At 69.0% G+C, this 52415-nt stretch carries 66 protein-coding genes and 1 pseudogene (1 of these 67 running past the window's edge); 42 read left to right on the top strand and 25 right to left on the bottom strand.

Annotation, left to right across the window (positions count from 1 at the left end; genetic code table 11):
• Positions 1-257 carry the 3' portion of a hypothetical protein gene (locus AC1DYP_RS04495; protein ID WP_477045309.1) on the top strand. The gene continues 136 nt to the left of window position 1, outside the view, so the window shows 257 of its 393 coding nt (coding positions 137-393); its start codon lies off the left edge, out of view; it ends in the stop codon at positions 255-257.
• Positions 254-1108 (top strand): sigma-70 family RNA polymerase sigma factor, encoded by an 855-nt coding sequence (locus AC1DYP_RS04490; RefSeq protein ID WP_477045308.1) that lies wholly within the window; start codon positions 254-256, stop codon positions 1106-1108. The genes AC1DYP_RS04495 and AC1DYP_RS04490 overlap by 4 nt, the downstream gene beginning before the upstream one ends.
• 122 nt (positions 1109-1230) lie before the next feature.
• Here AC1DYP_RS04490 and AC1DYP_RS04485 read toward each other — a convergent pair whose 3' ends face one another.
• Complete coding sequence (locus tag AC1DYP_RS04485) at positions 1231-1638, bottom strand: hypothetical protein (RefSeq protein ID WP_477045307.1); 408 nt, start codon at positions 1636-1638, stop codon at positions 1231-1233.
• Positions 1639-1714: 76 nt separating this feature from the next.
• On the bottom strand, positions 1715-2362 hold the full coding sequence (gene thiE / locus AC1DYP_RS04480) for a thiamine phosphate synthase (RefSeq protein WP_477045306.1): 648 nt from the start codon (positions 2360-2362) through the stop codon (positions 1715-1717).
• Positions 2363-2620: 258 nt separating this feature from the next.
• On the opposite strand from thiE, the gene AC1DYP_RS04475 reads away from it, so the two are divergent.
• Both AC1DYP_RS04475 and bfr read left to right on the top strand, forming a co-directional pair.
• Entirely contained in the window at positions 2621-2806 is a 186-nt protein-coding gene (locus tag AC1DYP_RS04475) for a (2Fe-2S)-binding protein (protein WP_056440858.1), read from the top strand.
• Positions 2807-3171: 365 nt separating this feature from the next.
• Entirely contained in the window at positions 3172-3651 is a 480-nt protein-coding gene (gene bfr, locus AC1DYP_RS04470; protein ID WP_477034106.1) for a bacterioferritin, read from the top strand.
• Between the two features lie 44 nt (positions 3652-3695).
• Here the strand turns inward: bfr and AC1DYP_RS04465 are convergent, their stop codons facing one another.
• Complete coding sequence (locus AC1DYP_RS04465; RefSeq protein WP_477045305.1) at positions 3696-4193, bottom strand: GNAT family N-acetyltransferase; 498 nt, start codon at positions 4191-4193, stop codon at positions 3696-3698.
• 83 nt (positions 4194-4276) lie between these two features.
• Here AC1DYP_RS04465 and AC1DYP_RS04460 point away from each other — a divergent pair, with 83 nt between their 5' ends.
• Entirely contained in the window at positions 4277-4867 is a 591-nt protein-coding gene (locus AC1DYP_RS04460) for a TspO/MBR family protein (protein ID WP_477045304.1), read from the top strand.
• A 73-nt stretch (positions 4868-4940) separates the two neighbouring features.
• The gene (locus AC1DYP_RS04455) at positions 4941-5576 is read left to right on the top strand and encodes a DUF2799 domain-containing protein (protein ID WP_477045303.1); all 636 of its coding nucleotides are present in this window, start codon (positions 4941-4943) and stop codon (positions 5574-5576) included.
• A 4-nt stretch (positions 5577-5580) separates the two neighbouring features.
• Here AC1DYP_RS04455 and AC1DYP_RS04450 read toward each other — a convergent pair whose 3' ends face one another.
• From AC1DYP_RS04450 to AC1DYP_RS04430, 5 genes are all read right to left on the bottom strand, one after another.
• Entirely contained in the window at positions 5581-5907 is a 327-nt protein-coding gene (locus AC1DYP_RS04450; protein ID WP_477045302.1) for a DUF2834 domain-containing protein, read from the bottom strand.
• 210 nt (positions 5908-6117) lie between these two features.
• Positions 6118-6576, bottom strand: a complete 459-nt coding sequence (locus AC1DYP_RS04445) for a DoxX family protein (protein ID WP_477045375.1) — start codon at positions 6574-6576, stop codon at positions 6118-6120.
• An 8-nt stretch (positions 6577-6584) separates the two neighbouring features.
• Entirely contained in the window at positions 6585-7355 is a 771-nt protein-coding gene (locus AC1DYP_RS04440; RefSeq protein ID WP_477045301.1) for an HvfC/BufC family peptide modification chaperone, read from the bottom strand.
• Complete coding sequence (gene bufB, locus AC1DYP_RS04435; RefSeq protein ID WP_477045300.1) at positions 7348-8226, bottom strand: MNIO family bufferin maturase; 879 nt, start codon at positions 8224-8226, stop codon at positions 7348-7350. Before bufB ends, AC1DYP_RS04440 begins: the two co-directional genes overlap by 8 nt.
• 130 nt (positions 8227-8356) lie before the next feature.
• Entirely contained in the window at positions 8357-8638 is a 282-nt protein-coding gene (locus AC1DYP_RS04430) for a BufA1 family periplasmic bufferin-type metallophore (RefSeq protein WP_477034114.1), read from the bottom strand.
• A 221-nt stretch (positions 8639-8859) separates the two neighbouring features.
• Here AC1DYP_RS04430 and AC1DYP_RS04425 point away from each other — a divergent pair, with 221 nt between their 5' ends.
• The gene (locus tag AC1DYP_RS04425; RefSeq protein ID WP_477034115.1) at positions 8860-9402 is read left to right on the top strand and encodes a sigma-70 family RNA polymerase sigma factor; all 543 of its coding nucleotides are present in this window, start codon (positions 8860-8862) and stop codon (positions 9400-9402) included.
• Positions 9389-10030, top strand: coding sequence for an NrsF family protein (locus AC1DYP_RS04420; protein ID WP_477045299.1), 642 nt, complete (start codon positions 9389-9391; stop codon positions 10028-10030). The genes AC1DYP_RS04425 and AC1DYP_RS04420 overlap by 14 nt, the downstream gene beginning before the upstream one ends.
• A gap of 143 nt (positions 10031-10173) precedes the next feature.
• Here the strand turns inward: AC1DYP_RS04420 and efp are convergent, their stop codons facing one another.
• On the bottom strand, positions 10174-10743 hold the full coding sequence (gene efp, locus AC1DYP_RS04415) for an elongation factor P (RefSeq protein ID WP_477034117.1): 570 nt from the start codon (positions 10741-10743) through the stop codon (positions 10174-10176).
• Between the two features lie 219 nt (positions 10744-10962).
• On the opposite strand from efp, the gene epmA reads away from it, so the two are divergent.
• Positions 10963-12012, top strand: coding sequence for an EF-P lysine aminoacylase EpmA (gene epmA / locus AC1DYP_RS04410; RefSeq protein WP_477045298.1), 1050 nt, complete (start codon positions 10963-10965; stop codon positions 12010-12012).
• A gap of 198 nt (positions 12013-12210) precedes the next feature.
• On the opposite strand, the gene AC1DYP_RS04405 is transcribed toward epmA, so the two are convergent.
• Positions 12211-13041 (bottom strand): class I SAM-dependent methyltransferase, encoded by an 831-nt coding sequence (locus AC1DYP_RS04405; RefSeq protein WP_477045297.1) that lies wholly within the window; start codon positions 13039-13041, stop codon positions 12211-12213.
• A gap of 69 nt (positions 13042-13110) precedes the next feature.
• On the opposite strand from AC1DYP_RS04405, the gene AC1DYP_RS04400 reads away from it, so the two are divergent.
• The 3 genes from AC1DYP_RS04400 (at position 13111) to AC1DYP_RS04390 (ending at position 16788) form a co-directional block, all read left to right on the top strand.
• The gene (locus AC1DYP_RS04400) at positions 13111-13533 is read left to right on the top strand and encodes a helix-turn-helix domain-containing protein (RefSeq protein WP_477045296.1); all 423 of its coding nucleotides are present in this window, start codon (positions 13111-13113) and stop codon (positions 13531-13533) included.
• A 47-nt stretch (positions 13534-13580) separates the two neighbouring features.
• The gene (locus AC1DYP_RS04395; protein ID WP_477045295.1) at positions 13581-14627 is read left to right on the top strand and encodes a lysine-2,3-aminomutase-like protein; all 1047 of its coding nucleotides are present in this window, start codon (positions 13581-13583) and stop codon (positions 14625-14627) included.
• An 88-nt stretch (positions 14628-14715) separates the two neighbouring features.
• Positions 14716-16788 carry a glycoside hydrolase family 65 protein gene (locus AC1DYP_RS04390; protein WP_477045294.1) on the top strand — a complete coding sequence of 691 codons (2073 nt, stop codon included), beginning with the start codon at positions 14716-14718 and terminating at the stop codon, positions 16786-16788.
• A gap of 69 nt (positions 16789-16857) precedes the next feature.
• Here AC1DYP_RS04390 and AC1DYP_RS04385 read toward each other — a convergent pair whose 3' ends face one another.
• The 5 genes from AC1DYP_RS04385 to gap form a co-directional block, all read right to left on the bottom strand.
• On the bottom strand, positions 16858-17256 hold the full coding sequence (locus AC1DYP_RS04385) for a host attachment family protein (RefSeq protein ID WP_477045293.1): 399 nt from the start codon (positions 17254-17256) through the stop codon (positions 16858-16860).
• 159 nt (positions 17257-17415) lie between these two features.
• Complete coding sequence (fba, locus tag AC1DYP_RS04380; RefSeq protein WP_477034123.1) at positions 17416-18507, bottom strand: class II fructose-bisphosphate aldolase; 1092 nt, start codon at positions 18505-18507, stop codon at positions 17416-17418.
• 231 nt (positions 18508-18738) lie between these two features.
• Complete coding sequence (locus tag AC1DYP_RS04375) at positions 18739-19929, bottom strand: phosphoglycerate kinase (protein WP_477045292.1); 1191 nt, start codon at positions 19927-19929, stop codon at positions 18739-18741.
• Positions 19930-19941: 12 nt separating this feature from the next.
• Complete coding sequence (locus AC1DYP_RS04370; RefSeq protein WP_477045291.1) at positions 19942-20322, bottom strand: hypothetical protein; 381 nt, start codon at positions 20320-20322, stop codon at positions 19942-19944.
• A 63-nt stretch (positions 20323-20385) separates the two neighbouring features.
• Entirely contained in the window at positions 20386-21393 is a 1008-nt protein-coding gene (gene gap / locus AC1DYP_RS04365; RefSeq protein WP_477034126.1) for a type I glyceraldehyde-3-phosphate dehydrogenase, read from the bottom strand.
• Positions 21394-21622: 229 nt separating this feature from the next.
• Here gap and AC1DYP_RS04360 point away from each other — a divergent pair, with 229 nt between their 5' ends.
• Complete coding sequence (locus tag AC1DYP_RS04360; protein ID WP_477045290.1) at positions 21623-22099, top strand: hypothetical protein; 477 nt, start codon at positions 21623-21625, stop codon at positions 22097-22099.
• Positions 22100-22102: 3 nt separating this feature from the next.
• On the top strand, positions 22103-22429 hold the full coding sequence (locus tag AC1DYP_RS04355) for a cell division protein ZapA (protein ID WP_012284839.1): 327 nt from the start codon (positions 22103-22105) through the stop codon (positions 22427-22429).
• A gap of 44 nt (positions 22430-22473) precedes the next feature.
• Here AC1DYP_RS04355 and AC1DYP_RS04350 read toward each other — a convergent pair whose 3' ends face one another.
• The 3 genes from AC1DYP_RS04350 to AC1DYP_RS04340 form a co-directional block, all read right to left on the bottom strand.
• Positions 22474-22920, bottom strand: a complete 447-nt coding sequence (locus tag AC1DYP_RS04350; protein ID WP_477045289.1) for a hypothetical protein — start codon at positions 22918-22920, stop codon at positions 22474-22476.
• A 101-nt stretch (positions 22921-23021) separates the two neighbouring features.
• Positions 23022-23825: a polysaccharide deacetylase family protein gene (locus tag AC1DYP_RS04345; RefSeq protein WP_477045288.1), complete on the bottom strand. Its 804-nt coding sequence runs from the start codon at positions 23823-23825 to the stop codon at positions 23022-23024.
• Positions 23826-23902: 77 nt separating this feature from the next.
• The gene (locus tag AC1DYP_RS04340) at positions 23903-25039 is read right to left on the bottom strand and encodes an aminotransferase-like domain-containing protein (RefSeq protein ID WP_477045287.1); all 1137 of its coding nucleotides are present in this window, start codon (positions 25037-25039) and stop codon (positions 23903-23905) included.
• Between the two features lie 84 nt (positions 25040-25123).
• Between AC1DYP_RS04340 and AC1DYP_RS04335 the strand changes: the two genes are divergently transcribed.
• The 5 genes from AC1DYP_RS04335 to AC1DYP_RS04315 all read left to right on the top strand — a co-directional run bounded on the left by AC1DYP_RS04335 (position 25124) and on the right by AC1DYP_RS04315 (position 28472).
• Entirely contained in the window at positions 25124-25564 is a 441-nt protein-coding gene (locus AC1DYP_RS04335; RefSeq protein WP_477045286.1) for a MarR family winged helix-turn-helix transcriptional regulator, read from the top strand.
• Positions 25565-25980: 416 nt separating this feature from the next.
• Positions 25981-26487 carry a methyltransferase family protein gene (locus tag AC1DYP_RS04330; protein ID WP_477045285.1) on the top strand — a complete coding sequence of 169 codons (507 nt, stop codon included), beginning with the start codon at positions 25981-25983 and terminating at the stop codon, positions 26485-26487.
• 18 nt (positions 26488-26505) lie between these two features.
• On the top strand, positions 26506-27108 hold the full coding sequence (locus AC1DYP_RS04325) for a 5-formyltetrahydrofolate cyclo-ligase (protein WP_477045284.1): 603 nt from the start codon (positions 26506-26508) through the stop codon (positions 27106-27108).
• A 5-nt stretch (positions 27109-27113) separates the two neighbouring features.
• Complete coding sequence (locus AC1DYP_RS04320; RefSeq protein WP_477045283.1) at positions 27114-27935, top strand: TIGR00282 family metallophosphoesterase; 822 nt, start codon at positions 27114-27116, stop codon at positions 27933-27935.
• A gap of 123 nt (positions 27936-28058) precedes the next feature.
• Positions 28059-28472 (top strand): organic hydroperoxide resistance protein, encoded by a 414-nt coding sequence (locus AC1DYP_RS04315; RefSeq protein ID WP_477045282.1) that lies wholly within the window; start codon positions 28059-28061, stop codon positions 28470-28472.
• Positions 28473-28477: 5 nt separating this feature from the next.
• Here AC1DYP_RS04315 and AC1DYP_RS04310 read toward each other — a convergent pair whose 3' ends face one another.
• Complete coding sequence (locus tag AC1DYP_RS04310) at positions 28478-28801, bottom strand: hypothetical protein (protein ID WP_477045281.1); 324 nt, start codon at positions 28799-28801, stop codon at positions 28478-28480.
• A gap of 108 nt (positions 28802-28909) precedes the next feature.
• Here AC1DYP_RS04310 and AC1DYP_RS04305 point away from each other — a divergent pair, with 108 nt between their 5' ends.
• The 20 genes from AC1DYP_RS04305 (at position 28910) to AC1DYP_RS04210 (ending at position 47475) form a co-directional block, all read left to right on the top strand.
• A complete protein-coding gene (locus AC1DYP_RS04305) occupies positions 28910-29665 on the top strand; it encodes a YebC/PmpR family DNA-binding transcriptional regulator (protein ID WP_477045280.1) in 756 nt (251 codons plus the stop codon).
• 165 nt (positions 29666-29830) lie between these two features.
• Complete coding sequence (locus AC1DYP_RS04300) at positions 29831-30496, top strand: MgtC/SapB family protein (protein ID WP_477045279.1); 666 nt, start codon at positions 29831-29833, stop codon at positions 30494-30496.
• Between the two features lie 104 nt (positions 30497-30600).
• Positions 30601-31275: a hypothetical protein gene (locus tag AC1DYP_RS04295; RefSeq protein ID WP_477045278.1), complete on the top strand. Its 675-nt coding sequence runs from the start codon at positions 30601-30603 to the stop codon at positions 31273-31275.
• A 64-nt stretch (positions 31276-31339) separates the two neighbouring features.
• The gene (locus AC1DYP_RS04290; RefSeq protein WP_477045277.1) at positions 31340-32275 is read left to right on the top strand and encodes a nucleoside hydrolase; all 936 of its coding nucleotides are present in this window, start codon (positions 31340-31342) and stop codon (positions 32273-32275) included.
• Positions 32276-32517: 242 nt separating this feature from the next.
• Positions 32518-33039 (top strand): crossover junction endodeoxyribonuclease RuvC, encoded by a 522-nt coding sequence (gene ruvC / locus AC1DYP_RS04285; RefSeq protein ID WP_477034213.1) that lies wholly within the window; start codon positions 32518-32520, stop codon positions 33037-33039.
• Positions 33040-33052: 13 nt separating this feature from the next.
• The gene (gene ruvA / locus AC1DYP_RS04280; RefSeq protein ID WP_477045276.1) at positions 33053-33667 is read left to right on the top strand and encodes a Holliday junction branch migration protein RuvA; all 615 of its coding nucleotides are present in this window, start codon (positions 33053-33055) and stop codon (positions 33665-33667) included.
• 118 nt (positions 33668-33785) lie between these two features.
• On the top strand, positions 33786-34832 hold the full coding sequence (gene ruvB, locus AC1DYP_RS04275) for a Holliday junction branch migration DNA helicase RuvB (RefSeq protein ID WP_477045275.1): 1047 nt from the start codon (positions 33786-33788) through the stop codon (positions 34830-34832).
• 249 nt (positions 34833-35081) lie between these two features.
• Positions 35082-35954 (top strand): TIR domain-containing protein, encoded by an 873-nt coding sequence (locus tag AC1DYP_RS04270; RefSeq protein WP_477045274.1) that lies wholly within the window; start codon positions 35082-35084, stop codon positions 35952-35954.
• 272 nt (positions 35955-36226) lie between these two features.
• On the top strand, positions 36227-36670 hold the full coding sequence (locus AC1DYP_RS04265) for a YbgC/FadM family acyl-CoA thioesterase (protein ID WP_477045273.1): 444 nt from the start codon (positions 36227-36229) through the stop codon (positions 36668-36670).
• 351 nt (positions 36671-37021) lie between these two features.
• Positions 37022-37720 (top strand): protein TolQ, encoded by a 699-nt coding sequence (gene tolQ, locus AC1DYP_RS04260; protein WP_477045272.1) that lies wholly within the window; start codon positions 37022-37024, stop codon positions 37718-37720.
• Between the two features lie 4 nt (positions 37721-37724).
• Entirely contained in the window at positions 37725-38240 is a 516-nt protein-coding gene (locus AC1DYP_RS04255; RefSeq protein ID WP_477045271.1) for an ExbD/TolR family protein, read from the top strand.
• Positions 38241-38251: 11 nt separating this feature from the next.
• Positions 38252-39052 (top strand): energy transducer TonB, encoded by an 801-nt coding sequence (locus AC1DYP_RS04250; RefSeq protein WP_477045270.1) that lies wholly within the window; start codon positions 38252-38254, stop codon positions 39050-39052.
• Positions 39053-39064: 12 nt separating this feature from the next.
• Positions 39065-40360: a Tol-Pal system beta propeller repeat protein TolB gene (gene tolB / locus AC1DYP_RS04245; RefSeq protein WP_477045269.1), complete on the top strand. Its 1296-nt coding sequence runs from the start codon at positions 39065-39067 to the stop codon at positions 40358-40360.
• Between the two features lie 188 nt (positions 40361-40548).
• Positions 40549-41118 (top strand): peptidoglycan-associated lipoprotein Pal, encoded by a 570-nt coding sequence (gene pal, locus AC1DYP_RS04240; RefSeq protein ID WP_477045374.1) that lies wholly within the window; start codon positions 40549-40551, stop codon positions 41116-41118.
• A 143-nt stretch (positions 41119-41261) separates the two neighbouring features.
• Positions 41262-42134 carry a tol-pal system protein YbgF gene (ybgF, locus tag AC1DYP_RS04235; protein WP_477045268.1) on the top strand — a complete coding sequence of 291 codons (873 nt, stop codon included), beginning with the start codon at positions 41262-41264 and terminating at the stop codon, positions 42132-42134.
• A 34-nt stretch (positions 42135-42168) separates the two neighbouring features.
• Complete coding sequence (tilS, locus tag AC1DYP_RS04230; protein WP_477045267.1) at positions 42169-43479, top strand: tRNA lysidine(34) synthetase TilS; 1311 nt, start codon at positions 42169-42171, stop codon at positions 43477-43479.
• A gap of 76 nt (positions 43480-43555) precedes the next feature.
• On the top strand, positions 43556-45430 hold the full coding sequence (ftsH, locus tag AC1DYP_RS04225; RefSeq protein ID WP_477034151.1) for an ATP-dependent zinc metalloprotease FtsH: 1875 nt from the start codon (positions 43556-43558) through the stop codon (positions 45428-45430).
• Positions 45431-45552: 122 nt separating this feature from the next.
• Positions 45553-46041, top strand: a complete 489-nt coding sequence (locus tag AC1DYP_RS04220) for a YbjN domain-containing protein (RefSeq protein WP_477045266.1) — start codon at positions 45553-45555, stop codon at positions 46039-46041.
• A 197-nt stretch (positions 46042-46238) separates the two neighbouring features.
• Complete coding sequence (folP, locus tag AC1DYP_RS04215) at positions 46239-47054, top strand: dihydropteroate synthase (protein WP_477045265.1); 816 nt, start codon at positions 46239-46241, stop codon at positions 47052-47054.
• Between the two features lie 67 nt (positions 47055-47121).
• Positions 47122-47475: a hypothetical protein gene (locus AC1DYP_RS04210; RefSeq protein WP_477045264.1), complete on the top strand. Its 354-nt coding sequence runs from the start codon at positions 47122-47124 to the stop codon at positions 47473-47475.
• Positions 47476-47482: 7 nt separating this feature from the next.
• Here AC1DYP_RS04210 and AC1DYP_RS04205 read toward each other — a convergent pair whose 3' ends face one another.
• The 3 genes from AC1DYP_RS04205 to AC1DYP_RS04195 all read right to left on the bottom strand — a co-directional run bounded on the left by AC1DYP_RS04205 (position 47483) and on the right by AC1DYP_RS04195 (position 49426).
• Entirely contained in the window at positions 47483-47833 is a 351-nt protein-coding gene (locus AC1DYP_RS04205; protein WP_477045263.1) for a DUF2200 domain-containing protein, read from the bottom strand.
• 220 nt (positions 47834-48053) lie between these two features.
• Positions 48054-48971 carry an acyl-CoA desaturase gene (locus AC1DYP_RS04200; RefSeq protein WP_477045262.1) on the bottom strand — a complete coding sequence of 306 codons (918 nt, stop codon included), beginning with the start codon at positions 48969-48971 and terminating at the stop codon, positions 48054-48056.
• A complete protein-coding gene (locus AC1DYP_RS04195; protein ID WP_477045261.1) occupies positions 48968-49426 on the bottom strand; it encodes a hypothetical protein in 459 nt (152 codons plus the stop codon). Before AC1DYP_RS04195 ends, AC1DYP_RS04200 begins: the two co-directional genes overlap by 4 nt.
• 88 nt (positions 49427-49514) lie before the next feature.
• On the opposite strand from AC1DYP_RS04195, the gene AC1DYP_RS04190 reads away from it, so the two are divergent.
• A complete protein-coding gene (locus AC1DYP_RS04190; protein WP_477045260.1) occupies positions 49515-49826 on the top strand; it encodes a metalloregulator ArsR/SmtB family transcription factor in 312 nt (103 codons plus the stop codon).
• Here the strand turns inward: AC1DYP_RS04190 and AC1DYP_RS04185 are convergent.
• On the bottom strand, positions 49823-50188 hold the full coding sequence (locus AC1DYP_RS04185; RefSeq protein ID WP_477045259.1) for a hypothetical protein: 366 nt from the start codon (positions 50186-50188) through the stop codon (positions 49823-49825). The two genes, AC1DYP_RS04190 and AC1DYP_RS04185, sit on opposite strands and share 4 nt — an antisense overlap.
• A complete protein-coding gene (locus AC1DYP_RS04180) occupies positions 50175-50741 on the bottom strand; it encodes a hypothetical protein (protein ID WP_477045258.1) in 567 nt (188 codons plus the stop codon). The genes AC1DYP_RS04185 and AC1DYP_RS04180 overlap by 14 nt, the downstream gene beginning before the upstream one ends.
• 120 nt (positions 50742-50861) lie before the next feature.
• Between AC1DYP_RS04180 and thiD the strand changes: the two genes are divergently transcribed.
• Together thiD and AC1DYP_RS04170 are read left to right on the top strand one after the other, a co-directional pair.
• Positions 50862-51668 carry a bifunctional hydroxymethylpyrimidine kinase/phosphomethylpyrimidine kinase gene (gene thiD, locus AC1DYP_RS04175; RefSeq protein ID WP_477045257.1) on the top strand — a complete coding sequence of 269 codons (807 nt, stop codon included), beginning with the start codon at positions 50862-50864 and terminating at the stop codon, positions 51666-51668.
• Positions 51665-52249 carry a nucleotidyltransferase family protein gene (locus tag AC1DYP_RS04170; RefSeq protein WP_477045256.1) on the top strand — a complete coding sequence of 195 codons (585 nt, stop codon included), beginning with the start codon at positions 51665-51667 and terminating at the stop codon, positions 52247-52249. Before thiD ends, AC1DYP_RS04170 begins: the two co-directional genes overlap by 4 nt.
• Positions 52250-52272: 23 nt before the next feature.
• On the opposite strand, the pseudogene AC1DYP_RS04165 reads toward AC1DYP_RS04170, so the two are convergent.
• Positions 52273-52415, bottom strand: a pseudogene (locus AC1DYP_RS04165) (PhzF family phenazine biosynthesis protein); the annotation flags it as partial.

Genomic DNA, 52415 nt, shown 5'->3' with positions numbered 1-52415 from the left:
ACATCGGCGCGGCCTTTCTCGCCTGCGCCCTGGCCATGGGCTGGGCGCTGAAGGATCCGGCGCGGGGCCTGGGCGCGGCGGTGGTCTCGGCGACCTTCCTCTGCCTGCACGCGGTGATCCACCTGGTCATGCCGTTCTGCGGAACCTCCCTGCCGTGGCCGCTGCTGGCACGCGATTTCCCGGGCGTGTTCCTGCCGGCGATCATCAGTCTGCTGGTGGTGCGATCGTGCATTCGGCGCCAGAAAGTCAGCGCATGAGCGATCAGGACAGCATCTTCGAGGAACGACGCGGGGCCATAACCGGCCTGGCCTACCGCATGCTCGGCTCGCGGGCCGACGCCGAGGACGTGGTGCAGGACGCCTGGATCCGCTGGCGCGCCGTCGAGGCCGACGAGGTCGCCAACCCGGCCGGCTTCCTCAACAAGGTGGTCACCCGCCTTTGCCTGGACCGGCTGAAGTCGGCCCGCGCCCGGCGCGAGGTCTATGTCGGCGAGTGGCTGCCCGAGCCGGTGGTCGACGAGGACCACTCCACGCTGGGCGAGGACCTGTCGGTGGCCTTCCTGCTGGCCCTGGAGCGCCTGACCCCGCTGGAGCGCGCCGCCTTCCTGCTGCACGACGTGTTCGACGTTCCCTTCGCCGAGATCGCCCGCACCCTGGGACGAGGCGAGGCGGCCTGCCGTCAGTTGGCCGCCCGGGCCCGCGAACACGTCAAGGCCGGCAAGCCGCGCTACCACCCCAGCGCCGAAGAGGAGCAGCGCCTGACCAGCGCCTTCCTGGCCGCCACGATGAGCGGCGACGAGGGCCTGCTGCGCGACATCCTGGCCCAGGACGTGGTCATGCATTCCGACGGCGGCGGGCTGGCCAAGGCGACGATCAACCCGGTGTTCGGCCTGGAGAAGGCGATCCGCCTGGCGCTGGGCCTCAAGAGGAAGTTCCCCGCGCCGGAGGGTACGACCGCCCGCCTGGCGCGGATCAACGGCGCGCCCGGCATCGTGCTCAGTCACGACGGCGTGGTGTTCCAGACCATGGGCCTGGAGATCGTCGACGGCCGCATCGCCGCCGTCTACACGATGCGCAACCCGGACAAGCTGGCGCGGCTCAACAGCTGAATCGCCGTGCGTCCTTCGAGGCTCGCCTTCGGCTCACACCTCAGGATGAGGATATCAGCATAGAGCTCCTCATCCTGAGGCGCCCGCGCAGCGGGCCCCGAAGGACGCACTGAGCCTGAAGCCTAAGGCAGCGCCACCTTCGGCAGGGTGTCCTTGGTCTCGCAGGCCACGCGGCCCGCGCCGCCGGCGGCGCCCTTGATGTCCTCGATCTTCTCGCCCTTGCGCCAGCCCTTGGGCAGGCCCTGGTCGCCGGTGAAGTCCATGCCCAGGTCGATCCACTTGTCTGTCGCGCAGTCCAGCGCGAACAGCATGATCGGACCCTTGCTGGCCGGCCAGGCCTTGTAGGGGCCGTTGGGTCTGCCCTCGGCGATGCGCACGACCACCAGGCCGGACGTTTCGTCCACCCGCATGAAGTCGGCGTCGTAGAAGGTTTTCGCCTCGCCGGGCGAGGGCTTCCAGTTCTCCGCCAGGGCGGCTGGCGCCAAGCCCAGGACGGTTACGCCAAGCAAACACAGTCCAAGCCGCCGCATGGGCGTCCTCCCCGTATTTTATCGTTGGGAGGAGGCTACGCCCGAGAAGCTTGAGCGGCAAGTTCCGCGAACGGCGTTACGCGTTACGGGCGGCCAGGCCTTGGGCGATGGCGGCGTTGATCGCCGCGACGCCGGCCGCCGGACCCTGCGGGTGTTTCCACACCCCGGCCGAGACGGCCAGGAAGTCGGCGCCCGCCGTGGCCAGGCCGGCGGCGTTGTCGGCGGTGATCCCGCCGATCGCCACGGACGGGACCTCCATCGTCTCCTGCCAGATCGACAGGATCTCGGGATCGGCGGTGGTCGGGGCGTCCTTGGTGGTGGTCGGGAAGAAGGCCCCGAAGGCCACGTAGTCGGCCCCGGCCTCGGCGGCCTCCATGGCCAGGTGGCGGCTGTCGTGGCAGGTGACGCCGATCATCGCGCCGGGGCCCATGATCTTGCGGGCCTCCTTGAAGGGCGTGTCGCTCTGGCCGACATGGACGCCGTCGCAGCCCAGCCGCGCGGCCAGGTCGGGGCGGTCGTTGAGGATGACGGCCACCTCGCGCGCCCGGGCGACGGGCGCCAGCGCCTGGACGGCGGCGGCGATCACTTCGTCCGGGGCGTCCTTCAGGCGGATCTGCAGCGCGGCCACGTCGCCGCCGTCCAGGGCGGCGGCCAGATCGCGGCCGAAGGCGGCCAGGTCGTCCAGGGCGGGCGGGGTGATCAGATAGAGGCGGCAGTCGGTCATGGGTGCGGATTACGCCGATTTGGGCCGCGGACAAAGGTCCTCCCCCCGTGGGGGAGGCGGCCGAAGGCCGGTGGGGGGAGTTGTGGGGTGGTTGATCCGGATTGTGGTCCCCTCCGAATACTCCCCCCTCCGTCGGCTTCGCCGATACCTCCCCCCAGGGGGAAGAGCGGGGCCTATTTGTCGCACTGCGAGTCAGTTGCAAAAGCTCCACGCCTCCGCTACATGAGAATGACAATCATTCGGTGGGGCGAGTCTCCCTTGTACGTCTGCAACTGTAACGGCATCCGCGAGCGGGAAGTCCGCGCCGCCATCGACGCTGGGGCCACCCGCCCGGCCGACGTGTTCCGTCACAAGGGCTGCCAGGCCCAGTGCGCCAAGTGCGTCTGCGAGATGCGCCAGATGATCCAGGACAACCGCGAAGCCCTGGCCTTCGCCGCCGAATAGATTTTCGTTCCGCTCATCCCGGCGAATGCCGGGACCCAGATGGAATGACTTTGAGCCTGACGCCATGAGCGCCGTGCTATTTCCAATCAGCCTCTCCGCCTTTGGATCTGGGTCCCGGCATTCGCCGGGATGAGCGGATTTTGGGGTATTCCCCGCTCACGCGAGGCAGTCTCACGCTTTTCCGTGAGGCTGAGAAACACTTGCAGACATAGCGGTTGAAGCAACCCAGGCGATAGATCAGGGTCCGCTCTGCCTGAGTCCTTCGGACGCAGGCAGCCCTTTTTATGTGGGCGCGCGATGGTCGCCGAAACCGACGTCCACTTTCGGCTATCGCGCGCCGTTATTCGAATCTGAGGAGGCCCGCCATGCAAGGCGATCCCGGCATCATCCGGCTCTTGAACGCGGTGCTCACCAACGAGCTGACGGCGGTGAACCAGTACTTCCTGCACGCGCGGATGTACGACAACTGGGGCTTCAAGCGCCTGGGCAAGATCACCTACGACGAGTCGATCGGCGAGATGAAACACGCCGACAAGCTGATCAACCGCATCCTGTTCCTGGAAGGCCTGCCCAACCTGCAGGACCTGCACAAGCTGAAGATCGGCGAGACCGTGCCCGAATGCCTGGCCTCGGACCTGTCGGTGGAAGTCGGCGGCCGCGAGACGCTGATCCCCGGCATCATCCAGTGCGAACAGGCCCGCGACTATGTCAGCCGCGAACTGCTGCGCGAGATCCTGAGCGACACCGAGGAGCACATCGACTTCCTCGAGATGCAGCTGGGCCTGGTCAAGTCGCTGGGCGAGCAGAACTACCTGCAGAGCGCCGTGGGCGAACTGCCGGCTTAGGCTCCGTTTGGGGACACGCGCAGGCGCGTGTCCCCAGCCCTGCCTTAGACATCCCGCGCCATGAACACCCGCGCGTCCTCATCCAGGCCACGCGCCAGGTGCTCCTCCCGGATCGCCGCCATCCCCGGCGTCAGAACCGCCACCTCCACGAACCCCAGCCGCCGGTAGTATGGCGCGTTCCAGGGCACCTCGCGGAACGTCGACAGCGACAGGCCCTCCAGCCCCGCCGCCCGCGCCCGCGCCGCCACCTCGTCCAGCAGCGCCGCCCCGATTGCCCGGCCCGCGAACGCTGGCAGCACATCGAGCTGCTCGACATAGGCCCGCGCCTCGACCCGCCGGAACATCGCGAACCCCGCGATCGTCCCCTCCTCCATCGCGACGACCAGGCCGCCGTCGGCGATCCGGATCGCCAGGATCGACGCCGGGCTGGGCTCGTCGTCGGCCAGGGCGTCCATCAACCCGACGAAACGCTGGGCCGAGGCGCGTTCGAGCGTTCGGATCGTCTCGATCTCGTCGAGCCGGGCGGAGCGGAAATCGACCATCACAAGCTCACAAACCGTTGCGACGCCCTGGAACCAAGGCCCAGCTAAGCGGGTTACAAGCAAGTTTAGCGAGGAGTTCCGTCATGCACATCCCGAACGGCAGATCCCACGGGAGGCGGACCCACGCCGGCCGGGAGGCGTTCGAGATCGATGTGAAGGCCGACACCCCCAGCAGCGCCGGCGCCCAGTTGGTCCTGGGCCTGGCCCTGGCCGGCGGCGCGATCCTGGCCTCGACCCTGCTGGGCCGCCGCCACGAGAAGATGATCGACGACGAGGAATACGCGGTCGGCTACGCCGAGATGCACGAGCCGGTCGCCCATCAGCCCAAGGCCCTGACCAGCCTGATCCTGCCGCCGCTGTTCATCGCCATGACCCTTTCGGGGCTGCGCATCTGGAACGCGCCCTCCAGCCCCACGCGTACCCGGGCTCTCACCCTCTGGAGCCTGGTCCAGGGCTTCAACGCCCTCTGGTTGGCCCTCGGCGCCAAGCGCGTCGGGGGACAACTTGGCGCGGCGACCGCGTCCCTGGCCGCCTCGGGCGCCTACGCCCTGCAAGCCCGCAAGCTGGTGGCCCCGGCCTCGGGCTTTTCCAGCCCCTATCTCGGCTGGCTGGGCTTCGCCAACGCCCTGACCGAAGAGCTGTGGAAGCGTCCGCGCCGGGTGACGGTCCACTAGAAAACGCCGTTCAGCGGCCGTTCAGGCGGCCAAGCTTTAGCTTCCCCCAAGCCTTGCTTAGGGGAGCTTTCACATGCGTCGTCTTTGGGTTCTCGGATTGGCCGTCACGGTCGGCGCGCTGGCCGGCTGCGCCAGCATGAGCAAGGAGGCCTGCCTGCAGGGCGACTGGGCCGGGGTCGGCTTCAAGGACGGCGAAGCGGGACGTCCGCAAAGCCGCTTGGACGACCACGCCAAGGCCTGCGCCAAGGCCGGGGTGGTCCCCGACGCCGCGCCCTATTTCCAGGCCCGCGACCAGGGTCTGAAGCTCTATTGCACCCAGTACCGGGGCTTCGGCGAGGGGCGCAACGGCAATTCCTACGCCGGGGTTTGCCCGCAGGGGGCCGAGCGCGGGTTCTTGGTGGGCTATGCCGACGGCCAACTGGTCCACGCCGCGGTCTCGCGTCTGAGCCAGGCGGAATCCGACCGCCAGAGCGCCGACAACCGCGCCGAGAAACGTGACCGCGAGGCGCGCGGCGTCGAGGACGAGCTGAAGAATCCCAAGCTGAACGACGAGCAGAAGCACGAACTGCGCGACCGCCTGAACCGCCTGCGGTCCGAGCGCCGACAGGCTGTCGAGGACGGCCGCCGCGCCGAATGGGCGGCCCGCGACGCCGAGCGCGAGGTCAGCGAGCTGCAACACCGGTTCGGGCCGCGCTACGGCGGCTGGTGACCGATCAGGCGGCCGAGCGTTCTGCGTGACGCTCGCGCAGGGCCAGCAGCATCGGCAGGCCCAGCGAAACGCCGACCAGGAACACGGCCGCTGCCGTCATCCACACCACCCGCCAGCCCAGGCGGCGCGCCTCGAAGATCGCGAAGACCAGTAGCGCGACCGCCGAGACGACGACGTCCCAGCCGAAGAAGGCGCCGATCCGGGTCGAGAACAGCTCGGCCACGAACCGAGGGATATCCAGCCCGTGCTCGACCAGCCACGGCAGGAACGCCGCATAGGGCAGGACGACGCCCGGGATGCAGAGCGCCCAGTAGAGATGGCTGCGCGACATGGTCGAGGGGGCTCCGGTTCGGCGTGAGGACATCGTGTGGGGCTAGGCGGGTCAAGCGTTCTTAAGCCCCCTCCCAAAGGGAGAGGGAGGGACCCATGCGCAGCATGGGAGGGTGAGGGGCTAAGACGTCAGACGGCGTGCCGGCAGGGCGCTCGTGGAAATCGGCGAGGGCGTCACCCCTCACCCTCCCTCTCCCCTCCGGGAGAGGGTTCATCGAATGCCGAACACCCGATCCAGGCTCCACTTCCCGCCGCCCTTGGCGATCAGGAACAGCAGGATGGCGGCCCAGGACAGGTGGGTGCTCCAGGCGTCCGGGTAGACGAACACCTCGATCACCAGGGTCATGCCCAGGAAGGCCAGCGCCGAGAGCCGGGTGAACAGGCCCAGCACCAGCAGGATCGAGAACAGGTGCTCGCTGTAGGTCGCCAGATGGGCCGCCACGTCCGAGGGGATCAGCGGCAGGGCGTATTCCTCGGCGAACAGCGAATAGGTCCCGTCGGTGATGTGCAGGATCCCGTCGACCTTGGTGCGCCCGGACAGGAAGAACACAGAGGCGATGCCCAGGCGCGCGACCAGGGTCAGGACGCCGTCGGGCAGGGCGCGGTGGGCCACGACCGCCAGCTGGTCGAGCGGACGGCTCCAGGGCCGTGAGGCGACGGGCACGAGCATCTGGTCGGTCACGCGGGATCTCCAAGGTCGAGGCCGCTGAACACGCCGTCGGCGATCAGGGCGGCGAAGAGGGTTGCGAGGTCGGCGGCGGGATTGGCTTCACCGGCGGCGGTGATCGCCTCGCCGAGGGTCGCGCCGTCACGGGCGGCGGCCAGGAAGGCGAAGCCGGCCGCGTCGAGCAGGCGGCTGTGCACCGCGTCGTGGGGGCGAACGATCAGGACACCCTGTGGGTCGTCCGTCAGTTCCATCTCGCCGCGCTCAGGCTCTCGGGCCGCCAGCCACAGGCCGGGCAGGCCGGTGTCGAACCAGGCGAAGGCCAGGCTGGGGTGAAGGCGCGGGCGGGCGGCGGCCAGGGCCTCGGGATCGAGCGCGAAGGCCTCGGCGGTCAGGGTCTCGGCCTCGTCCGCGAACAGGGCGGTGGTCCACATCCGGTCCAGCCGGGCCATGGACGGAAGGTAGGGCAGATCGTCGGCCGGCGGGAAGCGCTCCAGCCAGTCGGGGAAGGCCTCGCCATAGGCCAGCAGGGCGGCGCTGGCCGGCGGGTGCTCGTGGGCGAAGAGGGCGGCGGCGGCGCGGAACCAGTCGTCGCCGACCAGGCTGGCCACGGTGGGGAAGTTGGCGGCCAGGGCGTCGACGCAGCCCTTGGCGATGGTGTTGCGATAGACGGCCAGGCCGGCGGGCTCGGCCTCGTGGTCCGGCAGCCAGGCGGCGATCGGCGCGGCGGTTCGCTCGGCCAAGGCGGCGGCGAAGGCGTCCTGGAATTGGCCCAGCTCAGACATGGGCCGGCTCCGGCTGGAGCGGTTGGGGAAAGGCGCATGCGCCTGTCCCCGTCAGCACGCCATGCGCCCGATCGCGCTCGGCCATCAGCACCTCGAAGGCGGGGATGTCGTCGTCGCGCTCGATCAGGGTGGGTCGAGGACCGACGCGGTCGATCAGGCGGCGATACAGCGCCCAGACGGGCTCGGCGATCGGCGCGCCGTGGGTGTCGATCAGGAGGCTCGAGCCGCCCCCCTCCTTGAAATCAGAGTCGGCGCCGTGGCCGGCCAGGTGGATCTCGCCGATCACCTCGGCGGGCAGGGCGTCCAGATAGGTCTCGGCCGCGTAGCCCAGGTTGCTGGCGCTGACGAACACGTTGTTGACGTCGACCAGCAGGCCGCAGCCCGTGCGGCGGGTCAGTTCGATCAGGAAATCGGTCTCGTCCAGCTCGTGGCCGGTCAGCGGCAGGTACAGCGACGGGTTCTCGACCAGGATCGTCCGTCCAAGGACATCCTGCGCGCGCCCGACGTTGCCGGCGATGCGGTCCAGGGCCGCGTGGGTGCGGGGGAAGGGCAGGAGGTCGGGCTGGTGGACGCCGCGGTGGGTGCTCCAGGCCAGGTGTTCGGAGACCACGAACGGCTCGAACCGGTCGGCTAGGGCCTTTAGGGCCAGCAGGTGCGCCGGGTCCGGATCGGCGTCGGCGGCCAGGGACAGGCCCACCCCGTGCAGCGACAGCGGATGCTTCTCGCGGATCGCCTCCAGCCAACGCAGGCGCGGCCCGCCGGCGGCCATGTAGTTCTCGGGATGGACCTCGAACCACAGGCCCGCGTCCTGAGCCGCGAGGGCTTCGGCGTAGTGCTGGGATTTGAGGCCGAGGCCGGCGGTGGGGGACATCTTCTCAATCCAAACCTGTCATCCCGGACGAAGCGAAGCGCGGATCCGGACCGCCGGAAACGCATGCGCTCTGGGTCGGTCCCGGATCGTCGCGCTGCGCGCTCGTCCGGGATGACAGCGTGGGAGTGGCTTACATCGACTTCGGGGTCAGCGAGCCCGTACCGTTCGGCGTCTTGATCGTGGTGCAGGTGCCCTTGGCGACCTTCTTCCAGGCGTCGGCCTGATAGTCGGTCTTCGAGGTGCCCGCGCAGCTGGTGCCGGCGCCGGCCTTGCAGTCGTTCTGGCCGGCCTTGGCGACGCCGTAGCACTTTTCCATTTCGGTCTTGGCCGGCTTCATGTCGTCGCGGGCCATGGCGGCGCCGGCGCTCAGGGCGAACACGGCGGCGAGGGCGAGAGCGGGAGTGCGGTTCATGGGGACGTTTCCTTCGTCAGGGTCTGACCGGGCCCGGCGCCGTTCGTCGGCCCGTCCTGCGCGGTCAAGGGTGAGTTACGGACGGGTGCGACGAAAGGTTACACCGGTATCCGAACAAAAAAGCGGCGGACCAAAAAACACCGGACGATGTCGGGCCCCGGTTCCCGCCGTCCGCGACGCGGTGTAACCATCGGGCCGTCTCGCGCGAACAAGGGGGAGGCGTGACGGAAACCGAGGCCGCCCTGAAGGCGCTGATGCTGCTGGGCCTGGACGGCGACGCCCCGGCCTATCGGCTGTTGCTGTCTCAACTCGGTGGCCGGCTCCGCGTCTATTTCGAGCGTCGCATGCGCGACGCTCCCGGCGATGTGGAGGACCTGGTGCAAGAGACCCTGATGGCGGTGCATACGCGGCGCGCGACCTACGATCGCGCCCAGCCGTTCACCCCCTGGGCCTTCGCCCTGGCGCGCTACAAGCTGATCGACCACTGGCGGCGGCGGAAGGTGCGGGTGACTCTGCCGATCGACGACTATGTCGAGGTCCTGGCCGCCTACGCCCCCGAGCCCGGCTCGGCCATGGACCTGGACAAGGCGCTGGAGACCTTGCCCGAGCGCCAGCGCAATTTGGTGCGCGACGTCAAGATCGAGGGCCTCAGCCTGGCCGAGGCCGGCGAACGGGCCGGCGTGAGCGAGGGCGCGGCCAAGGTCGCCCTGCACCGGGCGCTGAAGAGTCTCGGAGAAAGGATGCGCGGTCGTGCGGACGGATGATCTGATCGATCAGCTGGCGGCCGAACCGCGCGCCATCCCGGCCGGGGCGGTGCAGCGCCGGTTCGTGGCCGTGGCCGTGGCCGGCGGCCTGGCCGCCCTGGTCATGGTGCTGGCCTGGCTGGGCACGCGGCAGGACCTGGCCCAGGCCATGACCGGCCGGATGTTCTGGATGAAGGCGATGTACACCGCCCTGCTGGGCGTGGCGGGCTTCTGGGCGCTGGAGCGCCTGGCGCGGCCGAACGGCGCGCCGCGCAAGGCGTTGCTGTTCGGGGCCCTGGTGCTGGTGCTGTTCGTCGGCATGGGCTTTGGCCAATGGCTGGTCGCCGACTGGGAGCATCGTCGGTCGATGATGATGGGCGGATCGTGGAAGGTCTGCTTCCGCTACATCCTCACCCTGGCCCTGCCGGGGTTGGCGGCGACGCTGGTGGTGCTGCGCGGCATGGCCCCCACCCGACCGGGTCTGGCCGGCTTCGCGGCCGGGGCCTTCGCCGGCGGCTTGGCGGCCACGGTCTATGGGCTGCACTGCGGCGAGAGCACGATGGTGTTCGTGGGCACCTGGTACACCCTGGGGGTGCTGGGCACCGGGGCGCTGGGGGCGGTGGTGGGGAAGTGGGCGTTGCGGTGGTGAGCCGCTTGCCCCCACCTGACCGCTTCGCGGTCTGTCCGCCCCCAGAGAGGGCGGAGGACGAGAAACGCGCCCTCTTCCCCCTTTGGGGGAGGAGCGCCGCAGGCGCGGAGGGGGCAAGTGTTCGCCGCCCTCCGCTCTGACGCTTAGTCCTTGGCGCGTTCCTGGTACGAGCCGTCTTCCGTCAGGATGATCACCCGGGTGCCCGAGGCGATGTACGGCGGCACCATGGTGCGCACGCCGTTGCTGAGGATCGCCGGCTTGTACGACGACGAGGCGGTCTGGCCCTTCACCGACGGTTCGGTCTCGACGATCTCGAGCGTCACGGTGCGCGGCAGCTCCAGGGCGATCGGGACGTCGTTGTGGGTCGACAGGACGACGGTCATGTTTTCCTGCAGATAGGCGCCCAGGTCGCCGATCACCTCTTCGGTCGCCACGAGCTGGTCGTAGCTTTCCGGGTTCATGAAGTGATAGCCCTCGCCGTCCTTGTACAGGAAGGTGTGGTCGCGCTGGTCGACGAAGGCGCGCTCGACCTGCTCGGTGGTGCGGTAGCGTTCCGACACCTTCACCCCGTCCGCGATGCGGCGCATGTTCAGCTGGGTGACCGGGGTGCCCTTGCCGGGGTGGATGTTTTCAACGTTGAGAACGACGTAGAGCTTGCCGTCCATATCGACGACAAAGCCTTTCCGGAGCGAGCTGGCGGCGACTTTGGTCACGTAGTGCGTCCTTGGATCTCGCGGCGGCCTTGGCCGCGAATTGCGTTAGATATCGCCCTCCTATAGCGATCCTCGCCAAGTTCGCCACCCCCCGACAGGAGCCTTTAGCCTCACGCGAAATCGCGTGAGGCGTCTAAAAGGCTCCTGTTTTAAAGTTTAGAGCGTGGCAGGCGCCGAAACCGCTCACACTTTCGGCTGCCACGCTCTAAGGGACGCCTCGTGCCGACAGCCTCTCCTTCGCCCTGGTGGCGGCCTGAAAACCACGCCGACCGGCGGCCGTTCCTGCTGGCCCGCAACCGGATCAAGGCCGCTTTCCGGGCCTGGTTCGAGGCGCGGGACTTCCTGGAGGTCGAGACCGCGGCCCTGCAGGTCTCGCCCGGCAACGAGGCGCATCTGCACGCCTTCGAGACCGCCGCCCTGACGATTTCGGGCGAAAGCGCGCCGCTCTACCTGCACACCTCGCCGGAGTTCTCGTGCAAGAAGCTGCTGGCGGCGGGCGAGACCAGGATCTTCGATTTCGGCAAGGTCTGGCGCAATCGCGAGCGCGGGGCGCTGCACCATCCGGAGTTCACCATGCTGGAATGGTATCGGGTCGACGCGCCCTACCAGACCCTGATGGACGATTGCGCGGCCCTGTTGGCGCTTTCGGCGGAAACCGTGGGAACCCTCCAATTCCGCTTTCGGGGCCATGTCTGCGATCCGTTCGCCGCGCCCGAGCGGGTGACGGTGGCGGAGGCGTTCGAACGGCATGCGGGCGTCGACCTGCTGGCTTCGATTGATGGCGCGGGGGCGACCGATCGCGACGCCTTGGCCGCTTCCGCGAAGGCCGCCGGCATCCGTGTCGCCGACGACGACACCTGGGCCGACGTGTTCAGCCGGGTCATCGTCGAGAAGGTCGAGCCGAACCTGGGCATCGGCCGCGCCACGATCCTCTGCGAATACCCGACCGCCGAGGCGGCTCTCGCCCGGCCCAAGCCCGGCGACCCGCGCGTGGCCGAGCGGTTCGAGCTCTATGCCTGCGGCGTCGAACTGGCCAACGCCTTCGGCGAGCTGACCGACGCCGGCGAGCAGCGCCGCCGCTTCGAGGCCGAGATGGACGAGAAGGCCCGGGTCTATGGCGAGCGCTATCCGCTGGACGAGGACTTCCTGGCCGCCCTGGCGATCATGCCCAGCGCCTCCGGCTCGGCCCTGGGCTTCGACCGGCTGGTGATGCTGGCGGCGGGCGCCTCGCGGGTGGACCAGGTGCTGTGGACGCCGGTGGCGGGTTAGGGGGAGCGGCTGGCCTCCTGGCCCCCTTTTAGTCGTCATTCCCGCCCTTGTGGCGGGAACCCCTCTGTCCGCCGCAAGGGCAGTGGAGTGGCGCGCTGGCGCGCCAAGGCATCTCACCGTCAGCTGAAACAGGGGTTCCCGCCACAAGGGCGGGAATGACGGCGAGATTGAGAGATCGCGCTTGGGTATGGAGGCGCCCTAGACCCGCGCCCGCACCATCCAGCAGGCGGCCGTGAACCGCGCCTCGCCGTCGGCCAGGAAGGGCTGGAACCCACGCCACACGGCGTCGATCACCGCGCGGCGGCGATCTTCGTCCAGGCCAGGCAGCGCCAGGCTGACCGGTCCCACGCGGGTCATATAGGTTTCCAGGTCGTCCACCGTCATTGTGCAGGCGACGTCGAGCGGCTGGATGTCCACGTCCCGCCACCCGGCCGTCGATAAGATTCCTTCCACCCGGCCGGAGTCGGCGAAGGCGAACTGGCCCGGCGCGGCGGGATCGCGCGGCGGCGCTTCGGGCAGCAGCGGGGCGGCCGCCCGTTCGGCCGCGGTCATGAACGGGTTGTCCTGGCGGCCGCGCCAGGCGATGCACGCCAGGTCCGCGTCCGTCCGCGAGGCCCGCCGCAGGTTGGCGAAAGCGGCGACGGGATCGTCGAAGAACATCACCCCGAACCGCGAGATCACCGCGTCGAAGGTCTGGGGCTGGAAGTCGTGGGTCTGGGCGTCGGCGAGCAGGAAGTCTGTATTCCCGGCGCCCGTCTCGCTCGCCCGCCGTCGGGCCCGCTCAATCAGCGGAACGGAAATGTCTGCGCCGGTGCAGCGGCCCCCCGGATCCAGGTTCCCGGCCACGGCGAAGGTGGTCGCGCCGGCGCCGCAGCCGACGTCGAGCACCGCTTGCGCGCCTTGCACCGCGTCGATCAACGGCCGCTCGAAGGGCGTGAACAGGCGATCGAGCAGGGCGTTCTGCTCGACCCAGTTGTGGCCGGCCTGGTTGTTCCAGAGTTGGGCCTGGGCCTGGTTCGCTTCCGTCACGCGCGGTCCTCCTTGCTTCAATGTGGGCTATCGACGAGGCTACGACTTCAAGCCGACTTGAGGTCAACCGTGAAACTTCTCGACATTGCGCAGGTGGCTCGGGGAACGGGCATGGCCGCCTCCAGGCTCCGTTACTACGAGGAAAAAGGCCTGATCGCCTCGATCGGCCGACGGGGGCTCAAGCGATTGTTCGAGCCCAGCGTGCTGGAGCGCCTGTCGCTGATCGCCCTGGCCCAGACGGCCGGCTTCTCGCTGGACGAGATCGCCGGCATGTTCGACACGGCGGGCCGGGTCAGCCTCGAGCGCGTGCAGCTCTCGGCCAAGGCCGACGACCTGGACCGGACGATCCGCCGCCTCTCCGCGCTGCGCGACGGCCTGCGCCACGCCGCCGCCTGTCCCGCGCCCAGCCACATGGAGTGCCCGACCTTCCGGCGGCTGCTGAAAGGGGCGGTCGAGAGCCGGCGCCGGACCTTCGCCGAGGATCTCGGCTAGCCCGTCGCATTGCGCCAACGGGCCTAATCGGCCATATCCCGCGCCTCATGACCGCCGCCCGCACCCTCCGCAGCGCCGCCGCGCTGGCCGAAGCCGGCCTGATCGCTCCCGAGCGGCTGCCGGCGCTCGAGGCCGTGGCGGCCCGCTACGCCGTGGCGATCACCCCGGACATGGCCGACCTGATCGACCCGGCCAACGAGTCCGACCCGATCGCCCGCCAGTTCATGCCCAGCGAGGCCGAACTGCTGGAAAGCCCCGGCGAGGTCGCCGACCCGATCGGCGACGAGGCCCACAGCCCGGTCGAGGGGATCGTCCACCGCTATCCCGACCGCGTGCTGCTGAAACCCACCCACACCTGCGCGGTCTATTGCCGGTTCTGCTTCCGCCGCGAGATGGTCGGGCCCGAGGGCCTGGCCAACCTGTCGCCTTCAAGCCTGGACGCCGCCTTCGCCTACATCGCCGCCCACCCGGAGATCTGGGAGGTGATCGTCACCGGCGGCGACCCGTTGGTGCTGTCGCCCCGCCGGCTGCGCGACCTGGGCGAGCGGCTGGCGGCCATCGACCATGTGAAGGTCGTGCGCTTCCACACCCGAATCCCGGTGGTCGATCCGGCGGCGATCACCGACGCGATGGTCCAGGCGCTGAAGGCCAGCGGCAAGACGGCCTATGTGGCCCTGCACGCCAACCATGCGCGCGAACTGACCGACGCGGCCCGCGTCGCCGTCGCCCGGATCGTCGACGCCGGGATCCCGATGCTGAGCCAGACCGTGCTGCTGAAGGGCGTCAACGACGATCCCGAGACGCTGGGCGCCCTGATGCGCGGCTTCGTCGAGAACCGCATCCGGCCCTACTACCTGCACCACGGCGACCACGCCCCCGGCACCGCCCACCTGCGCACCACGGTCGAGGAAGGCCGCGCCCTGATGCGCGCCATCCGCGGCCGGTTCTCAGGGCTCTGCCAGCCGACCTACGTGCTCGACATCCCCGACGGCCACGGCAAGGTGCCGATCGGGCCCGACTACCTGGCCGTCAACGGCGTGGTCGAGGACCCGAACGGCGGGGCGCACGCCTATCCGCCGGTCTCGCCGAGCTGACCAGAACGGAGTTCCGAACCTTCCGACCCGCAGGGTGTTTGGCTCACGTCGACCAGCACGTCTGGAGTCGGAATCGTCGGAGTCCGCCATGTCCCGTCCCATCAGTCCGCCATCCGCGTCCGGCGCGGGCGGTCGCGAGCTTCCCGCCTATGTCAGCAACGGCCTGATCGGCCTGCGCGTGCGCTGTCAGCCTTTGCAGGCGGGCATGACGATCGTCAGCGGCTATGCCGGCGAGGATCCGGAGCGGCGGATCGAGGGCGCGACGCCCGCGCCGTATCCCCTGGCCGGCGACATCGCCGTCGACGGGGCCTGGCTGTCCGACCTGCCGCACCAGGTCGGCGACCTGGAACAGGCCTACGACTTCGCCACGGGCGAGCTGACCAGCCGGTTCGTCTTCCAGGCCGGCGAGCGCCGCCTGACCTGCACGGTGCTGACCTTCGCCAGCCGCGAGGACCCGACCCTGGTCTGCCAGGAGACGACGCTGGAGGTCGACGGCGCCTGCGACCTGCAGGTCCGCGCGGGCGTCGAGACCACCGGCGTCCTGGGCCGGGCGCTGAGGTTCCTGCGCGACACGCCGGGCGAGGGGAAGGCCGACGTCGACGGCGCCCTGCTGTGGGAGTCGGCGGGCGGCCTTGGCCGCCTTGGCCTGGCCTATGTCACCGAGATTTCCGGCGGCGCGGCGGCGGGCGTCGAGCCGGTGCGTCCGGCCCTGGACGGCAAGGGCCTGATCACCACCTACGCCTTCCGCGCCGGCGCGCGGACCCGCTATCGCCTGCGGCAGATCACCAGCCTCGTCCCCAGCGCCATGCACGGCCGTCCGGACGAGCACGCGGGGCGGATGGCCGCCAAGGCCCGGCACGACGGCTTCGACGCCATCCGCGCCGAGAACCACGCGGCCTGGAACGAACTGTGGAAGGGCCGGGTGCGGCTGGTGGGCGCCGACGAGCGCTGGCAGGCGATGGCCGACGCGGCCTTCTTCTACCTCAACACCTCGGTCCACGCCTCGTCGTGCGCCTCGACCTCGATCTTCGGTTTGGCCACCTGGCACGACTATCACTACTATTACGGCCACGTGATGTGGGACATCGAGGCCTTCGCCGCGCCGGTCCTGACCCTGGTCCAGCCCCAGGCGGCCCACGCCCTGCTGGACTACCGCTTCCGTTACCTCGAGTCCGCGAAGACCAACGCCCGGCTGATGGGCCGGCAGGGCGCGCAGTTCCCGTGGGAGAGTTCGCCGTCGAAGGGGGAGGAGGCCGCGCCCTTGCCGGGCACGGCGTGCTGGCACGAGGACCACGTCTCGCTGGACGTGGCGCGGGCCTTCGCCCTGTTCGCGGACGCGACCGGCGAGGGCGAGTTCCGGCGCGAGAAGGCCTGGCCGGTCCTGGCCGGCGTCGCCGAGTGGATCGTCTCGCGCGCCCACAAGACCGCCGAGGGCTACGAGATCCGTGCCTCCATGGGCATCGCCGAACGCGAACAGCCGGTCGACAACGCCGCCTTCACGAACATGGCCGCCGTGGTGGTGCTGAACGACGCCGTCCGGATCGGCGAGCGCCTGGGCCGGTCGGTCGACCCGCGCTGGCGGGCCGTCGCCGAGGGCATGGTCCTGCCCCGCCGCGACCGGGTGGTCGTCTCGCACGACGGCTATCGCAAGACCGAGGAGAAGGGCGGCACGCCCGACCCGCTTATGGGCGTGTGGCCGTTCGGCTACCGCCTCGACCCCGAAGACGAGCAGGCGACCCTGAGGTTCTATCTCGACCTGGCCGACACCTACATCGGCAGCCCGATGCTGTCGGCCCTGTACGGCGCCTGGGCGGCGCGGACCGGCGACCGGGCCCTGGCGCTGAAGCTGCTGGACGAGGGCTACGCCACGTTCGAGAGCGGCCGCTTCGCCCAGATCCTCGAATACCGTCCCGACCGGTTCCCCGAACAGCCCCAGGCCGGCCCGTTCTTCGCCAACATGGGCGGCTTCCTGTCGAGCCTGGTGCTGGGCTTCCCGCGCCTGGAGCCCGGCGAGGGCGAGCCGGAAACCTGGTCCAAGGCGCCGGTGGTCCTGCCGGCCGGCTGGGAGGCGATCCAGATCGATCGGCTCTGGGTGCGCGGACGGCCCATGCGCCTGGAGGCGCGGCATGGCGAGCTGGCGCGCCTGACGCCGGCGGACTAGCCGCCCCACGAAAAAGGCCTCCCAGATCGCCCTGGGAGGCCCCTTCACAGGTCGCGAAAGCGGGACCGGTCAGGCGTTGGCGATGGCCGTGGCGATCGCGTCGGTCGGTTGGCCGGTCAGGTCCTTGGCGAGCTCGCCGACCAGCTTGGCCTGCAGCGCCTTGTGCCAGTGCTTGCGCAGCTCGCCGAGCGTCTTGGGGGCGGCGACGACGAACAGGGCCTCGAACTGGTTGGTCAGGGCCTGCTGGTTCAGCACGGCGGCGACGCCGGCGGCGTACCCGTCCTCGGCCTGGGTGCTGTCGTCGGGATTGGCCGCGCTGGACGGATGGCCGCCAGAGCCGCCGCCGCCGCCGTTGATGTCCGGGGTGGGCAGGGAGGTCAGTTCGGGGGCGTGGTCGCCGGTGTTCTTGAACAGCACCAGCTTCTCGCCGTCGACGACAGCCACCAGGGCGCCTTTGGGAAATATCATCGTGCGTGTCCTTGAACCAATGGGGCCTGTTAACGGCCCGCGAGGACGGGAGTTGCTCCGCGCGTCGCACCGCGTGCGAACGAGCTCGACGACCGCACATGAAAAAGGCCTCCCGGGTCTCCCCGGAAGGCCTCTTCGTATTCCCGAAAACCGGAAGCCTTACTCGGCCGCGGCCTTCTTCGCCGTCGCGCCAAACTTGGCGTGCAGCTCGCCCGACGTGTAGCGCTTGGCCATGGTCGCGGTCGACAGCGCCTTGATCTTGTCGGCGTGGCCGGCCGAGCCGAACTCGACGAACCGGGCCTGGCAGACCTTGCGCATGGCTTCCTTGGCGGGCTTGAGATAGGCGCGCGGGTCGAACTCGTGCGGGTGCTCGGTCAGGATCTTGCGGATCGCGCCGGTGATGGCCAGGCGGTTGTCGGTGTCGACATTGACCTTGCGCACGCCGTGCTTGATGCCGCGCTGGATCTCTTCGACCGGCACGCCCCAGGTCTGCGGGATGGCGCCGCCGTACTGGTTGATGATGTCCTGCAGGTCCTGCGGAACGCTGGACGAGCCGTGCATCACCAGGTGGGTGTTGGGCAGGCGCTGGTGGATCTCCTCGATCACGTTCATGGCCAGGACGTCGCCGTCCGGCTTGCGCGTGAACTTGTAGGCCCCGTGGCTGGTGCCCATGGCGATGGCCAGGGCGTCGACGCCGGTCTGCTGCACGAAGTCGACCGCCTGGTCGGGATCGGTCAGCAGCTCGTCGTGCGAGAGGACGCCCTCGAAGCCGTGGCCGTCCTCGGCCTCGCCCATGCCGCTTTCCAGCGAGCCGAGCACGCCCAGTTCGCCCTCGACCGAGACGCCGCAGCTGTGGGCCATCTGGACCACCTTGCGGGTGACCTCGACGTTGTATTCGTAGGTGGCGGGGGTCTTGGCGTCCTCCATCAGCGAGCCGTCCATCATCACCGAGGTGAAGCCGTACTGGATCGCCGTGGCGCAGGTCGCCGGGCCGTTGCCGTGGTCCTGGTGCATGCACACCGGGATGTTGGGGTAGATCTCGGCCAGGGCGTCGATCATCCGGGCCAGCATGATGTCGTTGGCGTAGTTCCGCGCGCCGCGCGAGGCCTGGATGATGACCGGGGAGTTGACGGCTTCCGCCGCCTCCATGATCGCCAGACCCTGTTCCATGTTGTTGATGTTGAAGGCCGGCAGCGCATAGTCATGCTCCGCCGCATGATCCAGCAACTGTCTTAGCGTGATCCTGGCCACGTGGTGTTCTCCTGCAAGCGTGAGTGAATTGGGTCGTTTCTTGTTTTTGGGGCTTTTGACGCTTTGCGTTCTTCGCCCGTAGTCCGCGTCGAGTTCCTCGGTCTCGACGGTAGTCCTCCTGTTTCCGTTTTCCCGGCGAAGGCCGGGACCCAGATTCATCCGGAGTCTCTCAGGACGTCACCTGGGCCCCGGCCTTCGCCGGGGAAACGGATCAAATCAATCCGTTCAGATTCAAGCTTCCAAGGCTGAGACACCTGGGAGCGTCTTGCCTTCCATCCATTCAAGAAACGCGCCGCCGGCGGTCGAGACGAAGGTGAAATCGCCCGACACGCCCGCGTGGTTCAAGGCCGCCACGGTATCACCGCCGCCGGCAACGGCGACGATCTTACCCGATTTCGCGAGTTTGGCGGCGTGTTTTGCCGCGGAAACAGTCGCTTCGTCGAAAGGCGGCACCTCGAAAACGCCCAGGGGGCCGTTCCAGATCAGCGTATTGCTCGATTCCATGGCTTCGATAAGCCGCTGGGCGCTCTTGGGACCGGCGTCCAGGATCAGGTCGTCGGGCTGGACGTCGGCCAGCTCGCGGGTCTCGGCGTCGACGCCGGGGGCGACCTTCTTGGCCACGACCACGTCGATCGGCAGCAGCAGTTCGCAGCCCGACTTCTGCGCCGTCGCGATGATCTGGCGGGCGGTGTCGGCCAGGTCCTTTTCACAGAGGCTGCCGCCGACATCGTGGCCCTGGGCGAACAGGAAGGTGTTGGCCATGCCGCCGCCGATCGCCAGGCGGTCCAGCTTGGCGACCAGGTTGTTGAGCAGGTCCAGCTTGGTGGAGACCTTCGAACCGCCGACGATGCCCAGCACGGGCTTGCGGGGATTGCCGAGGGCGGCGTCCAGGGCGTCCAACTCGCGCTGCATGGCCAGGCCCGGATAGGACGGCAGGATGCGGGCCAGGGCTTCGGTCGAGGCGTGGGCGCGGTGGGCGGCGCTGAAGGCGTCGTTGACATAGAGGTCGCCGTTGGCCGCCAGCTGGGCGGCGAAGTCGGGGTCGTTCTTCTCTTCGCCGGCGTGGAAGCGGACGTTCTCGAACAGGGCCACGCCGCCGTTTTCCATGGCGTCGACCACGGCCTTGGCCTTGGGGCCCACGCAGTCGGCGGCGAAGGCGACCTCCTGCTCCAGCAGCTTGCCCAGCGGCTCGGCCACGAAGGCCAGGCTCATCTCCGGCACGACCTTGCCCTTGGGTCGGTCGAAGTGGGCCAGCAGGATGACCTTGGCGCCCTTGGTCGACAGGTAGTGGATGGTCGGCAGGGCCGCGCGCAGGCGGGTGTCGTCCGTGATCTTGCCGCCGTCGACCGGCACGTTGAAGTCCACCCGGACCAGGGCGCGCTTGCCGGCGAGGTCGGCGGTGTCGAGGGTGCGGAAGGGCATGACGCTATCCAATCAGAGTGAGGTGCAGACATCGGCGCCGCGGAAGGCCAGCAGCGCGCTCAGCAGGAAAACCCCGGCCGGGACCAGGATGTGGAGAAGGCCCATGCGCCGTCGGCGCGAGGCGTAGGCGTGCAGCCCCAGGGCGACGAGCCAGCCAAGGGCGAAGAACGGCATCATGGGTTGGGGGTCGTACGCGAAGTTGGAACCCAAAACCCGAACAGGCGGGATGGCCTGGCCGGGGGCGTAGGCGCCGCCCAGCGCGTCGCATGTCGCCATGGCGCCGCCGAAGGCGCAGCCCAGCGCCGACAGGGTCAGGGCGATCGACACCACCCACGTCCAGAGGCGAGCGCGCCAGGAGGCTCTCAGCGGCGTCTGGACGGAGGTGGTCGACATCGATCCTCGGCGGTCTGGTGAAGAAAAACCCCCGCCCTCTGGAGGGGCGGGGGTTCTTTCGTCTTAGAGGAACTTCGCCATCACCAGGGCCGTGTCGGCCATGCGGGTCGCGAAGCCCCATTCGTTGTCGTACCAGCTGAGCACGCGGACCAGCTTGCCCTCGATGACCTGGGTCTGGGGCAGGGCGGCCGTCGAGCTGGCGGCGATGTGGTTCAGGTCCGACGAGACCAGCGGGTCGGTGGTGGTGAACAGCACGCCGTTCATGTCGCCGTCGGCGGCGGCCTTCAGGGCATTGTTCACTTCCTCGACCGTGGTGTCGCGCGACGGCACGACCTTCAGGTCGATGACCGAGACGTTCGGGGTCGGGACGCGGATCGACGAGCCGTCCAGCTTGCCCTTCAGGGCCGGCAGCACCAGGCCCAGGGCCTTGGCGGCGCCGGTCGAGGTGGGGATCATGCTCAGGGCCGCGGCGCGGGCGCGGTAGAGGTCCTTGTGCATGGTGTCCAGCGTGGGCTGGTCGCCGGTGTAGCTGTGGATCGTGGTCATGTAGCCACGCTCGATGCCGACCAGGTCGTGCAGGACCTTGGCCACCGGGGCCAGGGCGTTGGTGGTGCACGAGCCGTTCGAGACGACGATGTCGTCGGCGGTCAGGGTCTCGTGGTTGACCTTGTAGACGATGGTCTTGTCGGCGCCGTCGGCCGGGGCCGAGACCAGCACGCGCTTGGCTCCGGCTTCCAGGTGCAGGGCGGCCTTGTCGCGGGCGGTGAAGATGCCCGTGCACTCGAACGCGATGTCGACGTTCAGGTCCTTGTGCGGCAGGTCCTTCGGGTCGCGGATCGCCGTGACCTTGATCTTGCCCATGCCGACGTCGATCCAGTCCTCGCCCGACGTGACGACGCCCGGGAAGCGGCCGTGGACGCTGTCGTAGCGCAGCAGGTGGGCGTTGGTTTCGACGGGGCCCAGGTCGTTGATGGCGACGACCTCGATGTCGCGGCGCGCGTGCTCGGCGATGGAACGCAGGACGAGACGTCCGATCCGGCCGAAGCCGTTGATGGCGACGCGAATGGCCATGAGGTCTTTCTCCTAACGAGCGTTCGGTCCAGGCGACCGACGTTACCTTGATTTTGCAGCGCGTTTTGCGGTGCGGGGCGGGGAAGTCAACCCCAAGAAACCTCCGCGAGCGCTCACATAGGATGACCTATTGTTATCCGCACGCTTTCATCGCCCAATTGTCGCCATGGCGGGTGGCGAAGCGGGTGGCAGTCTATATGTTGCGCTGCATGAAGTTTGGACGATGCCGATGACCCCGGGCGAAGGGAACGCCCTCGAACTGGCCGCACGGCGCCTGGAGCGCGCCGTCGGCCAGCTGGAACAGAAGATCACGGCCGAGCGCACCGCGCGTCTGGCCGCGTTCTCGGCCGCCGCCGCCGCGGCGTCGGCCGCCTCGAGCGGCGAGTCCGGCGATCCGGGCCTGTTCGATGTCGAGGCCGAGTCCCGGGCCGCGCGCCTGGCGGTCGACCTCGAGGCCGCGCGGGCCCGTGAGAAGGCCCTGGAAGAGGCCGGCGAGCAGGCCTCCGAGGCCCTGGGCCGCGCCATCGCCGAGATCCGCGCCGCCCTGGGCGACGAGAGCCTGATCACCGAAGGCGTCCATGACGACGACGAAGAGGACCTTGGGGAAGACCTCGGGGAAGACGAAGAGGGCGCGCCCGATGCCGAAGACGGGGCGGGCGACCTGTTCGGCGGCCTCGACGACGGCGTCACGGAAAGGGAGGCCTGAGCCATGGCCCAACTGACCATCCAGGTGAACGGCCGCCCCTACACCGTCGGCTGCGAGGACGGGCAGGAAGCCCACCTCTTGGAAATCGCCCGCCTGTTCGACCGCCAGGTCCGCCAGGTCAGCCAGGACGTCGGCCAGCTGGGCGAGACCCGGCTGTTCCTGATGGGCGCCCTGCTGCTGGCCGACGAACTGTCGGACCTGAAGCTGCGCCTGGCCCACGCCCAGTCGGAACTGGCCCGCCTGCAGACCGAACAGACCCGCGTCGAGATCCGCGCGATCAAGGCCCTTGACGCCGCGTCCGAGAAGATCGAGGCCCTGGTCCAGGGCTAGGGGCGGCGGGGGCGGTCCTCCGCCGGCCTCGGTTCAGGAACGCCTCAGTTCAGGAACAGGGGCAGCTTCCAGCCCGTGCCGAAGCCCGCCACCAGCAGCCAGCCGATCAGGGCGACGGAAATGTCGACGATGCGGTTGGACAGCTTCTCGTTCTCGCCCCAGCCGGGGACGTACTTCTCGTAGAACTCCCAGCCCACCACCACGATGACCACCCACCACAGCGGCATGCACCAGGCGCCGAACGCCAGGCCGGCGCTGAAATGGGCCAGGGTGTAGTAATCGAACGAGCCGCGATCGATGCCGGGCAGCACGTGCGCCCAGTCGTTCAGTATGGCGATCGTCAGGGTCACGACCCCGAAGCCGATCGTCACGCCCCAGCGCCACTCGGGCGAGATCTGAGTCCCGTGCAAGGGAATGACCGAAAGGCCCAGCCCGACGATGATGGCGAGCAGGCTGACGTAGGCGTACCAGGGGCGTTCAGTGAGCGTCATGGAGGCCTCCCTCGTCGATCGCATCCAGGATGCGCCAGGATGCAATGCTCGCATAGGTCGAGGTTAACACGTCCTGCGCGAACGTCCAGGGGCGGCGCCGCTCAACGTGCGCTGGGGGCGGTCACGTAGCCCATCACCTGCTGGAACGGGGCGACCCAGACGTCGGGGCTGCGTTTGAGATGCTCAAGAAGCTGCTGATGGGCCTCGGCCGAGACCTCGAGATAGTCGCCGCCCACCCCGTGGAATTGCAGCACGCCCAGCCCGCCGGCTGCGCGTACGCGCTCGACATAGGCGATAAGCGCCGCGCCGTCCGGGTGATCGACCGGACCCCAGCTGGGCACGGCGAAGGCGTCCAGTTCCGCCGCGTCCGTCACCACCGAGCGATAGGCGTCGCCGCCGGTCCGCGCGTAGCGGACCAGTCCCGAGCCGCGCAGGCCGTCGTGATAGTCCTCGCCGCCGACCAGGCTCTGGCTGCACGGATAGGCGTAGGTCCGCGCCGTGGCGCCGTCGACACCGAACAGTACGGCGTTCATCACACCGATCTCGGCCAGCATGGACCGGGTGTCGTAGGTCTCGGCGACATAGTGCTCGGCGCGGGGCAGCATGGCGCGCGGGCAGGGGTGGTTCACGGAGTGGTTGCCCAGTTCGTGGCCGCTCCGCGCCGCGCCCCGCCACCGCAGGATCTCGGCCGGCGTCAGGCTGTCGGCGTCCAGGAAGAAGGCGCCTTTCAGTCCCGCCGCGTCCAGTTGCGGGATCGCGACCGCGAGCTGCGAGGGCATGGCGTCGTCATAGGTCAGCACGATGGCCGCGCGCTTGCCCTTCGGCCAGGCGAAGGGCTCCCGGGCCGCGGCCGGCGCGCCGGCGGCCAGGGCCAGCATCAGCGTGGCGAGCAGGGCCAGTCGCATGTCTTGTTCTCCGACTTGCGTCGTGGGTGACACGCTTTGTGTCGATCACCAAGTCGGAGACCGGCGTTCGGCCCTCTCTAATCCCCTAGCAGTTCCGCCAGGATCGCCAGCCCCCGCTCGGCGGCTTCGGGCTCGGCGAGGCTGAAGTTCAGGCGGATCGTCGGGCTGGCGCCGCCCTCGGCCAGGAAGTGGCTGCCGGGGGTGAACAGCACGCCGCGTCCGACCGACCGTTTCAGCAGGTCCTCGACATCGACCTCGCCGGCCAGGGTCAGCCAGAAGAACAGGCCGCCGGGCGGCAGCGACCATGAGGCCCGGGCGCCCAGATGCCGGGTCAGGGCGTCGGCGAAGGCGTCGCGCTTGCGGCGGTAGAGGGCGGCGACCTGGGCCATCCGCTCGGCCCGGCCGGGGTCGTTCAGATATTGCAGCACCATCCACTGACTCAGCCGGTTGGTGTGCAGGTCGGCCGCCTGCTTCAGCTGGACCAGCAGCGGGAACAGGTCCGGCGAGGCGGTCAGGTAGCCCAGGCGCAGGCCCGGGGCGACGGTCTTGGAGAACGAGCCCTGGTAGATCCACGAGCCGCCCGTCATGCCGGCGCAGACCGGCGTGCGGTCGCTGGGCTCGTAGACCAGGTCGCGATAGGGGTCGTCCTCGAACAGGATCACGTCGTTGGCCTGGCAGGCCCGGGCCATCGCCAGCCGCTCGTCGGCGCTCCAGCAGTGGCCGCTGGGGTTCTGGAAGGTCGGGATGACGTAGGCCATCGAGGGCGGGGCGTCGGCCCAGCCGGCGCCGGGGGCGGCTCCGGGGGCGCCCCTATCGATGATCTCGAACTTCGCGCCGTAGAAGCGGAACACCTGCAGGGCGGCCAGATAGGCGGGCGACTCCACGGCCAGGGTCGTGCCGGCGTCGACCACCAGCTTGGCGGCCAGGTCGATGCCCTGCTGCGAGCCCGACAGCACCATCACCCGGTCGGCCGAGGTGTCCAGGCCCAGGGCGATCAGGTCCTGGGCGATCCGCTCGCGCAGGGCCGGTTCGCCCTCGGTGGGGCCGTACTGCAGCAGGTCGCGCGGCGGCGGCGGCAGGTCCAGGCCGGCGAAGGTTTCCGGCGAGGGCAGGCCGCCGGCGAACGAGATCATGCCCGGGCGCTGCGCCACGTTGAGCATGTCGCGCACCGGCGAGGGCTTGATGTCCGCACTTCGCATCGACAGCCGCGCCATCGCCGACCTCCACCGGTGTCCCAAAAACGTGTCAAAGACCTTGACCTATCGACAAGATGCGACCGGGCGACCTATTGTGTCAATATGCTTGACCTAGATAATCCTGCCCCTTCGGACGATATTCGTGACGCGATCGAGCAATTCTATTTCGCCTATCGCGGCTTTACCGATCGTCCTGACCGGATTTTGGAAAAGCGCGGCCTGGGGCGGGTGCACCACCGCATCCTCTATTTCCTGGGCCATCGCCCAGGCGTGTCGGTGCGCGGCCTGCTCGACCTGCTGGCCGTCAGCAAGCAGGCCCTGAACGCGCCGCTGCGCCAGCTGATGGAGATGGGCCTGGTCCGCGCCGAGGCCGGGACCGAGGACCGCCGGGTCAAGAACCTTCGCCTGACCCCGCAAGGCGAGAAGCTGGAAGCCGAACTCACCGAAGCCCAGACCCGCCATCTGCGCGCGGCGTTCGATCGGGCGGGGGCGGAGGCGACGAACGGCTGGCGGATGGTGATGGGGGAGCTGGTGAAGGGATAGATCCTCCCCCCGTGGGGGAGGTGTCGGCGCAGCCGACGGAGGGGGGAGTGATCGGCGGGCGGCCACAACCCGAATCGACGATCCGACAACTCCCCCCACCGGCCTTCGGCCGCCTCCCCCACAGGGGGAGGGCCTTTTCTGACGTCCCGCGTCAACGCGGCGCTGGCGCAACGCCCCCCGAACGCCTATCTTGTTCAACGGCGGGTCAGCTGTGGCCCTCGTCGAAGATTTCTATTCCCAGGGACCTTAATCTCTCTATCGGGACCTGTTCCCTCCCGTGGCCGTGGCTGCGGGAACACGGGGCCCACCTGTAACTAACAGGTTCGAGTGGATTGAAACGTCTTCACGGTTCTTCACGGCGCCGCCACCTTCCCCCATTCTCGTCCGATCCGAACGCTCCGACGCGCGGGATCCGCATGAAAAAAGCCAAGGCCCTGATCGGCAGCGCCGTGTTCCTGGTCGTCGCCCCCGGCGTGGTGGCGGGGTTGGTCCCCTGGCTGCTGACCCATTGGCGGTTCGCGCCGCCGCCGCTGGAGCTGGAGGCCGGACGCTGGCTGGGCGGGGTGCTGATCCTGGCGGCCGCCCCGGTGCTGCTGGAGGCCTTCGTCCGTTTCGCCCTGGAGGGCCGCGGCACGCCCGCCCCCGTGGCCCCGACCAAGATCCTGGTGGTCGGCGGGGCCTACCGCTTCGTCCGCAACCCGATGTATGTGGCCGTCGTCGCCCTGATCCTGGGCCAGGGCCTGCTGCTGGGCCAGGCCGTGCTGCTGGCCTATGGCGCGGCCGCGTGGCTGACGATGCATCTGTTCGTGGTGTTCTACGAAGAGCCCCGGCTGCTGGCCGACTACGGTCCCGCCTACGAGGCCTTCCGCCGCCACGTGCCGCGCTGGCTGCCGCGCCTCAAGCCCTGGCGGCCCGCCGCCTGAGGTGGCAGAGGAAGGCTCATGACGATCGTCGATCCCGCCGCCGCCAAGACCGCCCTGCGCGTCCTCGTCCGCAATCGCCGCAAGCAGCTGGCCCTGGAGCATCCCGAGGCCGACTGGATGATCGTGGAGGTCGCCCGCGAGCCGCTGACCGCGCTTTTTCCCACCCCCGCCGGCAAGGTGGCCGCGCTCTATGTCGGCCTCGGCGCCGAGATCGACGCGCGCCGCCACTTGGCCGACTGGCTGATCGAGCAGGGCTGGACCCTGGCCCTGCCGCGCGTCGAGGGCGAGGACGGCCACATGGCCTTCCGCCAATGGGCTCCCGGCGACACCCTGATCCACGACCAGATCGGCCTGAACGCGCCGGAACCGTCCAAGCCCGCCCTGGAGCCCGACCTCGTCGTCACGCCCCTGCTGGGCTTCGACCGCGAGGGGCGGCGCCTGGGCCAGGGCGGCGGCTACTACGACCGGGCGCTGGAGGCCCTGCGCGCCCGCAAGAGCGTCTTCGTGCTGGGCCTGGCCTATGTGGGACAGGAGACACACGGTCTGCCCGATGAGCCTCACGACCAACGATTGGACGCCATCCTGACGGAAAGCGAGTATATCGCCGTCCAAGAGGACTGAAATTCATGCGTTTTGCTTTCTTCGGCGACGTCGTCGGCAAGTCGGGCCGCGACGGCCTGGCCGACCACCTTCCCGCCCTGCGTCGCCAACTCGGGCTCGAGTTCGTGATCATCAACGCCGAGAACGCCGCCGCCGGCTTCGGCATCACCGAGAACACCGCCCGCGAGCTGTTCGAGGCCGGGGCCGACTGCCTGACCCTGGGCAACCACAGCTGGGACCAGCGCGAGGCCCTGACCTACATCGTGCGCGAGCCGCGCCTGATCCGTCCGGCCAACTACCCGATCCTGTCGGACGCGCCGGGCCGGGGCAGCCACCTGTTCCAGACCGAGGGCGGTCGCACCATCATGGTGGTCAACCTGCTGGGCCGGGTGCACATGGACGCCATGGACGACCCGTTCGCCGCCGCCGACCGCGAGCTGGACAAGGCCCCGCTGGGCCAGGTGGCCGACGCGGTGGTGGTCGACATGCACTGCGAGGCCACGTCCGAGAAGATGGCCATGGGCCACTATTGCGACGGCCGGGCCTCGCTGGTCGTCGGCACCCACACCCACGTGCCGACCGCCGACGCCCAGATCCTGCCGGGCGGCACGGCCTACCAGACCGACGCCGGGGCCTGCGCCGACTACGACAGCGTGATCGGCAACCAGAAGGAAGAGCCGCTGCGGCGGTTCACCACCAAGATCAGCGGCGGCCGCTACACCCCCGCCTCGGGTCCGGCCACGGTCTGCGGCGTGTTCGTCGAAACCGACGACCGCACGGGCCTGGCGGTCCGCGTCGAGCCGATCCGCGTCGGCGGACGGCTGAAGGAGACGATTCCGGAGGTCTAAACCCCTCTCGCCTCTGGAGAGATTTCATTTCGACCCGATCCTTCAAGCCGGCCGCGCTTGCGCCCGTCACACCTTCGGCCACAAGGTCGCCCTCCGCGATCTCACCCTCGAAGGAGCCCCCTCATGACCGACGCCATCTACACCGCCCGCGCCCACGCCGTCGGCGGCCGCGAAGGGACCGCCAAGACCGACGACGGTCACCTTGACGTCAAGCTGGGCTACCCCAAGTCGATGGGCGGCAACGGCGAGGGCACCAATCCCGAGCAGCTGTTCGCGGCCGGCTATGGGGCCTGCTTCCTGGGGGCCCTGGGCCTGGTGGCCCGCAGCCAGGGCGTCAAGCTGGGCGAGCACAGCCTCGACATCGAGGTCGACCTGATCAAGGACGACACCAGCTTCCACATCGGCGCCCGCCTGACGCTGAATGCGCCGGACCTCGACGCCGAGACGGCCGAAAAGCTGCTGCACGCCGCCCACCAGGTCTGCCCGTATTCGAAGGCCACACGCGGCAATATCGAGGTCGAGCTGAAGGTCGCCTGAGGCTTCTAGCGGCGGCCGCGCCGATGCGGCCGCCGTTCCGAGACCTGGTGGACGATCAACTCGTCGATCTCCAGCCGGCGGATTCTGGCGCGGCCGATCGATAGGCGGCCGATGGCCAGGGCGCCGATGGCGACGGCCCCTACGGCCAAGGCTCCGATCATCATGCCGCCCAGCGCGGCCGCGCCCGTCGACAGCGCGCCGGCCGCCGCGGCACCCGTCGCCATGGCGGAGGGCTTGTCGGCTGCATGGATCGCCTCCTGGTCCTGCGCCTCGAGAGCCCCGAGGCGAGCCGGGTCGAACGGTTCGGACAGGAAATCGGACGGGGTCATCTGAGGGTCTCCAAGGCGGGCCTGCAGCTTGGAGGATGACAATACGGGGCGCCAAGCGCTAGAAGCGCGCCCTACCTTTCACTTCGCAGATCAGAGAAGAGCCTCCGAATGGCCGGCCACTCGAAATTCAAGAACATCATGCACCGCAAGGGCCGCGCCGACGCCGCGCGCTCCAAGCTGTTCTCCAAGCTGTCGCGGGAAATCACCGTGGCGGCCAAGGCGGGCCTGCCGGACCCGAACATGAACCCGCGCCTGCGCCTGGCCGTGAACAACGCCAAGGCCGAAAGCCTGCCCAAGGACGTCATCGACCGCGCGATCAAGAAGTCGCAGATGGGCGACGCGGCCGACTATTCGGAAATCCGCTACGAGGGCGTGGCCGCCGGCGGCGTCGGGATCATCGTCGAGGTGCTGACCGACAACAAGAACCGCGCCGCCGCCAACGTCCGCTCCTACTTCACCAAGATGGGCGGCAACATGGGGGCCACCGGCTCGGTGACCTTCAACTACGATCGCGTCGGCCAGGTGAGCTATCCGGCCAAGGCCGCCAGCGAAGACGCCATGATGGAAGCCGCCATAGAGGCGGGCGCCGACGACGTGGTGTCGGACATGGACGAGGAGGGCGAGGGCCACACGGTCTACACCGCCTTCGAGGACCTCAACGAGGTGGCCGCCGCCCTGGAAGCCAAGTTCGGCCCGGCGTCGAACACCAAGATCGCCTGGCGTCCGAAGATGCAGGTCCCGGTCACCGGCGACGCCGTGGCCACCTTGATGAAGCTGCTCGACGCCTTGAACGACGACGACGACGTGCAGGCGGTCTATTCGAACGAAGAGATCAGCGACGAGGAGGTCGCGAAGCTGGGCTGACCTGATCCGGGGGCATGCACTCGTGCGTGTCCCCACGCCTCGCACTAGTCTCGTTCGCTTGAGGGGGCGTTGCAGGGGACACGCACAAGTGCATGTCCCCGGTCCGTGGGATCGCCGTAGAACTTCATCCGTTCACGCCCCATGGACACGCCCCTGCAACTCGCCATGCCCATCCTCGGCGCCCTGGTCGCCGGCGGGGCGATCGGGTTCGAGCGGGAGTATCGGGCCAGGCCGGCGGGGTTGCGCACCCACATGCTGGTGGCCCTGGCCTCGGCCCTGCTGATGCTGGGCGCGGTGCACCAGATCACCTGGCTGGAGGGCGCGCCCAACGCCGTGGTGCGGATCGATCCGGTCCGCATGGCCCACGGCATCCTGACCGGGGTCGGCTTCCTGTGCGGCGGGGTGATCTTCCAGCAGGGCGCCTCGGTGCACGGCCTGACCACGGCGGCGTCGCTGTGGATCACCTCGGCGATCGGCACCCTGTTCGGCGTGGGCCTGTACGAGCTGGCGGTCGGCGGCACGGTGCTGACGGTGGTCATCCTGAGCGGCGCCCGCTGGCTGGACCGCCACATGCCGCAGAGGAACTTCGCCGAAATCACCGTGCGCTCGCGCCGCGAGGCCTTGATCGACGAGCCCGAGCTGCGGCGGCTGCTGGAGGGCTTCGACCTGGAAGGCGCCCGGATCCGCCAGAAGCTGGCCGACGGCGGGACGGTGTTCGAGCTGTCGGGGCCGTTCTCCGGCCGGGGCGTGCTGCGCCTGGACGCCCTCTCGGACGTCCTGCGTCGCGACCCCCGCGTGTTGGAGTTCGACATTCAACCCCGGAAAGACTGAAAATCAGGGATTCCCTGATTTTCTTCTCGGGCGCCCACCTGGCCCTGAGCGGATTCCTCAAGCTGGAGTGTTTGGTTCCGGGGCTGTCAGGGCTGGGGAACGTCATGGAACGTCTTCGCTTTCGAACGATGGGGGAAATCCTCTACGAGGTGATGACCGGGCTGCTGTTCTACCCGCGCACCCTGTGGCGGGTGCTGTTGTGGCCCGCCGAGGCCCTGACCCCCTCGCCGGCGGGGCGGGATGAGGCCGGCGCGAACGCCGCTGGGGCACCGCCCGACCTGATCAGCCCGCCGCTGTTCCTGGTGATCTCCATCCTCCTGGCCCACGCCCTGGACCTGTTCCTGCGCGGCCAGTTGGGCGAGGCGGCGGTGTCCTCGGGGCTCGGCCCGCTGCTGTTCCGCGCCCTGGCCTTCAGCCTGTTTCCGCTGGTGATGGCGGCGGGCACGCTGCGACGCCAGGGCCGGCCGATCGATCATGCGACGCTGCGCGAACCGTTCGAACTGCAATGCCTGTGCGCCGCGCCGTTCGCCCTGTCGCTGTCGGTGGCCGTCATCCTGATCGGCTCGTCGACCGCCTCGACCCGACTGGCGGGCGTGGCGATCGGTCTGGCGGCCGTCGCCTGGTACCTCAGCGTCCAGACCCGCTGGCTGCACCATCGCCTGGCCGTGGGCGGTTTCCAGGCTTTCCGGACGGCGACCTGGCTGTTCGTGGTGGCGTCATTCTGCTGCCTGCCGCCCGCCCTGCTGATCCTGGGGCCGCCGCATCCGGAAGGGGGCTGAAAACCCGCGCCCCGAACGGCGGAGCGGCTTCCCGGCGCCCGTCCGGCCGCGCTATGCTGGTCCCATGCCGCTGCGCTTGCACATCGATACGGACTGCGGCGTGGACGACGCCCTGGCCCTGGCCATGCTGGCGCGCTCGCGCGACGCGGTGGAGATCGTTTCGGTCTCGGCGGTGTTCGGCAACACCTATGTCGACCAGGCCGCCGCCAACGCCCGGGGCGTGCTGCGCCTCGCGGGCTGTCCGGCCGAGGTCTATATCGGGGCCGGTTCCGGGGTGGCCAAGCGACGCGTCGAGCGGATGCGGCCGGCCCACGGCGTCGACGGCCTGAACGGCGCCGGCTTTTCCCAACGCTGGAAGCTGCCCGAACTGGACCGGGGGCAGGGCGGCTCCCTGCTGGCCTTCCGGGCCCGGGCCAAGGTGGCGGGATTGTTCCTGGGTCCCTTGACCAATCTGGCCAACGGCCTGCTCGAGGATCCCGGCGCCTTTCGCGGCTGGCGGCCGACCGTGATGGCCGGGGCCTTCGCCGTCGAGGGCAAGGCGGCGGGCGGGGCCGACTTCAACAGCTGGAGCGACGCCGAGGCCCTGGCCCGGGTGCTGGAGCGCGGGGTCATGCCGCGCCTGGTGCCGCTGGACGTCAGTTCCCAGGTCACCCTGACCGCCCAGGCCATGGCCGAGGGCGCGGCCACGTGCGGTTCGCCGCTGTCGGCGCGGCTGAACAAGGCCATGGGGCCGTACATGGCCTTCCACCGCCGAGCCTGGGGCATCGAGGCCGCCTGCCATCCGCACGACGCGGTGGTCGCCGCCAGCCTGGTGGCCCCCTCGCTGTTCGTGTTCGAGCCCGCGCGCCTGCGGGTGATGACCGACGGCGAGCACCTGGGCCGCATCGAGCGGATCGACGGCGAGCCCAACGCCGAGCTGTGCGTCTCGGTCGACGTCGCGGCCGTCGAGGCCCTGCTGCTGGCCCGGCTGTTCTGCGCCCCGGCCCTGAATCCGGCTTAGGTCTCCCGCTCTCTATCCCTTCATCCCGACGAAAGTCGGGACCCAAGCTGGATGTCCGGACGGACGCCGAGGCACGGGATGTCCTCGCCCTCTTCGGCCGCCTCGGCTTGGGTCCCGACTTTCGTCGGGATGAAGGGAATTGGGGAAGGGCCGATCGACCCCGTTTAAGCTTTCGTTAGGCAAGTCGCGTGTTTTGCTGAGCAGCGCCCTCCGCCTTTTCTTCCGGCGAAAACCGGGCGATGGTGCGAGAACACATGATGAACGCGAATCGCATCCCGATCCGGATCCTGGGGCTCGACCCCGGCCTGCGCCGCACCGGCTGGGGCGTGGTCAGCGTCGAGGGCTCGCGCATGAGCCACGTCGCCCACGGGGTCATCGTCCCCGACGAGAAGGCCGACTTCGCCTCGCGCCTGCTGCACCTGTTCGAGGGCATCTGCGCGGTGATCGACGAGCACAAGCCCGACGAGGCGGCGGTCGAGGAGGTGTTCCTCAACACCAACGCCCAGTCGACGCTGAAGCTGGGCCACGCCCGCGCCGCCGCCCTGATCGCGCCCGCGCGGGCCGGCCTGCTGGTGGCCGAATATTCGACCCGCCTGGTCAAGAAGGCGGTGGTCGGCACCGGGGCGGCCGACAAGGCCCAGATCGGCTTTATGATCGCCCGCCTGCTGCCCACGGCCGGCAAGACCACGGCCGACTGCGCCGACGCCCTGGCCGTCGCCATCACCCACGCCAACCTGCGCGTCGCCAACCGGAGAGTGGCATGATCGCCAAAAAACTATGATTGGGCGCTTACGTGGGGCCGTCGCCGAGGTCGGCGAGGAAGAGGCGCTGATCGACGTGATGGGCGTCGGCTATGTCGTGCGCTGCGGGTCGCGGACCCTGCAACGGCTGCCGGCCCTGGGCGAAGAGGCCCTGCTGCATATCGAAAGCCAGTGGAGCGAGAGCGCCGGCCTGCGCCTGTACGGCTTCGGCACGCGCGAGGACCGCAAGGCCTTCGTGCTGCTGCAGGCCATCCAGGGCGTGGGCCCCAAGGCGGCCATGGCCGTGCTGGACGTGCTGTCGCCGGCCGAGCTGGCCTCGGCGGTGGCGCGCGAGGACAAGGCCGCCGTCGGACGGGCGTCGGGGGTGGGGCCGAAGTTGGCCCTGCGGATCGTCACGGAGCTGAAGGACAAGCCGATCACCGACGGTCCGGTGATAATGACCGCGCCGGGCGCGGTGGCGGCGGCTCCGGCCAAGCCCGCCCCGACCGGCGACGCCGTGGCGGCGCTGATGGGCCTGGGCGTGGCCGAGGTGAACGCGCGGCGGGTGGTCGAGGCCGCCGCCGCCAAGCTGGGCGATGAGGCGACCGTCCAGGCGCTGATCAAGGCGGGCCTGCAGGAGCTGGGGCGGTGAGCGCCCTGCGCACTCCCCCCACCGGCCCTTCGGGCCGCCTCCCCCACGGGGGGAGGGCCTGCGCACCTAGGTCCTCCCCCTGTGGGGGAGGTGTCGGCGCMGCCGACGGAGGGGGGATATGACCCGCATCATCTCCGGCGAGCCCCAACACGGCGAAGCCATTCCGACGTCAAGCGACCGCGCCATGCGTCCGCAGACCTTGGCCGAGTTTGTCGGCCAGGAGCAGGCCAAGGGCAATCTGCGGATCTTCATCGAGGCGGCCAAGGGCCGGGGCGAGGCCCTGGACCACGTGCTGCTGTTCGGCCCGCCCGGCCTGGGCAAGACCACCCTGGCCCAGATCGTCGCCCGCGAGCTGGGCGTGAACTTCCGCGCCACCTCCGGCCCGGTGCTGAACAAGGCCGGCGACCTGGCGGCGATCCTGACCAATCTGGAAGCCAACGACGTCCTGTTCATCGACGAGATCCACCGCTTGCCCTCGACCGTGGAGGAGATTCTCTATCCGGCCATGGAGGACCACGTGCTGGACCTGGTGATCGGCGAGGGGCCCTCGGCGCGGTCGATCCGCATCGACCTGGCGCCGTTCACCCTGGTGGCGGCCACGACGCGGGCCGGCATGCTGGCCACGCCCTTGCGCGACCGTTTCGGCATCCCGATCCGCCTGGAGTTCTACACCCCGGCCGAGCTGCGCCACGTGCTGCTGCACGCCGCCCGCAAGATGGGGACGCCGCTGTCGGACGACGGGGCCGACGAGATCGCCAAGCGGGCCCGGGGCACGCCGCGCGTCGCCGGCCGCCTGCTGCGCCGCGTCCGCGACTTCGCCGCCGCCGACGGGGCGAGCGTGATCGACCGCAAGGCGGCCGGCCTGGCCCTGGCGAGACTTGAAGTGGACGAATCCGGATTGGATTCTCTCGACCGCCGCTATCTGCGCGCCATGATCGAGAACTACGGCGGCGGCCCGGTCGGCGTCGAGACCATCGCCTACGCCATCGCCGAGGCCCGCGACGCGGTGGAGGACGTGATCGAGCCTTACCTGATGCAGCAGGGCTTCATCCAGCGCACCCCGCGCGGCCGCATGGCCTGCGGCAAGGCCTATCTGCACCTTGGTCTGACCGAGCCGGTCTCGGCCCCGAAGATCGTGCAGGGCGGGCTGTTTGGGGAGGAATAGACGGCCGTCTCAACCCTAGCGTCTCAATGACCTGAAGACCCTAGGGTGGTCACTTGATATTCCGCCCGGTCCCTAGGTTACCGGTCTCGGCTACGGGGAAGGCAGGACACGGCGGCCTTCGCGCATCTATGTCCAAAAACAACCAGTGGGGCTAGGGCCGGGGAATCCCTGCACAGTAGCGATTGTGGATCAGGTGCTCCTTTTCCGGTTCCGCGTGTCAGATGCCGTTTCGCAAACCTTGAGGCTACAATGGCGCCCCGAAAGAACGTTCCGCAGCCGCCGTCTCCCCCACAACTGACCCCTATTGAAATGCAGCAGGGCATTGCCCGACTGCAACAACGCATTGCCGAACTAGAGGCGTTTTCCCCTGCGGCAGTCCAGCGGCGCTATGATTCATCAGTGAAGGTGCTTGAGACCGCCATTCAAGGCACGCTCGCCAAGATCTTCGGCCAGAACACGCCAGATTACTACCGTTATAACGGGGCGACCACCTTAGATAATGGCTCTATATTCATAGACTACGAGGTCCCGCTGTATGAGGTGCGCGAAAACCTAGAGGAAGGCAAGAAGGGGGCCTTGGCGTTGCTTAAGCAAGCAGTCCGCGAACTTAATGAAGAACTTGGATATGCTGCAACTGCGGAGCCGCTCAAACACGAGGGCTCTTCGACCGAACGGGAGCTCGCCCGAACTGTCTTTGTGGTTCATGGGCACGACGAGGGGGCCCGCGAAGGAGTAGCTCGCTTCCTTGAGAGGATCGGCTTCGAACCCATCATCCTGCACGAGCAAGCCTCTCAGGGGCGGACAGTCGTTGAAAAGGTCGAGGCCCACGGAGGGGTTGGCTTTGCGGTGGTGATCTTAACGCCAGATGATGTCGGCGGAGCCAGCGCCGGCGCACAGTCACCACGAGCGCGTCAGAATGTCGTGCTGGAGCTTGGCTATTTCATCGGCAAGCTAGGGCGTTCTCGGGTATGCGCGCTGAAGAAGGGCGAATTGGAACTGCCGTCAGATTTCCACGGCGTGGTCTACACTCCTTTCGACGAGACTGGTGGCTGGCGTCAACTCTTGGCGAGGGAGCTCGCTGCGGTCGGATACGCGATTGATTGGAACCTCGTAATGCGTTGAGGCGAGCCTGCGCGGTGCTGGCGACCGCGGTAAAGGTTAATCACACCTCTGGCCTGTGCGGCGGCGCGCCCGTCTCGAAATTGATCGGCGCGTTAGTGGCAATGACGATCGTTGGCCTCGTCCGCAGGTTCATCCGCGCGCGATGGATCGCGATCGCGCCTTTCTTATGGACCATGCTACCGCTGTGCTGGGGCCGGTCCCATTCGGCGGAACACGAATGATCCTGGGCTCCGCCCCTCCCCCTGGGCGAATGGGATCGCTACAACGGGGCCATGAACGAGCTTCCTCACCCCACCCCCGGCGTCTTCGACGGCCGCGAGCACCAGCTGCCCGTGCGCATCTATTACGAGGACACAGACTTCTCCGGCATCGTCTACCACGCCAACTACCTGCGCTATTTCGAGCGGGGGCGGAGCGACTTCTTCCGGATGATCGGGATCTCGCACACCGCCCTGCACGCGGCCGACACCGCCTTCGCGATCGTCCGCATGGAACTGGACTTCAAGCGGGCGGCGCGGATCGACGACGCCCTGGTGGTGCGCACCACCTACGACCGCGTGAAGGGGCCGCGCCTGTTCGTCAGCCAGCGGATCACCCGCGGCGAGGAGCTGATCTGCCAGGCGGCGGGCGAGGCGGTCTGCATCACCCTGGACGGCCGGCCGCGCAAGCCGACGGCGCAGATGCTGGCCCAGATGGCGCCTTGGCTTGAGGCCTAGGGCCGCCCCCGAGCCCGTCATCCTCGGACTTGTTCCGAGGACCCCTCGGTCCGCCGCGCTGTCGTTTGGAGTTTGCTCGGGACCTCACCGCTCCACGGATATTCTTCTTCGCCACCGAAGCAGGGGTCTTCGGAACAAGTCCGAGGATGACGGGCGTTTTGGGGCGTTGAGGAGGGCGTAGGGGAGAACGCGGTGAAGCTCAGGGCTTCACCATCAAAAAACCCGCTCCCCCGCCGATTGTCATAGTTTCACCATTGCCCCGCTTCATGTCAGTAAGGGCGCAACGGAACCCCGGAAGGTGCGCTATCAACCTTCCACGATACTGACGCCCCAACGGAGCAGGACCCCCGCATGGACGCCGCCGCAGACCCGCAGAGCTTTTCCTTCATTTCGCTGTTCATGCAGGCCGACTGGGTCGTGAAGGGCGTGATGGTCGGTCTGATCCTGGCCTCGCTGGGGTCGTGGGCGGTGATCATCGACAAGCTGTTCCGCTTCTCGTCGCTGAACAGCGCCGCCAACCGATTCGAGGATCAGGTCGGTTCGGGCCAGGGGCTGGAGGAGGTCGCGGCCCAGGCCGGCGCCAATCCGCGCCACCCGCTGCCGCGCATGCTGCAGCTGGCGCTGAAGGAATGGCGCGACGCCAAGACCAAGGGCCCCGTGGGCGAGGCCCAGGCCGCGTTCCTGATCCAGCGCATCGACCGGATGATGGACACCCTGATCTCGCGCGAGACCGGCAAGGCCGAGGAAGGCCTGGGCAGCCTGGCCATCGTCGCCACCGCCAGCCCGTTCATCGGCCTGTTCGGCACGGTCTGGGGCATCATGCACGCCTTCCAGAACATCGCGATCTCGAAGAACACCTCGCTGGCCGTGGTCGCCCCGTCGATCGCCGAGGCGCTGTTCGCCACCGCCATCGGCCTGATCGCCGCCATCCCGGCCTATATCGCCTACAACAAGTTCTCGACCGACGCGGGCAAGTTCGCGGGCCGGCTGGAGAACTTCGCCGACGACCTGTCGACGGCCATCCAGCGCCGCCTGAGCGAGCGGGTCTAGTCGCATGGCGATGTCAGCCAACGACGCCTTCGCCACCGGCGGCCGTCGCGGCCGCCGCGGCAAGGGCGCCCTGTCCGAGATCAACGTCACCCCGCTGGTCGACGTGATGCTGGTGCTGCTGATCATCTTCATGATCAGCGCGCCGCTGCTGACCGCCGGCGTGCCGCTGGAGCTGCCCAAGACCGAAGCCGCCGCCCTGCAGAACCAGCAGGAACCGATCACCGTCTCGATCAAGGCCGACGGCGCGGTGTTCATTGGCGAGGGCGAGGTCCCGTTCGCCGAACTGGCCCCGCGCATCTCGGCGATCGCCGGCGAGGGCTACGACAAGCCGATCTTCGTGCGCGCCGACGGCAAGGCCAACTACGCCACCGTCGCCCAGGTCATGGCGGCGCTGTCCAACGCCGGCTTCGCCAAGATCAACCTGCTGACCGACACCGGCGGCCCGTCCTCGGGCACTGCCCCCAAGGCGGCGGCCGGAGCCGAGGGTTCGGACGCGGGCGCCCTGCGTCCGGCGCAGTAAGGGTGGACTCGGTGAGGCGCGAGCGCACCAATTTCTCCCCGGCCTTCGTCGGGTCGATCGGCCTCCACGTCCTGGTGGTGGCCGCGATCCTGATCGGCCCGTGGAAGCCGTCCAAGCCGCTGGTGATCGGCGAGAGCGTGCCGGTGACCATCGTCACCGAGGGGCCGACCAACGTGCGGCCGGCGATCGAGGACGTCGTCGACCAGACGGCCCAGACCGAGGACCCGACGCCCGAGGCCGATCCGCAGCCGCCGGCTCCGGTTCCCGCCCCGGTCCCGACCCCSGCCCCCGCGCCGCCCAAGACCGCCGCGCCCGTTCCGAGCCCCAAGCCGACCCCGACCAAGCCGGCCAAGGCCAAGCCCGAGCCCGACTTCTTCGCCTCGCTGGAAAAGACACTGGCCAAGACGCCCAAGGCGGCCGGCAAGCCCGTGGCCAACGCCGCCAAGGGGCCGACCCGTCCGGAGACCGCCACCCAGGCCCGTCCCGGCGCCGGGGCGATGACCGGCCTGCAGGCTTCGGCGATCAACGGCATGAAGGACGAGATCCAGCGCCGCTGGAACCCCAACTGCGAGGTCGAGGGCGGCTCCAGTGTGGTCGTGACCCTGAGCTTCCGCTTGGCGGCCGGCGGCCGCGTCGCCGGCCAGGTCACGGCGGGCGGCAAGGAACATTCGTCCGACCCGGTGGTTCGTACGGCGGCGGAGCGCGCCATCCGCGCGGTCTACCAGTCGGCCCCTTTCCCCAATCTTCCCCCCGAATACTATGCCCAGGAGTTGTCGCCGACGTTCAAGGCGAAGGACGCCTGTGGCGGCTAGCAGGAGACAGAGATGAGAACCCTATTTCGCGCGATCGTCGTCGCCGTCGCGGTCTTTCTCGGCTCCTCGACGATGGTCCAGGCCCAGATCGCCTTCGACATCGACAAGGGCGCGGTCAAGCCGCTGCCCGTGGCCATCCCCGCCTTCTCGGGCGGCGGGCGCGGGGCCGAGATTTCGCAGGTCATCGCCGCCAATCTCGAGCGCTCGGGCCTGTTCCAGCCGCTGAACGTCAGCAACGTGGCCGACAAGCTGACCGACGCCAATGTCCAGCCGCGTTTCCCCGACTGGCAGGCGACCGGGGCCCAGGCCCTGATCAACGGCCAGGTGACGGTCGGCGCCGACCGCGTGCTGCGCGTCGACTTCCGCCTGTGGGACGTCTTCAGCCAGCAGCAGCTGCTGGGCCTGCAGTTCACCTCGACCGAGGAGAACTGGCGGCGCGTGGCCCACAAGATCAGCGACGCGGTCTATGAGCGGCTGACCGGCGAGAAGGGCTATTTCGACACCCGCGTGGTGTTCGTCGCCGAGAGCGGCAGCAAGGTGGCCCGGGTCAAGAAGCTGGCGATCATGGACCAGGACGGCGCCAACCCGCAGTACCTGACCGACGGCTCCTACATCGTCATGACCCCGCGCTTCTCCTCGACCAGCCAGGAGATCACCTACATGGCGCTGCGGCCCACGGGGTCGAGCATCTACCTGACCAACCTGGAGACCGCCCGCACCGAGACCATCGGCAAGTTCCCGGGCATGGTCTTCGCCCCGCGCTTCTCGCCGGACGGCAGCAAGGTGGCCTTCTCGGTCGAGAAGGGCGGCAATTCCGACATCTACGTGATGGACCTGCGCAGCCGGCAGTCGACGCGGATCACCACCGACCCGGCCATCGACACCTCGCCGTCGTTCTCGCCGGACGGCAGCCGGATCGTCTTCAACTCCGACCGCGGCGGCCAGGCCCAGATCTATGTGATGAACCTGGACGGCAGCGGCGTGCGGCGCATCTCGTACGGCGGCGGCCGCTACACCACCCCGGTGTGGAGCCCGCGCGGCGACTTCATCGCCTTCACCAAGCAGACCGGTGGCGAATTCCACATCGGCGTGATGCGGGCCGACGGCGGCGACGAGCGCCTGCTGACCACCAGCTACCTGGATGAGGGCCCCACCTGGGCCCCCAACGGCCGGGTGCTGATGTTCTCGCGCGAGAGCTCCAGCGGCAATTCGCGGCTGTGGACGGTGGACATCACCGGTCGGATTCTGCGGCCGGCCGCCTACCAAGGCGCCGCCTCGGACCCCGCGTGGTCGCCGCTGCTGGATTGATTCACACGACTTTGGCGCAACCTTCACCGTAAAGGCGCGTTGCCCTAGAGTCGTTCATCCGACGTTCACCCGGCAGGTGAAAACAGGTGGGTGTGCGACATTCTGACGCCATTGTGAGGCGATAGGTACGATTTGGCGCGGCGCCGCAAAGGCTTCACGCGCTAGAAGTATGAACCTTGGCCGTGGACTTGAGGAGAAACTGGATGAGCTTCGACACCCAACGCGTTGCTAGACTGGCGATGATCGGTCTGGCGGCCGCCTCGCTCGCCGCCTGTGCTTCGCGGCCGAAGCCCGCGGGTCCCGCGGCTCCGCAGCCGCAGCCGACGCAACCCATGCCCCCGGAACAGCAGCCGCAGGTTCCGCAGTCGCCGGTCAACCAAGGCCCGTTGCCGGGCACGGTGCAGGACTTCGTGATCAACATCGGCGAGCGGATCTATTTCGCCACCGACAGCTACGACGTCACCACCGACGCCCAGGCCGTGCTGGCCGCCCAGGCCCAGTGGCTGAACCGCTATCCGGCCGTGCGCGTGCGCATCGAAGGCAACGCCGACGAACGCGGCACCCGCGAATACAACCTGGCCCTGGGCGCTCGCCGCGCCAACGCCGTCCGCGAATTCCTGGTCGGCCAGGGCGTCTCGGGCTCGCGCATCGAAAGCCTGTCGTACGGCAAGGAACGCCCGATCGATCCGGGCACAAGCGAAGACGCCTGGGCCAAGAACCGCAACGCCCGCACCGCCATCACCGACGGCGCGCGGTAAATGACTGAGCGCCCTTCCCTCGTGGGAAGGGCCGGCTACCCTGTCACCCCGGATTGTCCTTGCGGGCCGTCCGGGGTGACAGTCGTTTTCAGCGGTCGCGATCCGGCCGCACTTTTGTCCGCAACCGGGGCATAATCGTCGACATGAAGCTGAAAACCGCTCTGCTCGCCTCCGTCCTGGCGCTCACCGCTGTCCCGGCCGTGACCTCGATCGCCCTGCCTTCGGCGGCCATGGCCCAGACCGCCATGCCCGATCCGCTGGACGACCGCTCGGTCAAGCGGCTGGACAAGATGGAGAAGGTGGTCCGCGAGCTGCGCGCGATCGTCTTCCAGGGCCGCGACACCGGCAAGCCGGTCGTCGTCCAGGCCGCCGAGACCGACGCCCAGATCGCGGCGCTGTCGGAAAAGCTGACCGATCTCGAACAGACCCTGACCCGGCTGAACGGCCAGAACGAGACCCTGACCCACGACCTGGACCAGGCGCGCCGGAACGGCGACAGCGAAAAGGCCCGCGCCGACGCGCTGGACCAGCGCCTGGCCGCCCTGGAAAAGCGCATCGCCGACCAGGAGGCCGCCGCGGCCGCCGTCGTCGCCGCCGCGCCGGTCGCCGCCGCGGCTCCCGCCTCGACCGATCCGAACACCGCCTTCAAGTCGGCCCGCCAGCTGCTGCTGGACGGCGACTACGGCGCCGCCGAACAGGCCTTCGCCGGCTATGTCGAGGCCTTCCCTGACAGCGCCAAGGCGCCGGAGGCCCGCTACTGGCTGGGCGAGACCCAGTTCGTCCGCGAAGCCTATTCCGATGCAGCGGGAAGTTATCTGGGCGCGGTGCGCGGCTGGCCGCAGACCAGCTGGGCGCCCGACGCGGTGCTGAAGCTGTCGCGCTCGCTGGTGGCCCTGAAGAAGCCCGCCGACGCCTGCAAGACCCTGGACGAACTGACCCGCCGCTATCCCAAGGCCCCGACCGCCGTCACCGCCAAGGCCACGAGCACCCGCGTCCAGGCCAAGTGCGCGACGTAGGCGTCGCGCTGATCTGGTGAGGGAAGGGGCAGGCATGACCTTCCCATCCTTCACCGCCGCCCTCGATCGCCGCCTGCGCCCCGACACCGCCGCGCCGCTGGCCGTGGGCTTCTCGGGCGGCGGCGACAGCCTGGCCCTGCTGATCCTGACGCTGGACTGGGCCCGGGCCCATGGCCGCGCCGTGGTCGCGCTGACCGTCGACCACCAGCTCAATCCCGCCAGCGCCGCCTGGACCGTCGACGCGGTCGTCAAGGCCCGCGCGCTGGGCGCCGAGGCCCGCGCCTTGGCCTGGACCGGACCCAAGCCCGCCACGGGCCTCTCGGCCGCCGCCCGCGCCGCCCGCCACGCCCTGCTGGCTGACGCGGCCCGGACGGCCGGAGCGCGCGTCCTGCTGCTGGGCCACACCGCCGACGACCTGGCCGAGGCCGCGCTGATGCGGGCGGAAGGCTCGACCGTGTCCGACCCCCGCGAATGGTCGCCGTCGCCCGCCTGGCCCGAAGGGCGGGGCGTGTTCGTGCTGCGGCCGCTGCTGGCGGCGGGGCGCGGCGAGATCCGGGACTGGCTGGCGGCGCGGGGCGAGGCCTGGCTGGACGATCCGGCCAATGAGGACCCGAAGTCGGCGCGTGCGCGGGCGCGACGTGATCTTCAACAAAACGGGCTGTCATCCCGGACGAGCGCGCAGCGCGAAGATCCGGGACCGCCGGAAGCGCCGCGCTCCGCATCGATCCCGTATCTTCGCTTCGCTACATCCGGGATGGCAGAGCACGGCTATCTCGTCCTCCCCCGCACCGCCCCCGCCGCCCATGTCGCCGCCGCGTGCCTGTGCGCGGCCGGGACGTCGCAACCGCCGCGCGGCGAGCGGCTCCAGCGGCTGGTCGAGCGGATCCGGGGCGGCGAGAGCTTCACCGCCACCCTGGCCGGGGCGCGGATCGAGGCCTTCGGCGAGACCGTGAGCTTCTTCCGCGAACCCGGCGAAGCGCGCAGATCAGGTCCTCCCCCCACCGATCCTTCGGATCGCCTCCCCCACGGGGGGAGGGTCTTGGAAACGCCCTTGCCGCCCAACCGGACGATCGTCTGGGACGGCCGCTACGAACTCACCGCCGCTTCGCCCGGCTTGAGCGTCCGCCCCCTGCAAGGCTTCGCCGCCCGCCTGCCCGCCGCGCAACGCCAGGCGCTGAAAGGCCTTCCGGCCGTCGCCCGGCCCAGCTTGCCGACGGTGTTGGCTCCCGATGGGACGGTGACTTGCCCGATCCTTGCAGAGGCGAAAGCGACGCGAGCGCGTTGTCTTGTCATGGATCGTTTCGAGGCGGCGACGGGCCGTGTCGATCAAGAACCCGCGACATGATATCCCGCGCGTGGCGAAATCGACCGGGCCGTCCTATCTTGGAAGGTCAGAGACTATCGTTGGGAAGACAACGCGTATGAATTTCAAGACCCTGGGCATCTGGGCGACGATCGTGGTGGTGCTGGTCATGGCCTACACCGTCGTGAGCCAGGGCGGAAAGCCCGGCGGCAACGGCGAGGTCAGCTACTCGCAGTTGCTCAAGAACATCGACAGCGGCGAGGTCAAGAAGGCCGACATCAGCGGCGACGTCGTCAAGGTCGAGCCCAAGACCGGCAAGCCCTACAACGTCAACGTCCCGCCGAACTCCGAGGACCTGGTCAAGCGCCTCGAGGCGCGCGGCTCGACGATCGTCTATCAGCGCAACACGTTCAGCCTGCTGGGCCTGCTGTTCCAGATGCTGCCGATCCTGCTGCTGATCGGCGTCTGGATCTTCTTCATGCGCCAGATGCAGGGCGGCACCAAGGGCGCCATGGGCTTCGGCAAGTCCAAGGCCCGGCTGCTGACCGAGAACAAGAACCGCGTGCTGTTCGACGACGTCGCCGGCGTCGACGAGGCCAAGGAAGAGCTGCAGGAAGTCGTCGAGTTCCTCAAGGACCCGGCCAAGTTCCAGCGCCTGGGCGGCAAGATCCCCAAGGGCGCTCTCTTGGTCGGCCCTCCCGGCACCGGCAAGACGCTGATCGCCCGCGCCGTCGCGGGTGAGGCCGGAGTGCCGTTCTTCACCATCTCCGGTTCGGACTTCGTCGAGATGTTCGTCGGCGTCGGCGCCAGCCGCGTGCGCGACATGTTCGAGCAGGCCAAGAAGAACGCCCCCTGCATCATCTTCATCGACGAAATCGACGCCGTCGGCCGCCATCGCGGCGCCGGCCTGGGCGGCGGCAACGATGAGCGTGAGCAGACCCTCAACCAGCTGCTGGTCGAGATGGACGGCTTCGAGGCCAACGAAGGCATCATCCTGATCGCCGCCACCAACCGTCCCGACGTTCTGGACCCGGCCCTGCTGCGTCCGGGCCGCTTCGACCGCCAGGTCGTGGTGCCCAACCCGGACGTGATGGGCCGCGAGAAGATCATCCGCGTGCACATGAAGAACGTGCCGCTGGCCGCCGACGTCGACGTCAAGACCCTGGCCCGCGGCACCCCCGGCTTCTCGGGCGCCGACCTGGCCAACCTGGTCAACGAGGCGGCCCTGACCGCCGCGCGCAAGAACCGCCGCATGGTCACCATGCACGACTTCGAGCACGCCAAGGACAAGGTCATGATGGGCGCCGAGCGTCGCTCGATGGCCATGAGCGAGGACGAGAAGAAGCTGACGGCCTATCACGAGGGCGGCCACGCCCTGGTGGCCCTCAACGTCGCCGTCGCCGACCCGGTCCACAAGGCCACCATCGTGCCGCGCGGCCGCGCCCTGGGCATGGTCATGCAGCTTCCCGAGGGCGACCGCTACTCGATGAGCTTCGACATGATGACCTCGCGCCTGGCCATCATGATGGCCGGCCGGGTGGCCGAGGAGCTGATCTTCGGCAAGCACAAGATCACCTCGGGCGCCTCCAGCGACATCAGCGCCGCCACCAGCCTGGCCCGCAACATGGTCACCCGCTGGGGCTTCTCCGACGAGCTGGGCACCGTGGCCTATGGCGACAACCAGGACGAGGTGTTCCTGGGCCACTCGGTGGCCCGCACCCAGAACGTCTCGCCCGAGACCATGATGACGATCGACGCCGAGGTCCGCCGCCTGGTCAAGGGCGGCGAGGACGAGGCCCGCCAGATCCTGACCGAGAAGCTGGCCGAGCTGCACCAGGTGGCCAAGGCCCTGCTGGAGTTCGAGACCCTCAGCGGCGACGAGATCATCAACGTGATGAAGGGCATCCCGCCCGTTCGCGTCGAGGACGAGAGCAACAAGATGCCGACCGGTCCGACGGCCTCGGTGCCGGTGTCCACGGGCGTCACCGCCTAGGGCTTCCGTCGAGACGGAGTTGGAAAAGCCGGACCGGTTCGCCGATCCGGCTTTTTCTTTGCGTGTCACATCGGGCGGACTAACCTGAGCCTTGGCCGCGACGCGCGGCGGGGAGGCATGACATGAACAAGAAGGCGATCATCGCCCTGGCGGCCGCTGCGGCGTTCCTGGCCCAATTCTCTTTGGGAAGCGCGGCCCACGCCCAGGCCATCGACAGGGAAGGCATGACCGGCCCGGAAGTGTCGGCCTGGCTGCAGAAGGGCGGCTACAAGGCCGAGCTGAGCAAGGACGACGGCGGCGATCCGCTGATCACCAGCGCCGCCGACGGCCAGACCTTCAAGATCTATTTCTACGACTGCAACGAGGCCAAGCGCTGCAAGGCCCTGCAGTTCTCGGCCGGCTTCGATCTGAAGACCCCGCTGGCGCTAGAGAAGGCCAACGAGTGGAACCGCAAGAACCGCTATCTGAAGGTCTATCTCGACGACGACGGCGACCCCTACGTCCAGTACGACGTCAACGTGAACGCCGGCCGCACGATCTCGGGCCTGGACGACGACTTCGGCGTCTGGACGGGGATGATCGGGGATTTCACCAAGTTCATTGATTGGTAGGCGGGCTGCTTTCGGATTCCCCCAAAACCCCGCTCATCCCGGCGAATGCCGGGACCCAGATCCCTTAGCGGTGTGGATGATTGGAAGCGCTCAGCGCCCTTGGCGTCAGCCACCCCGCCATTCCATCTGGGTCCCGGCATTCGCCGGGATGAGCGGATCGGTGGGAGCGAGAGCAAACCTGTTCTAGAACCCCATCCATGACCGCCCACCACCCCCGCCCCCGCGTCATGGGGATCGTCAACGTCACGCCCGACAGCTTCTCGGACGGCGGGCGGTTCTTCGATCCGACCGCGGCCCTGGACCAGGCGCGGCGGCTGATCGACGAGGGGGCCGACATCCTCGACATCGGCGGCGAGAGCACTCGGCCCGGCGCGACGCCCGTGTCGGCGGCCGAGGAGATCGCCCGCGTCGTCCCGCTGATCGAGGCGATCCGCGCCGCCAGCGACGTCGCGATCTCGATCGACACCATGAAGCCCGCCGTGGCCCGCGCCGCCGTCGCCGCCGGAGCCAGCATCTGGAACGACGTCGCCGCCCTGCGCTTCGCGCCCGACGCGCCGGAAGTTGCCGCCGAGCTGGGCTGCGAGGTGATCCTCATGCACATGCTGGGCGAGCCTGGCACCATGCAGGACGATCCGCGCTATGACGACGTGGTCGCCGAGGTCGAGGCCTTCCTGCTGGCCCGGGCCTTCACGGCCATGGCCGCCGGGGTCGAGCGCGAGAAGATCTGGCTGGATCCCGGCATCGGCTTCGGCAAGACGCCCACCCACAACGTGGCCCTGCTGGCCGCACTGCCGCGCTTCGTCGCCCTGGGCTATCCGATCCTGCTGGGCGCCAGCCGCAAGCGCTTCATCGCCTCGCTGGACCCAATGGGCGCCGAGCCGACGGCGCGTCTTGGCGGCTCCCTTGCCGCCCACCTGCACGGCGCGGCGGCCGGCGTGGCGACGGTGCGAGTCCACGACGTGCGCGAGACGGCCCAGGCCCTGGCGGTGTGGAGCGCGATCGGGGATGCATAGGGCGGAGCGCGAGGCCGAGGGGCGGCGGATCTGCATCCTGGCCTGCGAGCTGGAGGAGGACGGTCGCTTGGAAGCCGCCGTCGAGCTCTATCGCGTCGCCGCCAAGCTGGGGGACCAGGCGGCATGGACCAATCTGTCGGCGCTGCTCGGTGACGCGGCGATGCCGGGACCATCGGCCGAGGCGCTCCACTGGCTGGATCGTTGGGCGCGCCGCGATCCCGCCGAAGCGTGGTGGAACAGGGCGATGTACTACCGCCAGCGAGGTCAGCGACGGCTCTACCTGCACTGGCTGACCAGGTCGGCGGAGGCGGGTTCCGAGGACGCCGTTCAGGCGCTCAGCGATCCAAAGCGCCTTGAACAGGCCTGGTGGGCGTTGGATGGCGTCATGCCGCCGCGGAAGTTTCGCCTTCGCGGGCTCTAGGCCCCGCCTATCCTCGCAGGATCTTCGCCATCGCCTTGCCCTTGGCGAGTTCGTCGATCAGCTTGTCCAGGTAGCGGATCTCCCGCATCAGCGGCTCGGCGACCTCCTCGACGCGGATACCGCAGATCAGGCCCTTGATCTCGGCCCGCGCGGGATTCAGTTCGGGCGCCTGGGCGAAGAAGGTCTCGAAGTCCGTCTTCTCCGCGAGATGGGACTCGAACTCCGCCTGGGTGAAGCCGGTCAGCCAGAGGATGATCTGGTCGACCTCGGCCTTGGTGCGCCCCTTCCTCTCCACCTTGGCGATGTAGAGCGGATAGACGCTGGCGAAGCTCATTGTGTAGATGCGGTGCTTGGTCATCACGATCTGGTCCGCTTGCGACGGGACCTTGTTCTTTTGGCGCAACCACCAGCGCCCGTCATCCTCGGACTTGTTCCGAGGACCCCTGCTTCAACCGCGAAGAAGGATGATCCGAGGAGTGGCGAGGTCACGGGTCTGCTCACAACCGACAGCTCGGCTGAACGAGGGGTCCTCGGAACAAGTCCGAGGATGACGGGCGTGGGGGAGATGAGGGGGATTGTCAGACCCGCGCCAGCCCCGCCCGTTCCGGCAAGGTCTCCGGCGTGCGCACGTCCCACGCCAGCCCCAGCCGCTCCAGCAGGCGGATGAACGCGAAGCCCCAGTCGGCCTGGCCCGGATAGAGCCCCAGCTTGGCCGAGCCGGGCCAGGCGTGGTGGTTGTTGTGCCAGGCCTCGCCCATGGTCGGGATCGCCGCCCAGGGCACGTCGTGGGCCTGGATGCCCGAGGCCTCGACCAGCCAGCGCTGCGGTCCGGCGCGATGGGCCAGGCGGCCGACGAACCAGTGGCCGGTCACCGACACGCAGACCCGCGCGCAGACGCCCCACAACAGCCAAGACCAGCCGCCCAGGGCGAACAGCGCCACGGCCACCGGCAGCTGCTGCAGCATCCAGGTCCGTTCCAGGAAGCGGTAGAACCGGTCGCCGGCGATCCGCGCGGGGATCTCGACGCGCGGCGGCGAGGCCAGCACCAGCCGGCCGTGCAGGTTCCAGGCGTAGTCGATCCAGAAGCCGGCGCGGTTGGACAGATAGGGATGGCAGTCGGGCTGGCGCTGGCCCCAGTCGCGCAGGTCGTGGCTCCGGATCATCGCCAGCGGCCCGCTCATGCCCACCAGCGTGCCGGCGTACATCATCAGGTGGTCCAGCCAGAGCGGGCTCTGGAAGCTGCCGTGGATCAGCCGCCGGTGGAAGCCGACGGAGTGGCCGACCAGCAGGGTGGCGCCGGTCAGCGCGACGAAGACGGCCAGGCCGCTCCAGCTGAAGAACCACGGCGCGGCCAAGGCCCCAGCCAGCATCGCGCCCTGCCAGAGCGAGGTCGCCGGCGCCCAGACCACGCGGCCGGTCACGGCGTCGTCGGCGGGCGAGGGGACGATGGAATGGACGGCGTAGGGATCGTCGTGGTCGGGATGACTGTCAGTCATTGGCCGGTCCTTTCGGCGCGATAGGCGCTCCTGGCCACGGTCCAGCCGACGACCGCCCCGATGGCCACCAGGGGGGCGATGATCAACAGGACCCCGAACCCTTCACCGCCCTCGGGGGCGGCGTCGGTCAGCGTGAAAACGCCTCCGACCATCAGGAGGACCAGGGTCGCGCCGGCCGCCGAGGAGACGGCCCGCGACCGCAGGCCCAGGCGATGCAGGACCCACCAGACCGGGCCGCCGACCACCAGGATGCCGGCGAACCAGATCGGCGTGGCGAAGGCCAGGCTCATGAGGCCGACCCAGAAGGCGAGGGGGCCCGCGCCCGTCACGACCATCACCACGACCGTGACGGCCGCGACCAGCAGGCCGCCGTATCCGGCGCCGGTCAGCATGGCGAACAGCACGCGATCCGGCGGGAGCGAGGCGGTGGGCCGTGGAATCAGGAGGCAAGCCATGGTCGCGTCTCCGGCATTGAATAAGCTATTCCTTAAATACCTTATCACCTATTTGCAAGCGGTTAGCGAACAGCTTAAATACCCTCACATGCAACGCGTGTTCGAAGCCCTCTCCTCGACGGTCCGCCGGAAGATCCTGGCCTATCTGGCCCATGCCGAACTGACGGCGGGCGAGATCGCCTCGCGGTTCCAGATCTCCAAGCCGGCGGTGTCGCAGCACCTGTCGATCCTGGAGGCGGCCGGCCTGGTGCGCAGCGAGAAGCGCGGCCAGTTCGTGCACTACAGTCTGGTGCGCGACAGCCTGGTCAACACGCTGAACGACTTCGTCCAGGAGGTCTGCCCGGTGTCCAAGCCGTTGAAGACCGAGAGCGCGCGGCTGAAGGGCGAGCGGGAGGACTAGCCGCCCGGCAGGGCGTCCATCAGGTGGCAGGACTTGCCGGCCGTGAGGTTTTCCAGGCCGATCACGTCCAGGGCATGGCCGTCCTCGCCTTCGATCTCGGCGTATTCGCCGAAGACCTCCACATACACCGGCGCCTTCAGGGTCTTCAGGCGCTCGCGCAACCGGGCGACCGGCTTTTCGGACTCGCCCGCGCGGTCGCGCAGGACGTAGCGGTTCTGGGCCAGGTCGCAGCGAGTCAGCACCACTTGGTCCTTCCGGACGTCCAGCGTGCCGATGAACAGGTCCTGGGCAAGGACCGGCGCGGCGGTCGCCATGGCGGCGAGGCCGCAGAGCGCGGCGAGGGGCAGGTTACGGAGCGGCATTTTCGATCATCTCGAAGGTGTAGCTGCAGCCCGCCAGCGTCTTGCCCGGATGGGAGGTGACGGTGGAGACGTTGAGGGTGACGTGGGTCTTGTAGGTGAAGCCGCCGGCCTCGCCCTTGTCGGTGGTGGTCGCCATCTCGCGCTCGCCCAGGAACTTGGCGGGCACGTCGATGGCCGGCTCGATCTTCAGCTCCCGGGCCAGCGGATGCGGGTCGGCCTCGTCGAGCACGGCCATCGGGCCGGAGCTGTTGAAGACGATGTGGCGGGTCTGACGGCCGAACACCGTGATCGGGGCCTTCAGCGCATAGGCCCTCAGCAGGAAGTTGGCCGACTTTTCCTCGGTGAGGCCCAAGGCGGCCCGCGCCTTGGGCGCCTCGTCGCCGACCAGCCAGAAGGCCAGGGCGTTGTAGGTCGGCACATCGTAGGTCCGGCATTCGATCAGCTTGGCCAGGTCGATGGTCGCCGGATCGATCTCGGCGTCGTCGCGGGCCCAGGCCGCGGCCGGCGCGAGACAGGCGGCGGCGATCAACGCGACGCAAAACGATTTTCTCATACGGAGATCCCGACCACGCAACCTGACAACGGATAAGCGCCGGTTGCGGTGAAGGTTCCGCGGAGGGCGTCGTTTCAAACCGCCTACCCCAGACCCCCGACTCCCCGCTAGAACCACCTCATGACCCAAGCCTCGCATCAAGGCCGCGTGCTCGTCCTCGCCGGATCGGATTCCGGCGGCGGGGCGGGGATCCAGGCCGACATCAAGACCATCACCGCCCTGGGCGGCTACGCGGCCACGGCGATCACCGCGATCACCGTGCAGAACACCCTGGGCGTGACCGGCGTGCATCCGATCCCGCTGGACATCGTCGAGGCCCAGGCCCGCGCCGTGCTCGACGACATCGGGGCCGACGCCCTCAAGACCGGCATGCTGGGCGACGCCGCCATGGTCGAGGTCGTGGCGCGGGTGCTGGACAGCGCCAAAGGGATTCCGGCGGTCATCGACCCGGTGATGATCGCCAAGGGCGGGGCCTCGCTGCTGGCCCAGGAGGCGATCGGCGCCTTGAAGAGTCTGCTGATCCCCCGCGCGGCCCTGCTGACCCCCAACGCCCCCGAGGCCGCCGCCTTGACGGGCCTGAGCGTCGAGACCACCGACGACCTGCGCCGGGCCGGCGAGGCGCTGCTGGAGCTGGGCGCCCACGCGGTGCTGATGAAGGGCGGCCATGTGTCGGGAGAGCGGGTCGTCGACCTGCTGATCACCCGCCAGGGCGAAACGGCTTTCGAGGGCGAGCGGATCGAGACCCGCCACACCCACGGCACCGGCTGCACCCTGGCCAGCGCCTGCGCCACGGGCCTGGCCCAGGGCCTGAGCCTGACCGAGTCGGTCGCCCGGGCCTGGAACTACGTCCACGAGGCGATGCTGCGCGCGCCGGGGTTCGGGGCCGGGCATGGACCGTTGGATCATGCGTGGGTGGTACGTAAATGAGTGATCTGGAAACCCGCCTCGTCGACATTATCCACGGCGTGCCGACCACCATGCAGGTGCTGCGGACGATCCGCGAGCTGGACCTGCCCGACGCGATGATCTTTTCCGGCGCGATCTACCAGCCGGTCTGGAACCATCTGACCGGCCGGGCGCCCGACTACGGGATCAAGGACTACGACGTGGCCTATCACGACGATTCCGACACCTCGTACGAGGCCGAGGACGTGGTGATCCAGCGGGTGGCGGCCCAGTTCGACGAGCCGCTGAAGAGCCTGGTCGAGGTGCGCAACCAGGCCCGGGTGCACCTGTGGTTCGAGAAGAAGTTCGGGGCCGACGAGCCCTATCCGCCGCTGCTGAACAGCGCCGACGCCCTGAAGCGCTTCGTGGCCACGGCCTTCTGCGTCGGAGTGCGGATGGAGGCGGACGACAGCCTGTCGGTGTTCGCGCCGTTCGGGCTGGACGACCTGTTCGCCCTGCACCTGCGGCCCAACCCGCTGAGGGTGAAGGGCGCGGGCGGCTGGGAACGCACCACCGGCTCGGCCCAGGCGCGCTGGCCGGAGATCACGGTGGAGGGGCAGTAGGCCCGGGGCAGAGCTGGGGACAGGCGCACGGTCAGGTCGCCCGCCAGGGTGTCGAAGGTCAGCAGCGGCGCGTCGACGCCCAGTTCCTCGAACAGGGCGTGGGCGCTGGCCAGGGTGGCGTGGCCGCAGATCGGGGCCTCGACGGTGGGCGTGAACCAGCGCAGGC

It is taken from the genome of Caulobacter sp. P1_D6 (genome assembly GCF_056406095.1).
The sequence above is the reverse complement of the archived record's forward strand: the minus strand, read 5'-3'. Positions and strand labels throughout refer to the sequence as shown.

Coding starts and splice junctions, on each gene's coding strand:
- AC1DYP_RS04220 (WP_477045266.1), top strand. CDS start 45,553: ATGAACAAGAAGGCGATCATCGCCCTGGCGGCCGCTGCGGCGTTCCTG.
- AC1DYP_RS04290 (WP_477045277.1), top strand. CDS start 31,340: ATGCCGCTGCGCTTGCACATCGATACGGACTGCGGCGTGGACGACGCC.
- AC1DYP_RS04455 (WP_477045303.1), top strand. CDS start 4,941: ATGCGTCGTCTTTGGGTTCTCGGATTGGCCGTCACGGTCGGCGCGCTG.
- AC1DYP_RS04265 (WP_477045273.1), top strand. CDS start 36,227: ATGAACGAGCTTCCTCACCCCACCCCCGGCGTCTTCGACGGCCGCGAG.
- AC1DYP_RS04270 (WP_477045274.1), top strand. CDS start 35,082: ATGGCGCCCCGAAAGAACGTTCCGCAGCCGCCGTCTCCCCCACAACTG.
- AC1DYP_RS04205 (WP_477045263.1), bottom strand. CDS start 47,833: ATGACCAAGCACCGCATCTACACAATGAGCTTCGCCAGCGTCTATCCG.
- ruvB (WP_477045275.1), top strand. CDS start 33,786: ATGACCCGCATCATCTCCGGCGAGCCCCAACACGGCGAAGCCATTCCG.
- AC1DYP_RS04485 (WP_477045307.1), bottom strand. CDS start 1,638: ATGCGGCGGCTTGGACTGTGTTTGCTTGGCGTAACCGTCCTGGGCTTG.
- AC1DYP_RS04490 (WP_477045308.1), top strand. CDS start 254: ATGAGCGATCAGGACAGCATCTTCGAGGAACGACGCGGGGCCATAACC.
- AC1DYP_RS04440 (WP_477045301.1), bottom strand. CDS start 7,355: ATGTCTGAGCTGGGCCAATTCCAGGACGCCTTCGCCGCCGCCTTGGCC.
- AC1DYP_RS04325 (WP_477045284.1), top strand. CDS start 26,506: ATGACGATCGTCGATCCCGCCGCCGCCAAGACCGCCCTGCGCGTCCTC.
- AC1DYP_RS04315 (WP_477045282.1), top strand. CDS start 28,059: ATGACCGACGCCATCTACACCGCCCGCGCCCACGCCGTCGGCGGCCGC.
- AC1DYP_RS04465 (WP_477045305.1), bottom strand. CDS start 4,193: ATGGTCGATTTCCGCTCCGCCCGGCTCGACGAGATCGAGACGATCCGA.
- AC1DYP_RS04330 (WP_477045285.1), top strand. CDS start 25,981: ATGAAAAAAGCCAAGGCCCTGATCGGCAGCGCCGTGTTCCTGGTCGTC.
- AC1DYP_RS04460 (WP_477045304.1), top strand. CDS start 4,277: ATGCACATCCCGAACGGCAGATCCCACGGGAGGCGGACCCACGCCGGC.
- ruvA (WP_477045276.1), top strand. CDS start 33,053: ATGATTGGGCGCTTACGTGGGGCCGTCGCCGAGGTCGGCGAGGAAGAG.
- folP (WP_477045265.1), top strand. CDS start 46,239: ATGACCGCCCACCACCCCCGCCCCCGCGTCATGGGGATCGTCAACGTC.
- AC1DYP_RS04445 (WP_477045375.1), bottom strand. CDS start 6,576: ATGCTCGTGCCCGTCGCCTCACGGCCCTGGAGCCGTCCGCTCGACCAG.
- tilS (WP_477045267.1), top strand. CDS start 42,169: ATGACCTTCCCATCCTTCACCGCCGCCCTCGATCGCCGCCTGCGCCCC.
- AC1DYP_RS04450 (WP_477045302.1), bottom strand. CDS start 5,907: ATGTCGCGCAGCCATCTCTACTGGGCGCTCTGCATCCCGGGCGTCGTC.
- AC1DYP_RS04320 (WP_477045283.1), top strand. CDS start 27,114: ATGCGTTTTGCTTTCTTCGGCGACGTCGTCGGCAAGTCGGGCCGCGAC.
- bufB (WP_477045300.1), bottom strand. CDS start 8,226: ATGTCCCCCACCGCCGGCCTCGGCCTCAAATCCCAGCACTACGCCGAA.
- AC1DYP_RS04395 (WP_477045295.1), top strand. CDS start 13,581: ATGACCGCCGCCCGCACCCTCCGCAGCGCCGCCGCGCTGGCCGAAGCC.
- AC1DYP_RS04180 (WP_477045258.1), bottom strand. CDS start 50,741: ATGAGAAAATCGTTTTGCGTCGCGTTGATCGCCGCCGCCTGTCTCGCG.
- ftsH (WP_477034151.1), top strand. CDS start 43,556: ATGAATTTCAAGACCCTGGGCATCTGGGCGACGATCGTGGTGGTGCTG.
- AC1DYP_RS04340 (WP_477045287.1), bottom strand. CDS start 25,039: ATGGCGCGGCTGTCGATGCGAAGTGCGGACATCAAGCCCTCGCCGGTG.
- AC1DYP_RS04375 (WP_477045292.1), bottom strand. CDS start 19,929: ATGCCCTTCCGCACCCTCGACACCGCCGACCTCGCCGGCAAGCGCGCC.
- AC1DYP_RS04310 (WP_477045281.1), bottom strand. CDS start 28,801: ATGACCCCGTCCGATTTCCTGTCCGAACCGTTCGACCCGGCTCGCCTC.
- AC1DYP_RS04185 (WP_477045259.1), bottom strand. CDS start 50,188: ATGCCGCTCCGTAACCTGCCCCTCGCCGCGCTCTGCGGCCTCGCCGCC.
- AC1DYP_RS04195 (WP_477045261.1), bottom strand. CDS start 49,426: ATGGCTTGCCTCCTGATTCCACGGCCCACCGCCTCGCTCCCGCCGGAT.
- AC1DYP_RS04355 (WP_012284839.1), top strand. CDS start 22,103: ATGGCCCAACTGACCATCCAGGTGAACGGCCGCCCCTACACCGTCGGC.
- AC1DYP_RS04200 (WP_477045262.1), bottom strand. CDS start 48,971: ATGACTGACAGTCATCCCGACCACGACGATCCCTACGCCGTCCATTCC.
- AC1DYP_RS04300 (WP_477045279.1), top strand. CDS start 29,831: ATGCCCATCCTCGGCGCCCTGGTCGCCGGCGGGGCGATCGGGTTCGAG.
- tolB (WP_477045269.1), top strand. CDS start 39,065: ATGAGAACCCTATTTCGCGCGATCGTCGTCGCCGTCGCGGTCTTTCTC.
- tolQ (WP_477045272.1), top strand. CDS start 37,022: ATGGACGCCGCCGCAGACCCGCAGAGCTTTTCCTTCATTTCGCTGTTC.
- bfr (WP_477034106.1), top strand. CDS start 3,172: ATGCAAGGCGATCCCGGCATCATCCGGCTCTTGAACGCGGTGCTCACC.
- AC1DYP_RS04190 (WP_477045260.1), top strand. CDS start 49,515: ATGCAACGCGTGTTCGAAGCCCTCTCCTCGACGGTCCGCCGGAAGATC.
- AC1DYP_RS04390 (WP_477045294.1), top strand. CDS start 14,716: ATGTCCCGTCCCATCAGTCCGCCATCCGCGTCCGGCGCGGGCGGTCGC.
- thiD (WP_477045257.1), top strand. CDS start 50,862: ATGACCCAAGCCTCGCATCAAGGCCGCGTGCTCGTCCTCGCCGGATCG.
- AC1DYP_RS04430 (WP_477034114.1), bottom strand. CDS start 8,638: ATGAACCGCACTCCCGCTCTCGCCCTCGCCGCCGTGTTCGCCCTGAGC.
- AC1DYP_RS04305 (WP_477045280.1), top strand. CDS start 28,910: ATGGCCGGCCACTCGAAATTCAAGAACATCATGCACCGCAAGGGCCGC.
- AC1DYP_RS04385 (WP_477045293.1), bottom strand. CDS start 17,256: ATGATATTTCCCAAAGGCGCCCTGGTGGCTGTCGTCGACGGCGAGAAG.
- AC1DYP_RS04360 (WP_477045290.1), top strand. CDS start 21,623: ATGACCCCGGGCGAAGGGAACGCCCTCGAACTGGCCGCACGGCGCCTG.
- AC1DYP_RS04335 (WP_477045286.1), top strand. CDS start 25,124: ATGCTTGACCTAGATAATCCTGCCCCTTCGGACGATATTCGTGACGCG.
- AC1DYP_RS04295 (WP_477045278.1), top strand. CDS start 30,601: ATGGAACGTCTTCGCTTTCGAACGATGGGGGAAATCCTCTACGAGGTG.
- AC1DYP_RS04345 (WP_477045288.1), bottom strand. CDS start 23,825: ATGCGACTGGCCCTGCTCGCCACGCTGATGCTGGCCCTGGCCGCCGGC.
- thiE (WP_477045306.1), bottom strand. CDS start 2,362: ATGACCGACTGCCGCCTCTATCTGATCACCCCGCCCGCCCTGGACGAC.
- AC1DYP_RS04255 (WP_477045271.1), top strand. CDS start 37,725: ATGGCGATGTCAGCCAACGACGCCTTCGCCACCGGCGGCCGTCGCGGC.
- AC1DYP_RS04170 (WP_477045256.1), top strand. CDS start 51,665: ATGAGTGATCTGGAAACCCGCCTCGTCGACATTATCCACGGCGTGCCG.
- AC1DYP_RS04350 (WP_477045289.1), bottom strand. CDS start 22,920: ATGACGCTCACTGAACGCCCCTGGTACGCCTACGTCAGCCTGCTCGCC.
- AC1DYP_RS04370 (WP_477045291.1), bottom strand. CDS start 20,322: ATGTCGACCACCTCCGTCCAGACGCCGCTGAGAGCCTCCTGGCGCGCT.
- ybgF (WP_477045268.1), top strand. CDS start 41,262: ATGAAGCTGAAAACCGCTCTGCTCGCCTCCGTCCTGGCGCTCACCGCT.
- gap (WP_477034126.1), bottom strand. CDS start 21,393: ATGGCCATTCGCGTCGCCATCAACGGCTTCGGCCGGATCGGACGTCTC.